The sequence below is a fragment of the Microvirga sp. 2TAF3 genome, assembly GCF_052114965.1.
Taxonomy (GTDB): domain Bacteria; phylum Pseudomonadota; class Alphaproteobacteria; order Rhizobiales; family Beijerinckiaceae; genus Microvirga.
This window is the reverse complement of sequence record NZ_JBFRFT010000002.1, coordinates 1-57671: the sequence shown is the minus strand read 5'-3', so window position 1 is coordinate 57671 and position 57671 is coordinate 1. Positions and strand designations below refer to the sequence as shown.

Annotated in this window: 50 protein-coding genes and 1 tRNA gene; 32 read left to right on the top strand and 19 right to left on the bottom strand. The window is 61.9% G+C overall.

Annotation, left to right across the window (positions count from 1 at the left end):
- Positions 1-63 precede the first annotated feature (63 nt).
- The gene (locus tag AB4Y97_RS02665; protein ID WP_441997459.1) at positions 64-819 is read left to right on the top strand and encodes an invasion associated locus B family protein; all 756 of its coding nucleotides are present in this window, start codon (positions 64-66) and stop codon (positions 817-819) included.
- Between the two features lie 111 nt (positions 820-930).
- On the opposite strand, the gene hspQ is transcribed toward AB4Y97_RS02665, so the two are convergent.
- Positions 931-1260, bottom strand: a complete 330-nt coding sequence (gene hspQ / locus AB4Y97_RS02660) for a heat shock protein HspQ (protein ID WP_441997458.1) — start codon at positions 1258-1260, stop codon at positions 931-933.
- Positions 1261-1456: 196 nt separating this feature from the next.
- Between hspQ and AB4Y97_RS02655 the strand changes: the two genes are divergently transcribed.
- On the top strand, positions 1457-2425 hold the full coding sequence (locus AB4Y97_RS02655; protein WP_441997457.1) for an AEC family transporter: 969 nt from the start codon (positions 1457-1459) through the stop codon (positions 2423-2425).
- Here the strand turns inward: AB4Y97_RS02655 and AB4Y97_RS02650 are convergent.
- The gene (locus tag AB4Y97_RS02650; protein ID WP_441997456.1) at positions 2422-3630 is read right to left on the bottom strand and encodes a UbiH/UbiF family hydroxylase; all 1209 of its coding nucleotides are present in this window, start codon (positions 3628-3630) and stop codon (positions 2422-2424) included. The two genes, AB4Y97_RS02655 and AB4Y97_RS02650, sit on opposite strands and share 4 nt — an antisense overlap.
- Before the next feature lie 208 nt (positions 3631-3838).
- Here AB4Y97_RS02650 and AB4Y97_RS02645 point away from each other — a divergent pair, with 208 nt between their 5' ends.
- The 5 genes from AB4Y97_RS02645 to AB4Y97_RS02625 all read left to right on the top strand — a co-directional run bounded on the left by AB4Y97_RS02645 (position 3839) and on the right by AB4Y97_RS02625 (position 9276).
- Positions 3839-5386, top strand: coding sequence for an ABC transporter ATP-binding protein (locus AB4Y97_RS02645; RefSeq protein ID WP_441997455.1), 1548 nt, complete (start codon positions 3839-3841; stop codon positions 5384-5386).
- Positions 5376-6452, top strand: a complete 1077-nt coding sequence (locus tag AB4Y97_RS02640) for an ABC transporter permease (protein WP_441997454.1) — start codon at positions 5376-5378, stop codon at positions 6450-6452. Before AB4Y97_RS02645 ends, AB4Y97_RS02640 begins: the two co-directional genes overlap by 11 nt.
- Positions 6449-7366 carry an ABC transporter permease gene (locus tag AB4Y97_RS02635; RefSeq protein ID WP_441997453.1) on the top strand — a complete coding sequence of 306 codons (918 nt, stop codon included), beginning with the start codon at positions 6449-6451 and terminating at the stop codon, positions 7364-7366. Before AB4Y97_RS02640 ends, AB4Y97_RS02635 begins: the two co-directional genes overlap by 4 nt.
- Positions 7367-7457: 91 nt before the next feature.
- Complete coding sequence (locus AB4Y97_RS02630; protein WP_441997452.1) at positions 7458-8534, top strand: BMP family ABC transporter substrate-binding protein; 1077 nt, start codon at positions 7458-7460, stop codon at positions 8532-8534.
- 91 nt (positions 8535-8625) lie between these two features.
- On the top strand, positions 8626-9276 hold the full coding sequence (locus AB4Y97_RS02625) for a nicotinamidase (RefSeq protein ID WP_441997451.1): 651 nt from the start codon (positions 8626-8628) through the stop codon (positions 9274-9276).
- A 180-nt stretch (positions 9277-9456) separates the two neighbouring features.
- Here AB4Y97_RS02625 and rimO read toward each other — a convergent pair whose 3' ends face one another.
- The 3 genes from rimO to AB4Y97_RS02610 form a co-directional block, all read right to left on the bottom strand.
- On the bottom strand, positions 9457-10773 hold the full coding sequence (rimO, locus tag AB4Y97_RS02620) for a 30S ribosomal protein S12 methylthiotransferase RimO (RefSeq protein ID WP_441997450.1): 1317 nt from the start codon (positions 10771-10773) through the stop codon (positions 9457-9459).
- 240 nt (positions 10774-11013) lie between these two features.
- Positions 11014-12861, bottom strand: coding sequence for a PHA/PHB synthase family protein (locus AB4Y97_RS02615; protein ID WP_441997748.1), 1848 nt, complete (start codon positions 12859-12861; stop codon positions 11014-11016).
- A gap of 123 nt (positions 12862-12984) precedes the next feature.
- A complete protein-coding gene (locus AB4Y97_RS02610; protein ID WP_441997449.1) occupies positions 12985-13434 on the bottom strand; it encodes a PAS domain-containing protein in 450 nt (149 codons plus the stop codon).
- Between the two features lie 246 nt (positions 13435-13680).
- Between AB4Y97_RS02610 and AB4Y97_RS02605 the strand changes: the two genes are divergently transcribed.
- The gene (locus tag AB4Y97_RS02605; protein WP_441997448.1) at positions 13681-14619 is read left to right on the top strand and encodes a 1-phosphofructokinase family hexose kinase; all 939 of its coding nucleotides are present in this window, start codon (positions 13681-13683) and stop codon (positions 14617-14619) included.
- On the opposite strand, the gene AB4Y97_RS02600 is transcribed toward AB4Y97_RS02605, so the two are convergent.
- Both AB4Y97_RS02600 and AB4Y97_RS02595 read right to left on the bottom strand, forming a co-directional pair.
- A complete protein-coding gene (locus AB4Y97_RS02600) occupies positions 14616-16091 on the bottom strand; it encodes a glycoside hydrolase family 15 protein (RefSeq protein ID WP_441997447.1) in 1476 nt (491 codons plus the stop codon). The genes AB4Y97_RS02605 and AB4Y97_RS02600 overlap by 4 nt on opposite strands.
- Entirely contained in the window at positions 16088-17290 is a 1203-nt protein-coding gene (locus AB4Y97_RS02595) for a glucoamylase family protein (protein ID WP_441997446.1), read from the bottom strand. The genes AB4Y97_RS02600 and AB4Y97_RS02595 overlap by 4 nt, the downstream gene beginning before the upstream one ends.
- Positions 17291-17482: 192 nt before the next feature.
- Here AB4Y97_RS02595 and AB4Y97_RS02590 point away from each other — a divergent pair, with 192 nt between their 5' ends.
- Complete coding sequence (locus tag AB4Y97_RS02590; protein ID WP_441997445.1) at positions 17483-19654, top strand: glycoside hydrolase family 3 N-terminal domain-containing protein; 2172 nt, start codon at positions 17483-17485, stop codon at positions 19652-19654.
- Here the strand turns inward: AB4Y97_RS02590 and AB4Y97_RS02585 are convergent.
- On the bottom strand, positions 19644-19916 hold the full coding sequence (locus AB4Y97_RS02585) for a hypothetical protein (protein ID WP_441997444.1): 273 nt from the start codon (positions 19914-19916) through the stop codon (positions 19644-19646). The two genes, AB4Y97_RS02590 and AB4Y97_RS02585, sit on opposite strands and share 11 nt — an antisense overlap.
- A 180-nt stretch (positions 19917-20096) precedes the next feature.
- On the opposite strand from AB4Y97_RS02585, the gene AB4Y97_RS02580 reads away from it, so the two are divergent.
- Complete coding sequence (locus AB4Y97_RS02580) at positions 20097-21128, top strand: hypothetical protein (RefSeq protein ID WP_441997443.1); 1032 nt, start codon at positions 20097-20099, stop codon at positions 21126-21128.
- Between the two features lie 21 nt (positions 21129-21149).
- Here the strand turns inward: AB4Y97_RS02580 and AB4Y97_RS02575 are convergent, their stop codons facing one another.
- The gene (locus AB4Y97_RS02575; RefSeq protein WP_441997442.1) at positions 21150-22538 is read right to left on the bottom strand and encodes a nicotinate phosphoribosyltransferase; all 1389 of its coding nucleotides are present in this window, start codon (positions 22536-22538) and stop codon (positions 21150-21152) included.
- A gap of 69 nt (positions 22539-22607) precedes the next feature.
- On the opposite strand from AB4Y97_RS02575, the gene cysQ reads away from it, so the two are divergent.
- Complete coding sequence (cysQ, locus tag AB4Y97_RS02570; RefSeq protein WP_441997441.1) at positions 22608-23432, top strand: 3'(2'),5'-bisphosphate nucleotidase CysQ; 825 nt, start codon at positions 22608-22610, stop codon at positions 23430-23432.
- Here cysQ and AB4Y97_RS02565 read toward each other — a convergent pair.
- The 4 genes from AB4Y97_RS02565 to AB4Y97_RS02550 form a co-directional block, all read right to left on the bottom strand.
- Positions 23416-24945 carry an AAA family ATPase gene (locus AB4Y97_RS02565; RefSeq protein ID WP_441997440.1) on the bottom strand — a complete coding sequence of 510 codons (1530 nt, stop codon included), beginning with the start codon at positions 24943-24945 and terminating at the stop codon, positions 23416-23418. The two genes, cysQ and AB4Y97_RS02565, sit on opposite strands and share 17 nt — an antisense overlap.
- A 36-nt stretch (positions 24946-24981) precedes the next feature.
- Positions 24982-26550, bottom strand: coding sequence for a ribose-phosphate diphosphokinase (gene prs, locus AB4Y97_RS02560; RefSeq protein ID WP_441997439.1), 1569 nt, complete (start codon positions 26548-26550; stop codon positions 24982-24984).
- Between the two features lie 138 nt (positions 26551-26688).
- Positions 26689-29280 (bottom strand): magnesium-translocating P-type ATPase, encoded by a 2592-nt coding sequence (gene mgtA, locus AB4Y97_RS02555; protein ID WP_441997438.1) that lies wholly within the window; start codon positions 29278-29280, stop codon positions 26689-26691.
- A 23-nt stretch (positions 29281-29303) separates the two neighbouring features.
- The gene (locus AB4Y97_RS02550; RefSeq protein ID WP_441997437.1) at positions 29304-30152 is read right to left on the bottom strand and encodes a universal stress protein; all 849 of its coding nucleotides are present in this window, start codon (positions 30150-30152) and stop codon (positions 29304-29306) included.
- A gap of 179 nt (positions 30153-30331) precedes the next feature.
- Here AB4Y97_RS02550 and aac(3) point away from each other — a divergent pair, with 179 nt between their 5' ends.
- Positions 30332-31183: an aminoglycoside 3-N-acetyltransferase gene (gene aac(3), locus AB4Y97_RS02545; protein WP_441997436.1), complete on the top strand. Its 852-nt coding sequence runs from the start codon at positions 30332-30334 to the stop codon at positions 31181-31183.
- A gap of 81 nt (positions 31184-31264) precedes the next feature.
- On the opposite strand, the gene AB4Y97_RS02540 is transcribed toward aac(3), so the two are convergent.
- Positions 31265-32527, bottom strand: coding sequence for an AGE family epimerase/isomerase (locus AB4Y97_RS02540; RefSeq protein WP_441997435.1), 1263 nt, complete (start codon positions 32525-32527; stop codon positions 31265-31267).
- Positions 32508-33515 carry a carbohydrate kinase family protein gene (locus AB4Y97_RS02535; protein ID WP_441997434.1) on the bottom strand — a complete coding sequence of 336 codons (1008 nt, stop codon included), beginning with the start codon at positions 33513-33515 and terminating at the stop codon, positions 32508-32510. Before AB4Y97_RS02535 ends, AB4Y97_RS02540 begins: the two co-directional genes overlap by 20 nt.
- A gap of 211 nt (positions 33516-33726) precedes the next feature.
- Between AB4Y97_RS02535 and AB4Y97_RS02530 the strand changes: the two genes are divergently transcribed.
- The 8 genes from AB4Y97_RS02530 to AB4Y97_RS02495 all read left to right on the top strand — a co-directional run bounded on the left by AB4Y97_RS02530 (position 33727) and on the right by AB4Y97_RS02495 (position 41274).
- Positions 33727-34554, top strand: coding sequence for a sugar phosphate isomerase/epimerase family protein (locus tag AB4Y97_RS02530; protein WP_441997433.1), 828 nt, complete (start codon positions 33727-33729; stop codon positions 34552-34554).
- Positions 34555-34577: 23 nt separating this feature from the next.
- Entirely contained in the window at positions 34578-35615 is a 1038-nt protein-coding gene (locus AB4Y97_RS02525; RefSeq protein WP_441997432.1) for a Gfo/Idh/MocA family protein, read from the top strand.
- Between the two features lie 156 nt (positions 35616-35771).
- On the top strand, positions 35772-36644 hold the full coding sequence (locus tag AB4Y97_RS02520; RefSeq protein ID WP_441997431.1) for a shikimate dehydrogenase: 873 nt from the start codon (positions 35772-35774) through the stop codon (positions 36642-36644).
- A gap of 61 nt (positions 36645-36705) precedes the next feature.
- Complete coding sequence (locus AB4Y97_RS02515; RefSeq protein ID WP_441997430.1) at positions 36706-37857, top strand: ABC transporter substrate-binding protein; 1152 nt, start codon at positions 36706-36708, stop codon at positions 37855-37857.
- Positions 37858-37921: 64 nt separating this feature from the next.
- Entirely contained in the window at positions 37922-38797 is an 876-nt protein-coding gene (locus tag AB4Y97_RS02510) for a branched-chain amino acid ABC transporter permease (protein WP_441997429.1), read from the top strand.
- Complete coding sequence (locus tag AB4Y97_RS02505) at positions 38794-39795, top strand: branched-chain amino acid ABC transporter permease (RefSeq protein ID WP_441997428.1); 1002 nt, start codon at positions 38794-38796, stop codon at positions 39793-39795. Before AB4Y97_RS02510 ends, AB4Y97_RS02505 begins: the two co-directional genes overlap by 4 nt.
- Positions 39792-40535, top strand: a complete 744-nt coding sequence (locus tag AB4Y97_RS02500; protein ID WP_441997427.1) for an ABC transporter ATP-binding protein — start codon at positions 39792-39794, stop codon at positions 40533-40535. Before AB4Y97_RS02505 ends, AB4Y97_RS02500 begins: the two co-directional genes overlap by 4 nt.
- A gap of 43 nt (positions 40536-40578) precedes the next feature.
- Positions 40579-41274, top strand: a complete 696-nt coding sequence (locus AB4Y97_RS02495; protein ID WP_441997747.1) for an ABC transporter ATP-binding protein — start codon at positions 40579-40581, stop codon at positions 41272-41274.
- Positions 41275-41308: 34 nt separating this feature from the next.
- Here AB4Y97_RS02495 and AB4Y97_RS02490 read toward each other — a convergent pair whose 3' ends face one another.
- On the bottom strand, positions 41309-42070 hold the full coding sequence (locus tag AB4Y97_RS02490) for an IclR family transcriptional regulator domain-containing protein (RefSeq protein ID WP_441997426.1): 762 nt from the start codon (positions 42068-42070) through the stop codon (positions 41309-41311).
- A 138-nt stretch (positions 42071-42208) separates the two neighbouring features.
- On the opposite strand from AB4Y97_RS02490, the gene AB4Y97_RS02485 reads away from it, so the two are divergent.
- The 4 genes from AB4Y97_RS02485 (at position 42209) to AB4Y97_RS02470 (ending at position 46705) form a co-directional block, all read left to right on the top strand.
- The gene (locus AB4Y97_RS02485) at positions 42209-44101 is read left to right on the top strand and encodes a bifunctional sugar phosphate isomerase/epimerase/4-hydroxyphenylpyruvate dioxygenase family protein (RefSeq protein ID WP_441997425.1); all 1893 of its coding nucleotides are present in this window, start codon (positions 42209-42211) and stop codon (positions 44099-44101) included.
- A gap of 31 nt (positions 44102-44132) precedes the next feature.
- Positions 44133-44561 carry a type II 3-dehydroquinate dehydratase gene (aroQ, locus tag AB4Y97_RS02480; RefSeq protein ID WP_441997424.1) on the top strand — a complete coding sequence of 143 codons (429 nt, stop codon included), beginning with the start codon at positions 44133-44135 and terminating at the stop codon, positions 44559-44561.
- Positions 44562-44637: 76 nt separating this feature from the next.
- Positions 44638-45489: a 3-keto-5-aminohexanoate cleavage protein gene (locus AB4Y97_RS02475; protein ID WP_441997423.1), complete on the top strand. Its 852-nt coding sequence runs from the start codon at positions 44638-44640 to the stop codon at positions 45487-45489.
- Between the two features lie 43 nt (positions 45490-45532).
- The gene (locus AB4Y97_RS02470; protein ID WP_441997422.1) at positions 45533-46705 is read left to right on the top strand and encodes an acyltransferase family protein; all 1173 of its coding nucleotides are present in this window, start codon (positions 45533-45535) and stop codon (positions 46703-46705) included.
- Between the two features lie 206 nt (positions 46706-46911).
- On the opposite strand, the gene AB4Y97_RS02465 is transcribed toward AB4Y97_RS02470, so the two are convergent.
- A tRNA-Ser gene (locus tag AB4Y97_RS02465) sits at positions 46912-47001 on the bottom strand.
- Positions 47002-47667: 666 nt separating this feature from the next.
- On the opposite strand from AB4Y97_RS02465, the gene AB4Y97_RS02460 reads away from it, so the two are divergent.
- From AB4Y97_RS02460 to AB4Y97_RS02425, 8 genes are all read left to right on the top strand, one after another.
- Positions 47668-48672: a septal ring lytic transglycosylase RlpA family protein gene (locus AB4Y97_RS02460; RefSeq protein WP_441997746.1), complete on the top strand. Its 1005-nt coding sequence runs from the start codon at positions 47668-47670 to the stop codon at positions 48670-48672.
- 196 nt (positions 48673-48868) lie between these two features.
- Positions 48869-50032, top strand: a complete 1164-nt coding sequence (locus AB4Y97_RS02455; RefSeq protein WP_441997745.1) for a D-alanyl-D-alanine carboxypeptidase family protein — start codon at positions 48869-48871, stop codon at positions 50030-50032.
- Complete coding sequence (gene tmk, locus AB4Y97_RS02450) at positions 50032-50706, top strand: dTMP kinase (RefSeq protein ID WP_441997421.1); 675 nt, start codon at positions 50032-50034, stop codon at positions 50704-50706. Before AB4Y97_RS02455 ends, tmk begins: the two co-directional genes overlap by 1 nt.
- Positions 50696-51760: a DNA polymerase III subunit delta' gene (locus AB4Y97_RS02445; RefSeq protein WP_441997744.1), complete on the top strand. Its 1065-nt coding sequence runs from the start codon at positions 50696-50698 to the stop codon at positions 51758-51760. The genes tmk and AB4Y97_RS02445 overlap by 11 nt, the downstream gene beginning before the upstream one ends.
- Before the next feature lie 38 nt (positions 51761-51798).
- A complete protein-coding gene (gene metG / locus AB4Y97_RS02440; protein WP_441997420.1) occupies positions 51799-53349 on the top strand; it encodes a methionine--tRNA ligase in 1551 nt (516 codons plus the stop codon).
- A 44-nt stretch (positions 53350-53393) separates the two neighbouring features.
- Entirely contained in the window at positions 53394-54704 is a 1311-nt protein-coding gene (locus tag AB4Y97_RS02435) for a family 1 glycosylhydrolase (protein ID WP_441997419.1), read from the top strand.
- 92 nt (positions 54705-54796) lie between these two features.
- A complete protein-coding gene (locus AB4Y97_RS02430) occupies positions 54797-55606 on the top strand; it encodes a TatD family hydrolase (protein ID WP_441997743.1) in 810 nt (269 codons plus the stop codon).
- A complete protein-coding gene (locus AB4Y97_RS02425; protein WP_441997418.1) occupies positions 55603-56400 on the top strand; it encodes an MBL fold metallo-hydrolase in 798 nt (265 codons plus the stop codon). Before AB4Y97_RS02430 ends, AB4Y97_RS02425 begins: the two co-directional genes overlap by 4 nt.
- Before the next feature lie 31 nt (positions 56401-56431).
- On the opposite strand, the gene hpnC is transcribed toward AB4Y97_RS02425, so the two are convergent.
- On the bottom strand, positions 56432-57292 hold the full coding sequence (hpnC, locus tag AB4Y97_RS02420; RefSeq protein ID WP_441997417.1) for a squalene synthase HpnC: 861 nt from the start codon (positions 57290-57292) through the stop codon (positions 56432-56434).
- Between the two features lie 63 nt (positions 57293-57355).
- Positions 57356-57671: transketolase C-terminal domain-containing protein (locus AB4Y97_RS02415; protein WP_441997416.1), on the bottom strand; the 316-nt coding region annotated here is incomplete at its 5' end.

The following is a 57671-nucleotide window of genomic DNA, read 5'->3' as shown; positions in this document are numbered from 1 at the left end:
CAACCGCGCCGAGTCATACGGCCAATCCAGAAGCCGATATTTCGACTGAAGAGGATCTACGACATGTCATTCGCGACCCGCCTCGCGAGCCTGGGGGGCACCCGTGGCCTGACCACGGCTATGGCACTTATCTTGAGCGCTGCGCCGGCTTTGGCGCAAACTAAGCCTGCCGCGCCAGCCCCGGCCAAGCCTGCCGCTCCGGCGGCTCAACCGGCTCCGCAACAGCCCCAGGGCAACGGTCCCATGGTCGTGCAGGTGAAGGCTGAGCCTTCGCAGCCGGAATGGACCAAGGTGTGCGGCAAGGATCAGGGCACCAATTCCGAGATCTGCTACACGACCCGCGATTTCGTGTCCGATCAGGGCCAGCCGGTTCTGGCCGTCGCCCTCTATGACGTGAAGGGCCCGCAATCCAAGAAGATCGTCCGCTTCCTGATGCCGCTCGGCCTGCTCCTGCAGCCCGGCATCCGCTTCGCGGTCGATCAGGGTCAGCCGACCGATGGCCGCTACGCGGTCTGCTTCCCGAACGGCTGTTTCGCCGAGGCTGAGGTGAAGGACGACTTCATCGCCGCTCTCAAGAAGGGGCAGAACCTGAATGTCAGCGTGCAGAACCAGGCTGCTCGCATGGTCACTTTCGCTGTTCCCGCCGCTGGCTTCGGCAAGGCTTTCGACGGCCCCCCGATCGACCCGAAGGTCCTCGAAGAGCAGCAGAAGAAGCTTCAGGAAGAGCTCGAAAAGAAGAGTGAGGAGCTTCGCAAGAAGCTCGGCACCGGCGACGCCTCTGCGGCTCCCGGCGCGCCTGCCGCGGCTCCGAAGCCGTAAGGCCAGCATCCCTCTACGGAAAACGCCGGGCTCATTGCCCGGCGTTTTCTTTTGTATTCGGGATTTGCCTGATCGGCTGACGCGCTTCGTCGTTTCTTTTGCGGGAGCGCCCTAATTCGCCAGAATCGGCTTTGCCCGATAGAGGCCGCTTTCGTCCCGGTCGAACATCTGCTCGATCATTGGATTCCTGAGGGGTTCACTTGAATGATCGGGCAGCAGGTTCTGCTCGGAAACGTAAGCGATATATTCGGATTCCGCGTTCTCGGCGAAGAGATGATAAAAGGGCTGGTCCTTATGAGGCCTTATTTCCTCGGGGATGGACAGCCACCACTCTTCCGTGTTGTCGAATTCGGGGTCCACATCGAAAACCAGCCCCCTGAACTCGAAAAGCCGGTGTTTCACCACCTGGCCGATTGCGAATTTGGCTGAACTCGCCTTCATGGATACTCACTCCTTACCCGGCATATAGCGACGCGGGACCGAATCTCCAAACCGGCCGTCGTCACGTTCCGGAGAGCGTGCATGCGCATGGCGAGGCTTGCGATCCGGACTGGGTGCCACGTCGTAAGCAGCATTGCCGCCTTATGTGAATCTCGTCAGAACGGGTTTTGAGCGATTCTGCCGCCGGGAGCCCGCAATGTCCGACCTGATCGGGCTTATCAATCTTCTCGCCCCCTTCTTTGGATTGATCGGTCTCGGCTTCTTCTGCGGCAAGGTCGTCAAGCAGCCCGAGGCTGGACTCGCCTGGATGCAGTTCTTCCTCATCTATGTGGCGCTGCCGTGCCTTTTTTACCGGCTGATTGCCGATAAATCCCTGGATCAGCTGACGAATTGGCCCTTCGTCCTGGCCACGACCACCGCGACCTTCTGTGCATTCCTGCTCTCCTTCGCGGAAGGATGGCGGCACACGAAAGACCTGCCGCAATCGGTGATGCAGGGTGTCGCGGGGTCCTATTCCAATATCGGCTATATGGGGCCTCCGCTAATCCTGGCGGCTCTCGGCCAGGCCGCCAGCGCTCCCGTCGTGCTGATTTTCGTGTTCGACAATCTGCTGCTGTTTTCTCTCGTGCCCCTGCTGATGTCCGTCGCAGGGCTCGAGAAGCTGACTTTGAGCGCAACCGTCCGAAAGATCGTCTGGCGGGTGCTGACCCATCCGTTCAACGTGGCGACCGCCCTCGGCGTGGCGGCAAGCTATTTCCATGTGGAACTGCCCTCGGCCGCCAACCAAATGGTGACATGGCTTTCGGGAGCCGCCGCGCCTTGCGCCCTGTTCATTCTCGGTGTGACGGTCGCACTCCGGCCCCTGTGGAAAATCCCGGGGGAGGTGCCTGCGCTCGTCATCGTCAAGCTGATCCTGCACCCGTTCCTGGTCTGGATCCTGCTGTCGCTGGTCGGTGATTTCGGGCCGACCTGGACCTTTGCCGCCATCACCATGGCGGCGCTGCCGCCGGCGCTGAACATTTTCGTCATCTCGACCCAATACAGTGTCGGGGTCGAACGGGCCTCAGCCTGCGTCCTGATGGGAACGCTCGCCTCCATGATCACGCTGACGGCCCTGCTGTTCGTCATCAGGATCGGCGCCTTGCCGTATGATTTGTTCCCTTAAGCTGCGGAAGCATCCTGCATGAGGCGCGGCGCGCCGATCCGGGGGAGAACGCCCTCCCGCATGACGGCGCGGCGGAGCGGGCCGACGCTGCTCAAGGTCAGGAGGCCGGCGCCCCGCAGGAAATCGGCGGGAAGGAAGCCGGTCAGAAGCGTCCGGTTCAAGCCGTCCACCGCCGCCGTACGCAGGCGGACATCGAGATCCCGGCCGCGCTGATAGCGATGAAGCGCCTCGGGCGATCCGGGCGCATAACCTTCATCCCCGGCATCCACCACCGCATCCCGCAGGGCCGCCACGTCGCGCATGCCGAGATTCAACCCCTGTGCGCCAATCGGCGGAAAGACGTGAGCTGCCTCTCCGACGAGGGCGAGGCGCTGAGACTGGTAGCGGGTCACGGACATGCCGCTCATCGGTACGAGACCGCGAGGCCCGTCGATGTGCATGGCGCCGAGAATCGACTGGGCCTGCCGCTCGATGGCCAGGGCCAGAGTCTCGTCGTCAAGGGCGGAGAGGTGTTTGGCCTCCTCGGAACTCGTCACCCAGACAAGGCTCGAACGCCGACCGGGGAGAGGGACCAGGGTGAAGGGGCCGTGCCGGGTATGGAATTCCGTCGAGGTTTCCCGATGGTCCCGGTCATGCGCGAGAATCGCCGTCACGGCCGATTGCGGATAGGACCAGGTTTTCGCCTCGATTCCGGCGATCTGGCGCAGGCGGGAATTGCGCCCGTCCGCCGCCACGACAAGACCGGTTTTGAGAGCTCGGCCGTCCTTGAGCGTCACGGTCGCATCTTCTTCGCCGGCGGCGAAGTCCGTCGCATGGTCGGCGATCATGGTCAGGTGCTCATGGCCTTGCGCGGCCTCGGCCAATCTTTCTACGAGCGTAGCGTTTTCGATGTTCCAGCCGAACGCATCGAGGCCGATCTCCGTCGAACGAAAAGCAGCTGGCGGAGGGCGAAAGAGGCTCCCTGTGTCGTCGATGATGCGCATCGTCTCCAGTGGAGCGGCCTCCGGCATCAGCGCCGGCCAGACGCCCAGGGCATCAAGCAAGCGAACCGAGCCGTTCAGAAGCGCGACCGTGCGTCCGTCCCGGCGCGTATCGAGGCTGCCGACCAGGGCCGTTTCATAGCCGTCGCGGGCGAAAGCGAGAGCGGCGCAGAGCCCAACGGCTCCGGCGCCGACGACAAGGATGTCATAGGTTTGTTCGGACACGGGATTTTCCTCGCCAACCAAGCTGTGGAATGGTCGCAGACTCACAATAAAGCACGCATTCGCCATTGCCGACCGGTACGGCTCATCCCTATGATCATTTCACCGGAGGATGTCGATGCCAACAACCTGCTTGTCCAAGTCGATGCAAGCTGACATGTAGGCTTACGTATCGGCCGATCCTTGAACCTTTAAGTCAGAGTCGTAGTGCGTGAAGGCAGACGTTTCATCATCGGCGCCGCCCCTCGTTGAACTTAAAGGTATCAGCAAGCGCTACGGCGACCTTCTGGCCAATGACGGCATCGATCTCGCCATCGAGCGTGGCGAGATTCACGCCCTGCTGGGCGAGAACGGCGCGGGCAAGTCGACCCTTGTGAAAATTCTCTATGGGGTCATCGAGCCGAGCGCCGGCGACATTCTCTGGGAGGGCCGCCCGGTTTCGATCTCATCTCCGGTCGAGGCGAGAGATCTCGGCCTCGGCATGGTGTTTCAGCATTTCTCCCTATTCGACGAGCTGACCGTTGCGGAGAACATCGCTGTCGCTCTCTCCAAGGATTGGACATTGGCCAGGGTGCGGGCCAGCCTTGGGGAGATCAGCCGGGCTTACGGATTGGCCCTGGAGCCTGACAGGGCTGTCTGGACGCTTTCGGCCGGTGAGCGGCAACGCATCGAGATCGTGCGATGCCTGTTGCAGAATCCCCGGCTGCTTATTCTCGACGAGCCGACCTCGGTGCTCACCCCTCAGGAGGCCGAGCATCTTTTCGTCACCCTCGACAGGCTTGCGGCCGATGACTGCGCGATCCTCTTCATTTCCCACAAGCTGGAAGAGGTCCGCCGCCTGTGCCGGCGCGCCACGATCCTTCGCGGCGGACGCGTCGTGGCGGCCATCGATCCGCGCGAGAGAAGCGCGCGGGAGATCGCCGCGCTGATGGTCGGGGCGGAGGTGGGTGAAGTCCGTACGGGCACGCCTCATCAACCGCGCGGCGAAATGCTGAGGGTCGAGAATCTGTCCATGAAGGCAGGAAGCCTGCACGGGCAATCCCTGAACGGCATCAACCTGACCGTCCAGGCCGGAGAGATCGTCGGCATCGCAGGTGTCGCAGGCAATGGGCAGAGCGAGCTTTTCGCGGCCCTGTCCGGCGAGCGGGTCGCCGACAATCCTCACGCCCTTCTGATTGCAGGCCATGTCTGCGGTGTGGCCGGAATCGATGCCCGCCGCCGCCTCGGAGCCGCTTTCGTGCCCGAGGAGCGGTTGGGCCATGCGGCTGCGCCGACGCACCGCCTGAGCGAGAATACCCTGATCTCGCATGCGGCAGCCGAAGTCAGCAGATCGGGCTTCATTCTGCTCAACGCCGCCAAGCGTCTGGCCCAGTCCATCGTAAAGAGTTTCGACGTCCGCACGCCGGAAGCCGATCCGCAGGCCCGCAAGCTCTCCGGCGGCAATCTGCAGAAATTCGTGATCGGGCGCGAGATCATCCGACGCCCCAAGCTTCTCGTCGTGGATCAGCCGACCTGGGGCGTCGATGCAGGCGCTGCGCAGCTTATTCGCCAGTCGCTTGTCGATCTCGCCAGCGAGGGCAGCGCCGTCATCGTCATCAGCCAGGACCTGGACGAATTGTTTGAAATCGCGGACCGGATGGCCGTCATTCACCAGGGGCACTTAAGCCCGTTGAAACCCATTACGGAATGGACCAGGGAGGCGGTCGGGCTGGAAATGCTTGGAGCAGCAGATTCGCAAGGGGCGGCCCATGCGACTTGAGTTGACGCCCCGGGCCTCCGTCGCACCCATGATGCGGGCCCTCGCGCCGGTTCTGGCTTTCATCACGGCCTTCCTGCTCGCGGGCATCGTGATCTGGCTCCTGGGCCGCTCACCGATTGCGGCCTTTCAGGTTTATGTCCTCCAGCCCCTGAGCGATCCCTGGGCGTTGCAGGAGCTGCTCGTGAAGGCGACGCCGCTCGCGCTCATCGCCATCGGCCTGTCCTATTGCTTTCGCGCCAATCTCTGGAACATCGGCGCGGAGGGCCAATATGTGATCGGCGCCGTTCTCGGCAGCTGGATCGCCCTCAAGACCCATGGAACGGCGGGGGGTATCTGGGTTCTGCCGGCGATGATCGCGCTCGGCATCATCGGCGGCGCATTGTACGGATTGATCCCCGCTTTTCTTAAGACTCGCTTCGGGGTCAACGAGATCCTGACCAGCCTCATGCTGGTGTATGTGGCGCAACTCGTCCTCGATTATCTGGTGCGCGGTCCCTGGCGCGATCCGAAAGGCTTCAATTTTCCGCAATCCGTCACATTCGATCCGGCGGCCACGCTGCCGACATTGGCGGAGAGCAGCCGCGTCCATTACGGCACGATCTTCGCCTTCATCGCGGTCCTCGTCACGGCTATCGTGGTCGGGCGAACCCTTTTCGGCTACCGCCTGCGCCTGACGGGCGATGCACCTCGCGCTGCGCGCTTCGCCGGGTTCAGCTCGAAGAAGACGACGCTTGCGGTCTTCGGCATCTCCGGCGGTCTCGCCGGGCTTGCCGGGATCTCCGAGGTCGCGGGACAGATCGGACAGCTCCAGCCGTCCATCTCGCCGGGATACGGCTTCACGGCCATCACCGTCGCCTTCCTGGGACGGCTCAACCCGATCGGCATCCTGATCGCGGCGCTCGTGGTGGCCCTGACCTTCATCGGCGGCGAGAGCGCGCAGATCCTGCTCAAGCTGCCGCTCGATCTCACGCAGGCCTTTCAGGGCATTCTTCTGCTATGCGTGCTCTCGGCCGATGCCCTGGTGAGCCACCGCGTTCGCGTCGTCAGTCGGGGAGGGGGCAAATGACCACTTTCGAGGCCATTCTGCTGACCATCGTCACCGCCTCGACTCCGCTCCTCATCGCCGCCATCGGCGAACTGATGACGGAGCGCTCGGGCGTTCTCAACCTCGGAGTCGAGGGCATGATGGCGATGGGCGCGGCCTGCAGTTTCGCGGCCGCCGTGACATTCGACTCGACCCTGCTCGGCATCGGCGCCGGCATCGTGGCCGGGGGGCTGATGGCGATGCTCTTCGCGCTCGTGGTCCTGGGATTTGCCGCGAACCAGGTCGGTTCGGGACTGGCGTTGACCATTCTCGGGCTCGGATTGTCGGGCCTGATCGGCGCGCCTTTCGTGGGTGCTCGCCGCAACCCGGTGGAAGCGATTTCCATTCCCGGGCTGAGCGACCTGCCGATGGTCGGCCGCCTGTTCTTTGGGCAGGACCTGTTCGTCTACAGCTCCATCGCCCTGACCATCGCCGCCGGGTTCTATCTGACCCGGACGCGCTCGGGCCTGATGCTTCGCTCCATCGGCGAGAACCATAGCTCCGCCCATGGCCTCGGCCTGCCTGTCCTGAGCACCCGCTTCTTCGCGATCCTGTTCGGCGGCGCCTGCGCGGGCCTCGCGGGAGCCTATCTTTCCCTCGTCTATACGCGCTTCTGGTCGCCGGGCATGACGGCCGGGCGAGGCTGGATCGCGCTTGCGCTCGTCGTCTTCGCGGCATGGCGCCCGAGCTGGGTTCTGGTCGGCGCCTATATCTTCGGCGCGGCGATGGTGCTGCAGCTTCATGCCCAGGCGGCCCAGTTCGGAGTGCCTTCTCAGCTGCTCTCGGCCGTGCCCTATCTCGCTACGATCATCGCCCTCCTGCTCCTCTCGCTTCGCCATGGCCGCGCCATCGGCGCGCCGGGCTCGCTCGGCACGCCTTTCGTGCCTGACCGATGAGCAAAGCGATGCTATTGTGGGCACAGACCCTATTGCGGGAAATATTCAGACCTGCGACGAAAGCCTGAACCTAAACTCCAGGGGACCAAACATGTTTTCACGGACCATCATAGGCGTATTGGCAGGGGCTGCGGCCCTGGCTCTGACGGCTGGCGGCGCGTCAGCACAGGAAAAACTCAAGATTGGCTTCATCTATGTCGGCCCGGTCGGCGATTACGGCTGGAGCCATCAGCACGACGTGGGTCGCAAGGCCGTCGAGAAGGCTTTTGGCGACAAGGTCGAGACAACCTATGTGGAGAGCGTGCCCGAGGCGGATGCCGAGCGCCCCATCGAGCAGCTGGTCCGCACCGGCCATAAGCTGATCTTCACCACCTCGTTCGGCTTCATGGAGCCGACGGTCAAGGTCGCCAAGAAATATCCGAACGTCAAGTTCGAGCATGCAACCGGCTTCAAGCGTCTTCCGAACCTCGCCACCTATGCGGCGAAGTTCCATGAAGGCCGCTACATCATCGGCCAGATCGCGGCCAAGATGTCGAAGTCCGGCACCATCGGCTATGTGGGCGCCTTCCCGATTCCTGAGGTCGTGTCCGGCATCAACTCCTACTTCCTGGGCGCGCAGTCGGTGAATCCGAACATCAAGATCAAGGTCGTCTGGGCAAATTCCTGGTACGACCCGGCGAAGGAAGCGGACGCGGCCAAAGCGCTGCTCGATCAGGGCGTCGACGTGATCGCTCAGCACACGGACAGCCCGGCTCCGCTGCAGGCGGCGGAAGCCCGCGGTAAATACGGCTTCGGCCAAGCCTCGGACATGGAGCAGTTCGCACCGAAGGCGCAACTGACCGCCATCGTCGACAACTGGTCCGACTACTACGTCGCCCGCGTCAAGGCCGTTCTCGACGGCACCTGGAAGTCCGAGGATACCTGGGGTGGTCTTGCCGCACACATGGTGGTCATGTCGCCCTATAAGAACATGCCTGACGACGTGAAGAAGATGGCCGAGGAGACCGAGGCCGCGATCAAGTCCGGCAAGCTCAACCCCTTCAAGTGCCCGGTCCTGAAGCAGGATGGCACCCAGGTCGAGTGCAAGGGCAACGGCGCTCTCTCCGACGAGCAGATCCTGAGCATGAACTTCTATGTCAAAGGCATCGATGACAAGCTGCCCCAATAAGGCAGCTGGCGTTTCGCGAAAGGCAGCCGAGGGATCGGCTGCCTTTTTCTTTTGAGCTTTCTTATGATCCGGCCGATACGGAGCGGACGACATGGCAGAGCAGACGACAATCACGCCGACTGATACCGACGTCTTCATCATCACGGATATTCAATACGACTTCCTGCCCGGAGGCGCGCTCGCCGTGCCGGAGGGCGATGCCGTCATCGCGCCCATCAACAGGCTTGCCCGGATCTTCCGCCATGTCCTGCTGACCCAGGATTGGCATCCGAAGGGCCATGCGTCCTTCGCTTCGACCCACCCCGGCAGGAAGCCCTTCGAGATGATCGACTTGGCCTATGGCCAGCAAGTTCTCTGGCCCGATCATTGTATCCAGGGCACGCCCGGGGCGGAAATCTCACGCGAGCTCGACATTCCGCACGCGCAACTGGTCATCCGGAAAGGCTACAATCCGGAGATCGACAGCTATTCCGGTTTCCTCGAGGCCGACCGGCGCACCTCGACCGGGCTTGCGGGCTATCTGAAGGAGCGTGGCTTCCGCCGCGTCTTCTGCGCGGGGCTCGCCACGGATTTCTGTGTCGCCTGGACGGCGCTCGACGCCAAGGCCGCAGGCTTCGATACCTACCTGATCGAGGATGCCTCCCGCGCCATCGATGCGAATGGATCATTGGCCCGCGCCCGGGCCGACCTGGAAGCCGCCGGCGTCCACATCATCGATAGTAGTCAGATCGTTAGGAAGTAAACCGCTCCGTCATTCCGGGGCGAGCGAAGCGAGAGCCCGACCCGAAGGGCCACGTGAAGCGGGGAAACCCATCAACATAGGCTTATCAGAATAGGGCGCGTCGCCGTCTCGCTCTTTCCTGAACTGTCCGTGTTTATGAGTTCCGGGCCCGCCTGCGGCGTCCCGGAATGACAGGAGGCCTTAAACCGCCACCCCATGCAGGTCGTACTCATCCGAGCGCTCGATCTTGACGCTGACGATATCGCCGACGCGGAGCGGGCGACGCGAGGCGACATAGACCGAACCGTCGATCTCGGGCGCATCGTATTTGGTGCGGCCCTTGGCGACCGTGGAACCCGGCTCATCGATGATGACGGGCAGGCGCTTGCCGACCTTGGCCTTGAGCAGCTTGGCGCTGACATCGCGCTGGGTTTTCATGAACCGGTGCCAGCGCTCATCCTTGGCCTCCGGCGGAACCGGGTCGGCGATCTCGTTGGCGGGGGCGCCCTGCACCGGCTCGTAACGGAAGCAGCCGACCCGGTCGAGCTTGGCTTCCTTCAGCCAGTCGAGAAGAAAATCCACGTCCTCTTCCGTCTCGCCGGGGAAGCCGACGATGAAGGTCGAGCGGATGGCGAGGTCCGGGCAGATCTCGCGCCACTTGCGGATCCGGTCGAGGGTCTTTTCCTGATGGGCCGGGCGGCGCATGGCCTTCAGGACGCCCGGAGAGGCGTGCTGGAAGGGGATGTCGAGATAGGGAAGGATCTTGCCCTCGGCCATGAGCGGGATGACCTCGTCCACATGGGGGTACGGATAGACATAGTGCATGCGGACCCACATCCCGAGTTCGCCGAGCTCCCGGGAGAGGTCGAAGAAACGGGTGCGGACCTCCCGGTCCTGCCACAGGCTCGGCTGGTACTTGATGTCGAGGCCGTAGGCGCTGGTATCCTGCGAAATGACGAGGAGCTCCTTGACGCCGGCCTTGGCGAGCTTCTCTGCCTCGCGCAGCACATCCCCGATGGGACGGCTGACCAGGTCTCCGCGCAGCTTCGGAATGATGCAGAAGGAGCAGCGATTATTGCAGCCTTCCGAAATCTTGAGATAGGCATAATGCCGTGGCGTCAGCTTCACGCCCTGAGGCGGCACGAGATCCACGAACGGGTCGTGCGCGGGCGGAGCGGCCTTGTGGACCGCCGTCACCACCGTCTCGTATTGCTGCGGGCCGGTGATGGCCAGAACATTGGGGAAGCGGTCGCGGATCTGCTCCGGCTCGGCGCCCATGCAGCCGGTGACGATGACCTTGCCGTTCTCGGCCATGGCCTCGCCGATGGCATCGAGCGACTCCGCCTTGGCGCTGTCGAGAAAGCCGCAGGTATTGACGATGACCACGTCGGCCCCGTCATGCTTCTTGGTCAACTCGTAACCTTGAGCGCGCAGCTGAGTGATGATGCGCTCGGAATCGACAAGGGCCTTCGGGCAACCCAGGGATACGAACGAGACTTTGGGCGCGGGAGCATTCATCCGCAAAATTCCATTATATTTGAGCGTGGAAAAGCCTTCGGGGGCGCCTGCCTAAGGCCGGATCGGCACGAAATCATGGCGAAGGAGGCGGGCTTCTCCGAGGCTTCGCCTTAAGGGCCGATCTTATAAGGATTTTTTGTGTCGCGGTTCAAGGGGGCGTCGCGTTCTTTCGGAACGCTTCCCAGTATCCGGAGACTAATATCGGGCCGCCGGGTTGGCCGGAGGCGTCTTGAGGCCTGCTCAGGTTTGAAGCACGTATGTGCCTGGGGCGTCGCACAGGACCGGGTATCCGCGCGCCGGTGCTCCCATGGCGGGTGGGCGGACAGGCTCGCCGGAATGCTCGGCCAGCCATTCCGTCCACTCGGTCCACCATGAACCGGCATGGATGGGCACGATCCTGGTCCAGGTATTGGGATCCACGTAGCGATCCGCCTCTGTCTTCGTCAGGACCTGGAAGTGACCTCCAATCCTGCCGGGATCCGCGACGATGCCGACATTGTGCCCTCCCGCCGCGAGCAGGAAAGTTACATCGGTATCTGTCAGAAGATGGATCTTGAAGGCCGACTGCCAAGGCGCGATGTGATCGCGCTCGGTCCCGACGGCGAAGATCGGCACCCGGATATCGCTGACGGCAATCGGCCTGTCTTCGACCATAAAGCGCCCCTCCGCCAGATCGTTATCGAGGAAGAGCTGCCTCAGATATTGAGAATGCATGCGATAGGGCATGCGGGTCGCATCCGCGTTCCAGGCCATCAGGTCGTTCATGGGCGTGCGCTCGCCCAGCAGGTAATGCCGCACGATCCGCGACCAGATCAGATCGTTCGAGCGGAGAAGCTGGAACGCACCCGCCATCTGCCTGGCGTCGAGATAGCCCTGGCTCCACATCAGATCTTCCAGAAAGCTGACCTGGCTTTCATTGATGAAGAGCGCGAGTTCTCCGGCTTCCCGGAAATCGACCTGTGCCGCGAGCAAGGTAAGGGCCGCCAGACGATCGTCGCCGTCCCGTGCCATCGCGGCGGCTGCGATGGAAAGGAGCGTGCCGCCGAGGCAGTAACCGACGGCATGCACCTTTCGCTCCGGCACGATGGTGCTAGTGGCGTTGAGGGCCGCCATCACGCCGAGCGTCCGGTAATCGTCCATTCCGAGATCCCGATCCTCCCCGGTCGGGTTCCTCCAGGAGACGATGAACACCGTGAAGCCCTGGTCGGTCAGGTAGCGGACGAACGAGTCCTTGGGCGACAGGTCCAGAATGTAGTATTTCATGATCCAGGCCGGCACGATCAGGATCGGCTCCGGCCGGACTTTCTCGGTTGTCGGCGCATACTGGATCAGCTCGATGAGCCGATTGCGGTAAACGACCTTGCCGGGCGTTACGGCGACATCGCGCCCGACCCGGAAGGCCTCCGTGCCGGCTGGGGGCTTGCCACTGACGACCCGTTCCCAATCGTCCAGGAAGTTACGGAATCCCTGTACAAGATTCTGGCCGCCCGTCTTTAGGGTTCGCTCCTGCACGACCGGATTCGTCATAAAGAAATTCGAGGGAGAGGTCGTGTCGAGAATCTGCCGTGAGAGGAACGCGACCACATTCTCGTGCTGCTTCGTAACCCCTTGCACCTCCGTCGTGGCGTTGTGCCACCATTGCTGGTGCAACAGAAAAGCCTGCTGCATGACGTTGTAGGGCCATTGCTGCCATGGGCTTGCGGCAAAGCGTCCATCCTGGGGCAGCGGAACGATGCATTGCTCGCCCAGACCTCCGCCCATGGCGCAACGGGAGGCGAACTGCGCCAAACGTGACCATTTGCGGGCTGCCTTCGTGGCGAGCGCGACCTGCTTGCCGGGTGAGATGGCAAGATGAACGGCCCAGTCCATATAGGCAGCCATGAGGGCGGCCGGGGACAGGCCGCCCGTGAGACGCGCCAAGCCCGCATGGGCGACGTGGTCCAGTGCGTCCCGAATGCGGAGGAGTTCGACATCGTCCGGCCCAGCCGTCGGAACAGGCGTGCTCGTCGCGGGCAGTAAGTCGCTGCTTTCCTTGTGTTTGGAGACGCGCACGACGTGAGGCCCTTGTAAAGGAGCCGGGAGGCTCATGCCCGTTGCCGATGTATCAGAACGCATTTCACTATCCCCGGTTTTCATATAGGCGCTTCGTGAAGGTCCGACAGTTCCGGTGGGGTCGGCATTGCTCAAGATCAAAACGCCGGCGCGAACGCCTCACAAAGGAGTGATGGCGCCTAGTAGCATCATCACATGCCCGTCTCCCCAGGTCGGCAGCAGGATGCGTGCGTATCCCGCCTCTGGGCCAATGAGTTGGGTGCGGTAATATGTCGGCGCGCGTTGCGCGACCGTCGCGCCGCATTGCTCCGTGAAGGATTTCAGGGGAGGGCGCTGCTCCAACTCATCGCTGAATTCCCCGCTCAAAGGTGCGCCATATTGGCTGACGATGCGCGCTCCCACGGCTTCGAAGCGGAAACGCTCCGGGTTCTCGAATGCGGTGATCAGCATCATGTCGTCTGCGATCTCCGAAAGCTTGGTCGGATCGACATCGTCGGAGAAGGGCATGTCGTTCCCGCCCCTTCTCAACGACAGCCAATACGTCTGAACGCTCCCGAGGGCGGGTTCCACCTTGGCCGGGACGGAAAAGGGATTCGCGGCTGGCTTCATGTCCTTCACCTTTTTGCAGAACGGACAGCCAAGAATCCTAGGGCGCTGAGGCCGGATTTCTAATTCGCCTCAGCTTGGAGACCATTCGAGCTCTGACGCTGCGGTGGCGTTTCGCGAGCTGTCGGGCCGATCATCTTGAATGCAACCGTTCCCTTGCCAATAACGTCTCTGCTTCGGAGGCTGCCCCGGAGCGGAAGGGGGCCGGAGCCTCGCCTGATCGTTCGCGCAGCCCTGGAGGGAGCCGGGTTGCCTGAGATCGTCACGCTCACCATGAACCCGGCGCTCGATATCGCGACAAGCGCGGAGGCCGTCATACCGACGGAAAAGATGCGTTGCGGGCTGCCGCGCTACGATCCCGGAGGGGGCGGCATCAACGTCGCCAGGGTCGTGCGGACCCTGGGCGGAGAGGCGCTCGCGGTCTTTCCGGCGGGAGGGCCGGCCGGCCTTGCGCTTGAGAATCTGCTCGAGCGCGACAGCGTTCCCCATCGTCGTATTCCCATCGAGGGAGTGACGCGAGAGAGCTTCACGGTCGATGAGCGCCGCAGCGGGCAGCAATACCGCTTCGTGCTGCCCGGGCCGACGCTTGCCGGGAATGAGCAGCAGGCCTGTCTCGACAGCCTGACCGAACTTGCGGCCAATGCGCGATTCATCGTCGCCAGCGGCAGCCTGCCGCCCGGGATGAAACCCGATTTCTTTCAGGGGGTGGCCGATCTGGCGAACAAGCTCGGGGCGCGCTTCATTCTCGACACGTCGGGCGAGGCCCTGAGGCAGACCCGGCGGGGCGTCTATCTTCTCAAGCCGAGCATACGGGAGCTTCGGGAAAGTGTCGGCCGCGAGCTTCGTCATGAGGCGGAGCAGGTCGAGGCCGCCCGGGAGCTTATCGCGGAAGGCCGGAGCGAGGTGATTGTCGCTTCCCTCGGCGCTCAGGGGGCACTCCTCGTAACGGCCAAGGGATATGAAAGGCTTGCCCCCATCGAGGTCTCGATCCGCAGCGCCGTCGGCGCGGGCGACAGCATGGTTGCGGCGATCACGCTCGGCTTGGTGAGGGGCCTGGATTTGGGACATGCAGTCCGCTTCGGAATGGCCGCCGGCGCCGCAACCCTCATGACGCCGGGAACGGAACTCTGTCGGCGTGCGGATGTGGAAAAACTCTATGCGATTCAGGTTGATCGGAAAGGAACTTAATCCGTTGCGGCAGGCTGGAGAAATGAAGCGGCGCGTTGCCGGGCGTCGTAGGCGGTGATGAAGGCGGCATAGCTCCAGGCGAGATTTTTTGCGGAGGTCTGCCGGCCGGTCGTGTGATCGAATTGTTCAGAGAGCTCACCCGAGGCCGGCGTGTAATCCCGCACCGTCGCCATGAACGCGTCGCCGCGCTCGAGAAAGGCGTTCGCGAGCATCGTGCGGTCTATGCTCGAGGACGGGAGCAGCCCATAAGGCAATGTCGTCCGCCTGCCGAGAACGCGGGTCAGGAATGGCGCATTCTCATCGTTGCATTCGATTCCATGGCCCCGCGCCACAAGGCCCGCGAGCCGATAGTGGAATTCCGCCGTGGCGAACGTCGTCATGTACCAGGCCCCGCCACTGACATAAACGTCGGCCGCATAACGGCCCATCGCCGGAGCGCGACCCTTCCGTGGCGGATTGTTGATGCGGTATTCCGCAGCAAAAAGATCTTCGAGTTTCGCAAGCGTGGCATGCACCCTGGGATCGAGCATGCTGTGCGTGCCGGTCTCGCGGCCGGAATGCAAGACGGCGAGGATGATGGACGCGTCCAGGTCGTTCTGCGGATTGTGACGACGGACACCCAGTCGGCTGAGATAAAAGCGCCGCTCCGGCGACCAATGACTTTCGAGGCTTTCGCCGAGGGCGCGTGCGACAGATCGAAAGTGGTCGGCGCCATCCCGATCATCACGCTCAATCATCCATTCCGCGCCATTCTCAATCGCCGCCATCTGGACGAGACGCGTGTAGTAGTGATGCCCGAGTTCTTCCTCCCAGAGGTCGTAGCATGGTTCGGCCCAGTGCCGTGCGACGAAGGCGAGGTCTCCCAATACCAGATCAGTGGCCTCAGCCGTACCGAATGCGCCGGCGAGCCGGATATAGCGCAGGATGCCGAGTGCCCGCAGGGCCGGGCCGTCGTTCTGAGGCCGCGACCATATGATGATGTCGAGGGTGCCGTCCGGGTTGAACCGCACGTCGCCAAGGGGCGCATCGCCGACCAAGCCCATCAGCTCGTCATCCGAGCGCACATATTTCAGCACATCCGGTGGGACTGCCTGTCGAATGTTTCCCTGCCGCAAGCGAGTAGGGCCATCGAGACGGCGCAGGCCGAGACTGAACGCGACGAAGTCGCCGAAGAACCGGGCGGCGTCACGAAGCCTGCCGTGCATGTGCAGGATTCTCAAGGCTTCCATGACGAGCGAAGAATCCCTGAGCCAATGAAAGAAATAATCCGGCTCGCCTCCGGAGAGATCGGTTGCGGGCGCGGCCACAATCGAGCCGGCCTTGGGCACGATCCTTTGACCAAAGACCTCCCGGTGCATCACGTAACCTGTTGCGGAGAGGCCTTGCAGAATGGCGACCGAGGCGAAGCACATCTCGCTCTCCATCCAGTCGAGGAGCGTTCGGTCGATAATTCCGGCTTGCTTCTCGTTCATGCCAGATGCGGGCTCTCGAAGCCCAGTTTGGCGAGCCCCGAACGGATCTCGGGGCAGCTCATGAAAAGCTTCCACAACAGGCCCGAACGGTAATTCTCGATCATTACCAGGGTCGGCCCCTGATCGACACCGATATAGTCGCGCGAATACCAGTCCTTGCTTTCGCTGAAGGAGGAGGTGAAGCCGCACTCCCCCCATAACCGCTCACGCAGAGGGCCATCGAAATGCTGAAGAGCGAGCATCGAGGCCGCAGGCGTATAGGGAAAACTCGCCAATGCCGCGTTAGGTGCGATGAAGCCGAGATCGTTCTTGGGATGAAGGCCGCGATAACCCTCGTCGGTGTCGTCGCTCGTCAGGCCCCAGCAATCCGGGCCGTAGCCTTTGAAGTGGTGCGGGTTATGGATGCAGTACTCGCGGTTGATCCGGACATGGTGAACATTCTGCCGCCAGTAATTGGCATACCGATCCTTCAACCCGCGCGGGTCGAGGCCGAGAAAGGAATAATGAGCAAAGTAGAGCGGTCCGCCATAATCGGGTCCGAGCGGCAACTCGATGTCATGGTAGGTCCGCTCGTTTCGGAAGTCCTGCCCCTGGACCCAGCCTCCGTGATAGACGCTGGCGTCGATCGCATAATGCGGCGCGGATGCGGCCAGGACATAGGCGATGAGGCACTCGTTCCAGCCCCGGATCTCGAAATCCATGCTCCATCCATGATTGGGACTCCAATGCCAATAGAGCATCTTGAGGCCCCCACGGGTATGCCAGTCCCATTCCGCCTCGCACCACAGACGGTCGATCAGGCGCCGCAACTCGCGCTCGTCGCTATCCTCCCGGTGGAAATATTGTCGGGCACAGAGCAACCCCTGGAAGAGAAAGGCCGTCTCGACGAGATCGCCGCCGTCATCCTTGCGCGCGAAAGGGATCGTCGCGCCGGTACGGCCGTTCATCCAATGAGGAAAGATGCCGTGATAGCACGGGACGTTTTCGAGGAACCGCGTCATCGTCAGAAGCCTCTTCACGGCATCCTGCCGGCGGATCCAACCTCTCTCGACGCCGGTAATGATGGCCATGGCGCCCATGCCGGATGCCCCGGTCGCGACACGATCGTCGGGATCCCGGCCGATGGTGATCCTTTCGCGGGCAAGGCCGCTGACGGGATGGCCGAACTCCCAGAAATAGCGGAGGGTTTGCCTTTGCACGGCACCAAGCCTTCGGGCGTTTTCCCGGTCATGCCGCGACATATCTGGGCAGGCAGAGGCGGTCATGCTGCGCCGTATTCATCGGAGGAGCCGAAACGTTACGATACTATCTGAAGAATTCAACGAAGCGCCGCAGTGTTCCCTCACGATCCTGAGACCCTAATTCTTCAATCCTTGGGCAAGGGAAACGTCATGGCCGAGGATGGGGAAAGGATCGAGGCGCTGCTCGAGGGCATGACCCTCGAGGAGAAGATCGGCCAGCTCACGATGCTCGATGCCGGGCGCCTGATCACCGGCCCGGGACGGCCCGTCGACATGATCGTGGCGGTCCGGGAGGGCAGGGCCGGCAGTCTGCTCAATCTTGTCAACCCTGCGGAAATCCGGGCCGTGCAACGCGTCGCGGTTGAGGAGAGCCGCCTGCGGCTCCCGCTTCTCATCGGCCTCGATATCCTTCACGGCCATCGCACGCTTTTTCCGCTCCCGCTTGCGGAGGTGGCGGCGTTCGACCCGGACCTTTGGCGACGGACAGCCCGGGCCGCCGCAGGGGAGGCGGCCGCCGACGGGATCAACCTGACCTTCGCGCCCATGCTCGACATTGCCCGCGACCCGCGCTGGGGCCGCATCGCGGAAGGCCCGGGCGAGGATGTCCTGGTCGCCCGGCGCTTTGCCGAGGCGAAGGTGAAGGGTTTCCAGGGAGACGATATTGCCGCGCCGGGTTCGCTCGCCGCCACGGCCAAGCATCTCGTCGCGTACGGAGCGGCGACGGCAGGGCGCGACTATGCTCCCGTCGATATCTCGGAACGTCTGTTGCACGAAGTCTACCTGCCCCCCTTCCATGCGGCGATCCAGGCGGGCGTGGCAGTCATCATGCCTGCCTTCACGGATCTCGCAGGCATTCCGATGTCGGCGAATGTCGCCGTGCTGCGCGATCTCGTGCGGAAACAATGGGGCTTCGACGGGGTGATCGTGAGCGATTACGACGCGATCCCGGAACTCATCAAACACGGCGTCGCGGAAGACCTTGCCGCCGCCGCCGCCCTGGCCCTGCGTGCGGGCATCGACATCGACATGATGGGCGGCGCTTATGAACACGGCTTGCCGATAGCGCTGAAGCGCGGCTCATCGCGCATCGAGGATGTGGATGCGGCCGTGCGGCGCGTTCTCACCCTCAAGGCGAGGCTCGGCCTCTTTCATGCCCCCGACAAAAGCGACGGGCTGCAAGCATCGGATCCGCGTCGGCACGAAACGAACAGATCCTTGGCGAGAGATGCAGCGAGACGTTCGATCGTGCTGCTGAAGAACGAGCGGCCGCTTCTCCCGCTCGATCCAGGCGTGAAGCGGATCGCTCTTATCGGTCCGCTGATCGATGCCCGCGCCGATATGCTGGGACCGTGGGGGGCACTTGGGAAACCTGAGCACGCGGTCACCATTCACGACGGATTGAAGAAAGCGCTTCGGGCTGCGGAGATCGTCGCGGTCGAGGCCATAGACGTCCAGGGCCGGGATCGTGAGGGCATCCGTGCCGCAGTGGAAACCGCCGCGACAGCGGACGTCATCGTGCTCTGCCTCGGTGAGGACAGATCCATGAGCGGCGAAGCGGCGTCGCGCGCCCATATCGATCTGCCGGGACGCCAGCAGGATCTCGCCGTAGCGATCCTTGCCCTGCGCAAGCCGGTGATCGCGGTGATCATGAGCGGGCGTCCGCTGGTCATCGAGCGATTGGTGGAGCGCGCGGATGCCGTTCTCGCCGCAGGTTTCCTCGGTCATGAGGCAGGGCACGCCTTAGCCGACGTAATCACGGGACGTTGGAATCCATGCGGCAAGCTCCCCGTATCCTGGCCACGAGCAGCCGGCCAGATCCCGATCTTCTACGCCCAGCGGCCGACCGGGCGCCCGCGCGATCCCGAGGACTATTTCACGAGCAAGTATCTCGACATCCCGAACGAGCCCTTGTTCCGGTTCGGGGACGGTCTGTCCTATACGACATTCGCGATCACCGGACTTCGCGCCCAGGCAACGAAGCTGGGCCCCACGGACGAGATCGTGGTCGATGTGGAGGTGAGCAACGAAGGGCCTCGGGACGGCGAGGAAACGATCTTCCTGTTCATCCACGATCCGGTTGCGTCGGTATCGCAACCGCTTCTGGAACTGAAGGATTTCTCCAGGATCGCACTCGCGGCGGGAGAACGCGGAACGATGCGGCTGCGCGTTGCGGTGAAGGATCTGAAGCATCTCGATGCCGATCTGCGCCCGGTTCTCGAAGCAGGTTTCATCGAAGTGCTCGTCGGCACGAGTGCAGACAGGGCGCGACTGCATCGGCTTACGGTCGAGATCAACCTTGAGGCTCCCGCGCCTAGGCCATAGGAACCGCGTCATCCCACCCGATGAGACCGCTGACCCAGACAGACACTTCCTGAAGTGTGGCGAAACCGTCGGCTGGAGGTACGGAGCAGGGGCCGAACCCGACCCGGACAAGCCACCGGCCCGAATAATCCCCCTGCAAGTCGCGATCCTCCGCTTGGACGAGGATCGCCATCAGACGGTCGCCCGCGAAGACGAGCCGGCCGCTCTTCCCACCGTCGCGGGTGGCCAAGAACACAGGCTTGAAACTCACGACGGAGTTCACGGACCATCTCCAGCATCGACCGAACCTATGCGAAGCTGACCAAGCGCGACGTGAGACGCTTTGATATTTCGCAACGACGCCGCCAAGGAAGGTTCGCTGATTAGGCGGAAAGCATCACGCCATTCCGATGATCGCGCCTTCGTGCCGCCGTTGGAGTGCCGATCCATTGGATGTGGACCGATGGCTTTTGCCTCTTGCCCGTTTCCGGACAGCATCGCGATAGACGAGAAGGTGCAGTTCCTGCGCAGGCCGGCCGCCTACCCGCATCGTCCGCGCGAAGTTCTGGTCAAGGAGACCCACATGTCATGGGTTTTCCTCGTGGGCGAGCAGGTCTTCAAGCTGAAGAAGCCCGTCCGCTCTCCACAGCTGGATTTCTCAACGCTTGCAGCCCGCGAAGCGAACAGCCAGGAGGAGGTGCGTCTCAATGCCCGGCTTGCCCCGAATACCTATCATGGCGTGGTGGCCCTGAAGCGCACGCCCGAGGGCCACCTCACGCTCGATGGCGAAGGCGAGATCGTGGACTGGCTCGTTTCGATGCGCCGGCTGCCCGATAGCCGCATGCTCGACCGCATGCTCACGCGGGGGCTCGTGACCGATAGGGATCTCGACCGGCTGGCGGATGTCCTGGCGTCCTTCTACGCACATGCCGAGCGGGCCGCGATCACCCCTGACACTTATGCCGACCGCTTCGTCAGGGAGCAGGCCACGAACCGGGCGGTGCTGACCTGCCGCGCCTTCGCGGTCGACCATGGATGTGTTCCGGTGATCCTGGACCGGCTCGAGCACGCTCTCGCCGAGGACCGTGCTCTCCTGGAAGAGCGGGTGCGGTTCGGTCAGGTCGTCGATGGACATGGCGATCTCAAGCCCGAACATATCTGCCTGACCGATCCGATCGCGATCTTCGATTGCCTGGAATTCAATCGGGAACTGAGACAGGCCGATCCCTTCGACGAACTCGCCTTCCTCGGCATGGAATGCGCGCTTCTGGGGCATTCCTGGATCGGTCCGGCTCTGATGGACCTGGTTGGCGGTCGGCTCGGGGTTCGCCCTCCGGACCGCCTCGTCAGGCTCTACGTGGCGTTTCGTGCGGTGTTGCGGGCGCGACTCACGCTCGCCCATCTGCTCGACCCGATCCCGCGGGAGCCCGCGAAATGGGAACCGCTCGCAGCCCGCTACCTGCGGCTTGCCGAAGACGCCCTGGCAGAGGAATAGACGTGCTTTGGGGATTTCCGCTTATCCCTCCAGGTCTCCGGCCATACCGGCCGCGATGTCGGCGCGTGTTTCACGCTCATAGGCATCGAGAGCCGGACTGACAGTGACCTCGTAAGGAGCAGCCGGAGCGAGATTCCGCAACCTCTCGGGCAATCGTCTTGCGGCATCTATGGCATAGGTCCGGATGACGGGAAGTGACGCGGTGCGCTCCTCGATCCGCTGGCCTCTGGCCATCACCGGCGTGAGGAGCGGCATTCCCGGCAACGCTTCGTACCATCGGGCAATCGTGTCGCGGATCGCCGTCCCATCCCGATATTCCCGGAACACCTGCTTCCGGCCGGGCAGGGTGCGCTTGCCGGTCGAGAATTTCATCCGGCCCGTTCCGGCATATTCCGTGAGCTTGTAGGCGATATCGAGGGCAGGCGCGTCCGCGGCCACGCTCATCTGCGTGCCGACGCCGAAGGCATCGATAGGCGCAGCGGCCGCGACGAGCCGTTGAATTTCGTTCTCGTCGAGCCCACCGCTCGCAAAAATCTTCACGTGGGACAAACCGGCGTCGTCGAGAATGCTGCGCGCTCCTTTGGCGAGGCCCAGAAGGTCGCCCGAGTCGAGCCGGATAGCTTGCACGCGAAACGAAGATCCAAGCGAGCGTGCGAACGCGGCGACCTTCCTTACACCATCGAGCGTGTCATAGGTATCGACCAGCAGGGTCGTCTCCGGGAAAACCTCCGCAAAGATACGGAAGGCCTCCATTTCGCGCGGAAAAGCTTCGATAAAGCTATGGGCCATCGTTCCGGCGACCGGAATTCCATAAATCCTTCCGGCAAGGACATTGGAGGTTGCCGAAATCCCGGCCACGTAGAAGGCTCGCGCTCCCTTGATGGCCGCATCGATCCCTTGCGCCCGCCGTCCGCCGAAATCCACGATAGGCCGGCCCTGAGCGGCATGGACCATACGGGCGGCCTTGGAGGCCAGAATGGTCTGAAGTCCGATCTGGTTGAGAACCAGGGTTTCGATCAGTTGCGCTTCCGCGATGGGAGCGATCACTTCGAGGATCGGCTCATTGGCGAAGATGGGTGTCCCCTCCGGGACGGCGTGAATATCGCCGGTGAAACGGAATGCCTTCAGCCACTGGAGGAAGGGTTCAGGAAACATGTCCAGCGAGGACAGGTAGGCGATGTCATCATTCGTAAAGCGCTGGGCTTCCATGGCGTCGAGGAGGTCTCCCAGGCCACATGCCACGAGGTAGTTGCGGTTCGGGGGCAATTTTCGCACGAACAGACTGAAGACGGCCTGCTCGGCCATGCCGCGTTCGAAATACGCCCGCAGCATGGTGAGTTCGTACAGGTCGGTGAACAGGGCATTGCCGCGCGTGTTCAGACGCTCCATCACGGAATGATGGCTCATCATACCGGATCCTGTCAGACGGCCTTGATTTTCCGCAACGTGTCCGCTTGCCCGCATGCTAATCGATTGCGCGTGTCCTTCGATGTCACTGCCTTGCTTCTCGCGCAGATCGCCGTTGCGGCCGGAGAGCCGATCATGGAGATCTATCGGCGCGGGTTCTCCACGGCGTGGAAGGCGGATGCTTCACCTGTTACGGAAGCGGACCTCGCATCCGAACGCTTGATCATGCAGCGGCTTGCTGCGCTGTTTCCCGGAATCCCCGTCATTGCCGAGGAGTGCATGGCGACCGGTCCTGCGCCGGTCATCGGCCCCCAATTCATCCTTGTCGATCCCCTCGACGGCACACTGGAATTCATGACCCATGGCAGCGAGTTCACGGTCAACCTGGCCCTTGTCCTGAACGGGCGTACCGTCGCGGGCGCGATTTATGCTCCTCTGCAGGAGCGGTTGTGGTTTTCCGACAAGGAGAGCCACACCGTCAAGGTTGCTCCGGGAGCATCCCTTGCAGCCATAGCCAAGGCTCGCCGGATCACTGCGCGAATACCGCCTCCCTCCGGCCTCGTCGCGCTCATCAGCCGCTCTCATCTCGACCCGGCCACGGAAAACTATCTCAGCCGCCTGCCGATCACCGAATGCCGCGCGATGGGTTCATCCTTGAAATTCTGCCTCATTGCGCAGGGCGAGGCGGATATCTACCCGCGCCTGAACCCGACCTGCGAATGGGATACGGCTGCCGGGCACGCCATTCTGGCGGCCGCAGGCGGACACGTTATCGCCCCTGACGGCCAGCCGTTGCGCTATGGGAACAGGGCAGGCGGTTTTCGCCAGCAAGGCTTTATCGCCTGCGGCCGTATCCGGATCGAGAGCCTTGGGTTACACGTCAGGACGGGATGCTGAGTGAGGCAAGGATCGTCCGCCGGGTTTCTGCCGGATCGCCCGATGCATCGATGCGCTGCCAGACGATCTCACCGATGTCACGCCGAAGCTGGGCGGCCAGCACTTCGGCGGTTGCGTCCGACGGATTGCTTCGTCGCGCCTCCATGCGCAAGAGGAGCGTCTCCGTCGGCGCTTCAAGCCAGATTCCGTGAAACGGGATGCCGGCCGCCGCCACCACGTTCTGGATGGCTCGGCGTTCGTCAGGACGATCGAAGACTGCATCGATCACGACGCCGCTTCCCATCGTGAGAACCTCCGCGGCCTCGCGCCGCAAGGTCTCGTAGACCATTTCCGAAATTTCCGGCCGATAGGCCGATTCCGGCAGGCGCTCCTCCGCGCGAACGCCATGCACACGCTTGCGGATGCGATCGCTGTTGAGGGTCCGCGCCCCGGGTGCCGGGCCGATATGCGGTGCGACGAGGGACGCGACCGTCGACTTGCCCGATCCGCTGAAGCCACCGACGGCAAGGAGAAGCGGATCCACATGACTGAGCAGGGAGGTTGCGAGGCCGAAATACGCCCGCGCTTCGGTCAGGAGAACTCCTGCTGCGTCCCCCGCTGCATCGAGGGCCTGCGTCGCCGTAACATGTGCCCGGACAGCGGCACGGATCGCCATGAAAAAAGGCAGGAGCGGCAATCCGTCCATCTCCTCGCATTCGTCGAGGTAGCGGTTGAAGACGATATTGGCGAGTTCGCGTTGATCCCGGTGCCACAGGTCCATCAGCAGAAAGGCCAAATCGTAGAGAACATCGATGGTCGCTAGGTCCTCATTGAACTCAAGGCAATCGAACAGGGTGGGCAAGCTGTCGATCAGACAGATATTACGGAGGATCAGGTCTCCATGGCACCGCCGGACCTTGCCCGCCCTGCGCCGCGCTTCGAGCCGATCCGAATGTCGGATGAGGGCTTGCCGGAACGAAGCCGCGAATGACCGTGCCTCTTCGGCGGTGACCAGCGATATGCCTCGAAGCGCCCGATCGTTGATATCGAGCACAGCGGAAATTCCTGCGACGCCTCCATGCGTGAAACTGATGGCGGCACTTTTGTGAAATTTCGCAATCTGCCGGGCAAGGTCCGTCATGAGTTGCGGTGTCAAGGCTCCCTTCTGAGCCATGGTATCGAACAGGTTTTCCTGGCTGAACCGGCGCATTTCGACGACGGCGTCGACAAGGGTTCCCGCGCCATCGAAGGCGAGACGCCCATCGGCTTCGCGCGTGATGGTGCGAACGGCGAGGTAGAGCTGAGGCGCCGTTCGCCGGTTGAGTTCGAGCTCGGCCCGACAGCAGGCGAGGCGTCTTTCCGGAGACGAGAAGTTGAGATACGGGTAGCGTACCGCGCGCTTGAGCTTGAGCGCTCGATCCCTCGCTAGAAAAATGAGCGAGGCATGGGTCGAGACGAGTTCGACCTCCGATCCGTCAGCTGGCGAAACTTTCTTGAGGAAGCGGATCGTCTCGCTCTGATCGCCGACGAGCATGGAACAAGCCTTCCAAGACAAAGGGAAGCAGATCGCTCAGTGCGGGCCTCGATGGGACTCTGCCGTGTCAATCGTAAGCAGTTCGGTAATCGAACCACCATCATGGCAGCGCTCGATAGCCTCGGCGAATATCTCGGCGGCATCGATCACGACCAACCGATTCCGCACAATTGCCGGGTCGATCTGCATCGGCGGGATCGTGTCCGTCACGACGACCTCGTCGATCGCAGGCTCGCGCCAGAGCGCTTCCGCGCCGCCTGTGAACAGGCCATGGGTAGCGGCGACATAAATACGTTTCGCACCATGGGCCCTGCAGGCGGTTGCGACCCGCGCCATTGTCGTACCGGTGCTGATCAAATCGTCGATGACGATCACGATACGCCCGTCCACTTCGCCGGCGAATATCTCACCGGTGACCTGTCCCATGCTGCGATGCTTGTCGATGAATCCCTTTGAGACAGGACGTCCAAGCATCTTCTCCAGTCTTTCCCGGAAGGCTTCCGCCCGTTTCGCCCCCCCTAAATCCGGGGATATGACGGCAACGAGCTCACCCCCGATCTTGGGGAGGAAATACGAGGCGAAAAGCCCGTTCGCGTCGAGATGCTCGGTGTCGCACCTGAATGCGTTCTGGTAGGCGGCCACGTTGTGCGCCTCCATGGTGATCACCCGATCAGTGCCGACAGCCTCGAAAAGCTCGGCGACGTAACGGGTCGTGACGGGGTCCCGAGCCTTTGTCTGGCGATCCTTGCGGCCATAGCAGAGATACGGCACGACAGCCGTGACATGAGCTGCCGCTGCATCCTTCAACGCTCCGATGAAGAAAAGGAGGCGGCAGAGCTTGTCGTTCGGGCTCTGCATCCTGTCGCCATGGAGGCTGTGGATCACGTAGACATCGCAGCCCCGGACAGAGACCAGTGGCCTTGTCTTGTGCTCGCCATCCTCGAAATCGCGTTCCTCCAAACTTGCGAGAGGAAGATCCAAGTAGCGTCCCACGCGCTCGCCGAAAGCGCGGCTCGCCCCGAGGGCGAACACGACCGGACCGAAGGCTTCTCGTCGACTCGGATGGGGGTGTTCCAGATGGAGGCGTTGCAGATAGCGGGATTCGCCCACCGGCCGGATTGCAACGCCGCCGAGAATGGCATCGACATTGCTCCCCTGATCAGACAGGGGAGCCGCAACGATCTCGACGCGCGCGACATCCAGACCATGCTCGGTGAGCGTGAACTCGGCCACCACCGGCTCGCCAGTCCGGCGCACGGTCTCGAACAACCGCCGCAGGCGTACGGCATTTCGCGGGTGAGGGGCATCCATCAGGCCAGAACCGGGCTCACAGGAGCCGAGCAAAGGCTCAAGAGCCTTCCCGCCCGACATCAGAGAGTAGTCGCGCCCCTTGTCGCCAACCCTGTAAGTAAACGCCACGGGGCCTTCCTGCTCCTCGATCGGGGCAAAGTCGATATCCTCCGGACGGGGAGCGATAGCACTCCCGCGCCTGTTCGCCCAATGTGAGAGGAGAAGGGTCAATGCCTGTCGCTTCGGCTGCAACGCGAAATCGAGCCGCTCGAAGAGCCGTTTCAGGGGAGGGGGGACTTCCGCCAGCATGGTCATCGCGACTCTCCACGACTTCATCTCCAATGAGGAGATCTTCGTCTCCCTTGAAGGCACAACCATGATTTCTATCAAAAGGATGATCGCGCTTCGGGAGCGGTTGCCGCTCTGCCGGCGAGGCCTGGAACGCCGCACCGCCTACGGCAAGGCGGAACGCTTGCGGATAGCGTAAGGTTTCACGATATCGGCGGTGCCCAGATAGGCGATCACCAGCCCAAAGATTCCCACTCCGATACCGAGCGTCAACGGCACGAAGGCGAGCACCGAGCCGAGCGGCGTCAGCCCAAGGATCAGGGCTGCCCCCAAGGCCGTGAGCGAGGTGGCCAGAAGCACCGGATCGACACGGCTCGCCCATGCCGGCTTGATCGTACGGATGATGAAGATCACCAGGATCTGCGTGGCGATGGACTCGATGAACCAGGCTGTCCGGAAAGCCTCGACGCCGGCATCGAACCAGAGACGCAGCATGGCGAAGGTCGCGAGGTCGAACACCGAGGAGAGCGGGCCCATGACAAGCGTGAACCGCAAGACCTCGCGCATGTTCCACGAATGAGGCGCCGCAACTTCTTCAGCATCGACGTTGTCGAAGGGAATACCCGTCTCGGAGAGATCGTAGAGCAGGTTATTGGCCAAAACCTGCACCGGCGTCAGCGGCAGGAACGGCAGAAAGAGGGAAGCCGCGGCCATGGACAGCATGTTGCCGAAATTGGAGCTTGTCCCCATACGCACGTATTTGATGATGTTGGCATAAGTGCGCCGTCCTTCCGCGACACCGTCGTGCAGGACCCTGAGATCGTGCTCCAGGAGGATCATGTCTGCCGCCTCGCGGGCGACATCCGTCGCTCCGTCCACCGAGAGGCCGACATCGGCGGCGCGGATCGCCGGCGCGTCGTTGATGCCGTCCCCCAGGAAGCCGACGATGTGCCCGCGCGCCTGCACCGCCCGTACGATCCGGGTCTTCTGGTCCGGCGAGATGCGCGCGAAAAGATCGACATTGTCCACCCGCGCCACGAGCGCCGTATCCGGGAGCGCACCGATCTGCGCCCCTGTGAGAAGGCCCTTGGCCGGCAGCCGAAGAACCTCGACAAGGTGGCGTACCACCGCCTCGGCGTCCCCAGAAATGATCTTGATCCGAACTCCGGCAGCGCCGAGTTTGGCGATGGCGTCCGTTGCCGAGGCTTTGGGCGGATCGAGAAACACGCAATATCCGACGAAGACGAGATCGCTTTCATCGTCAGGCTGAAGAATGGCACGATCGGACGGAATCCGCTTCCAGGCAACCCCGAGAAGCCGGAAACCTTCGGCCGCGCGCGATGCGTGCAAGGCATCGAGGTTCTGGCGGAGCGCGGCATCCATCGACCGCACGGTGCCGTCATTCATTTCGACTTCGACGCATTGAGCCAGGATTTCCTCGGGTGCGCCTTTCACGATCGCCATCCGCTTGCCGTCGCGCTCCGCCAGAACACAAACCCGGCGGCGCTCGAAGTCGAACGGCACCTCGGCGAGCTTCGTCCAGCCGGTCAGCGGATGCTCCGCCGTATGGGCGAGGATGGCGTCGTCGAGTGGGCTTCGCACGCCGGTCTCGAAACGGCTGTTCACGGCGGCAAGCTCGATCACACGCTCGCAATCCGTCCCGTCCGGTCCAGGATGTGCGACGACGGTAATGCGGGCCTCGGTCAGCGTTCCCGTCTTGTCGGTGCACAGGATGTCCATGGCTCCCAGGTCATGGATGGCCGAAAGCCGCTTCACCACGACCTTGCGCTGAGCCATGCGCACCGCGCCGCGTGAGAGCGTCACCGTCATGATCATGGGCAGGAGTTCCGGCGTGAGACCGACCGCCAGCGCCACGGCGAACAGGAAGGATTCCATGGCCGGCCGGCCATAGGCAAGCTGCGTCAGGAGGACGAAGAGGACGAGAAAGCTCGTCAGCCGCACGATGAGGATGCCGAACCGGTGGATTCCCCGCTCGAAAGCGCTCGGCGGTTCGTTGGACTGGAGCGCCGCCGCGATACCGCCGAAACGGGTTGTCGCTCCGGTCGCCACCACCAGCATGGTCGCCTCGCCACTGACGACCGAAGTGCCTCCGAACAGACCGTTGAAGGCATCGGCCGGAGTCTCGCCGGCGCAGGGTCCGGGCCGTTTCTCGACCGGGTAGGGCTCGCCGGTCAGCAGGGCCTCGTTCACATGGGCGCCCTGGCTTGCGAGAACGACTCCATCCGCAGGCACGAGATCGCCCGCCTTGAGTTCCACGAGATCGCCCGGAACGAGCGCTTCAACCGGCTCCGACACCACCTTGCCGTCCCGGTAGACATCCGCCCTGATCGCCACGGAGCGTTTCAAGGCGTCCGCGGCGGCCTCTGCCCGATGTTCCTGGAAGACATCGAGGAACAGGGAGAGTGCGACGATGACAAGAATAATGAAGAAGCTCGGCCAGTCGCCGGTCAGGCCCGATACAGCCGCAGCGGCGAGCAGGATGGCGACGAGCGGTTCGACGAGGCGCCGGCCGATCTTGGCGAGCACGTTCCGGCGCTGCGGCCCGACCGTGAGATTCGGACCGTAGCCCTGGAGACGGCGTCCTGCTTCATCGGAACTCAAGCCTGCTTTGGGTGTATCGAGGCGCGCAAGCAGATCTTTGTTCGCAAGCTTCCAAAAGTCGCTTCCACCGATTGCCTCTGCAAGGGGCGGATGAGCGGCGTGTCTGCTGAACCAGTCGCCGGCAGGAGACCACATGCGCTTCCTCGATTTCTTGCGCCTCAATGGGCCATGAGGATCGGGAACTCGGAGCCCTCCAGCATGTCGCGTGTTGCGCCTCCGAGGATCCATTCCCGTGCGCGGGAATGGCCATAGGCGCCCATGACGATCACGTCCGCGGACATCCGGCGCGCCTGGTCGAGAATGATCTCGCTGACCGCACGCCCGCCGCTTTCGAGCAGACTGACCTCCACATTGGTTCCATACCGGTCGAGATGCCGCGCGAGGTCGATATCGGGCGCGGGCTGGCCGCCAGCGATCTCCGTCTTCGGGTCGACGACGAGGACGTCCGTGCGGGTGGCCTTTTCGATGAAGGGAGCCGCTTCGGCAACCGCGCGCGCCGTTTCGCGGGTGTCGCGCCAGGCCACGAGGATGCGCCGGACAACATCGGAAGGTTTTCTCCCGGGGGGAACGACGTAGATGCCGCGCCCGCTCTCGAAAAGCACCGCCTCGAAAAGGTCGTCCCATTGCATCGCGCCGTCGCCGTCATAAGGGCGCATCGCCACGAAGAGGTCGGCCCGGCGTGCTTCGGATGCGGCATAGTCAGCGAGCTGATCGAGGGTACCGTCGAGCCGGCGGATCTCGTTGGGCACGGAGAGGCGGGAGAAACGCTCCGAGAGGCGCTGTTGAACACGATCGCCGTTATCTCGGGCTTCCTCCTCAAGGTCGGCAAGCACCTGTGCGGCTGCGGCGCCGCCATCGACCGGCGTCAAGGTCGCAAGATCGGGGAGGGGATTTGTGAAGAGGCCTGTTATATGGGCCTGGGTCGTGGCCGCGATGGCCTCGGCATGCTCCAGACGAAGCTCGTCTTCCGGGCTTCCATCCAAATGAACCACAATATCCCTGATCATCGTATGCTCCGCGCCGGCGCTGGAATGGGCAGTGGCAATGCCGGCCGTCCCCTGCTCTGCGGTCATCCAAAGCCCGGAATTGAGGCTTGTCCTTGATTATACGCAAAGCTCTACGGTTGCGGTGACGCGATTAGGACTTATCTCTCAATGGCCCGAAAGGTGAAGATGAGGGCGATGACGTGACGGATGCAGCACTCTTTAGGACCCGCGCGTCGCTGCGGGAGGATATCAGGCGCCTGGGCGTCAATCCCGGGGATATCGTGATGGCCCATGCGGCCGTGAGCCGGGTCGGACGTTTGCTGAACGGTCCCGACGCCCTGATCGGCGCGCTTCTCGATACGACAGGTCCCGATGGCACGATCCTCGCCTATACCGACTGGGATGCCTGCTATGACGAACTCCTGGATCAGGAGGGGCACGTTCCGGCTGAGTGGCGCGAGCATATTCCGCCATATGATGCAGGAGTCTCCCGCGCCGCGCGGGACAATGGTGTGTTGGCGGAGTTCCTTCGCACTTGGCCTAGTGCCCGGCGCAGTGGCAATCCGGCGGCATCGGTCGCGGCGGTCGGCGCGAAGGCGGATTGGATCACGTCCGATCACCCTCTGGATTATGGATATGGCGAAGGTTCGCCCCTCGCGAAGCTTGTCGCAGCGCGTGGCAAGGTCCTGATGATCGGAGCGCCTTTCGATACCATGACTCTGCTCCACCATGCCGAGCACTTGGCACGCATCCCGGGCAAGCGTATCCGGCGCTACGAGGTGCCCTTCGCCACGAAATCCGGCACGCAGTGGCGCATGGCGGAGGAGTTCGAGACTTCGCTTCCCGTCGTTTCCGGTCTCGGCGACGATTACTTCACCACGCTCGTGGCGGAATTTCTCGCGATGGGCCGGGGCGTGCAGGGCCATATCGGCGATGCACCGGCCACGACGGTCGAAGCTGCCGCCATCACCGCCTTTGCAGTCGATTGGCTGGAAAGCCGCTTCGGCCGTTCCCCGAACGATGCGCAAGGGGCAGGGAAGGTTGGTCCATAGCTCGCGACTTTCGCCAGCAGCCCAAGTCGCCCCGCCTCCACGTGGTCGTGAGACAATCAGGCTCTTTGTCGATCCCGAAGCCTAACCCGCGACAGGATGGTTCCCTTGCGTGATAACCCGGGTGAGGCTTCCGGTTTCCGGGAAGAGGGGGATCAGACATGCTTGCAAGGCATGATAGATATCGGGCTTGCCCTTGAACAGGGTTCCAGCGGGCCGAAGATCTTCCGACAATTCCGGATGCCAGCCGCCGTATTCATGATCGATCAGATGATGAGCGGCGAAGCCCCAAAGGTGTCGATACCAGGATTCGTGGACGGGGCTCGGATCGTGCTCGCAGAGAAAGGATGCCGCGCCGATGGCCTCGGCACAGGGCCACCAGAGTTTCTGTCGCTGAACTGGCCTGTTGTCCCAGTCGAGCGTGTAGAAAAATCCACCTCTTTCCCTGTCCCATCCCCGATTGATCGATTGCTTGAACAGCATTCGCGACGCCTCGGGCATCCAGTCATGGCGCTTGTCGCCGAGAACCCACAGTTGAAGCAACAGCCTTGCCCATTCGAGCCAGTGGCCGGGCGTCGTGCCATAGGGGCGGAACATGTCATGTCCGCGATAATCCCGGTCCAAGGTCCAGTCGGAATGAAAATGCTCGGCAACGCGATATTCAAGCCCGGCTGCATGACGGCCGATAATGAGACTTGCGATGCGCTCAGCCTTATCGAGATAGGATCTGTCCTCGGTTGCCTCGAACGCCGCCATCAGCGCTTCCGTCAGATGCATATTGGAATTCTGCCCGCGATACTGGCTCAGTGGTGTCCAGTCGCGGGCGAATTCTTCGGCCACGGCTCCGTATCGATCCTCCCAGAAATGCCGCTTGAGGATGTCGGTCACGTCCTCCAGAACGCGGTCTGCGAGCGGATGTCCGACGACCTTCGCGCTTGAAGCCGCAAGCAGGACAAAGGCGTGTCCATACGCCTGCTTCGTGTCGTCGCGCGGTCCGTCATCATCCAGCGACCAGACATAGCCGCCATGTCTCGTGTCCCGGTGGCTGTTCCAGATGAACTCCATGCCGTGATCGACAATCACATCACAGCCGGGCCGTCCCAGCAAAGCGCCGATGGCAAAGCAATGCACCATGCGGGTGGTGCTGTGAATCTGGCGAACGGGATTAGCGGCATCCAGCGGCTGCCCGCTGCGATCAAGATTCAAGAATCCGCCGGCCGGATTGATACTCCGGTACTGAAAGAAATCGAACAGGCCATTTGCCTGATCGGCAAGCCATTGCCGATGTACGGGCCGGCTGCGCCAGGGCGAACCGAGAGGGGGAAGGCTAGGCTGAGCGTTTTGCATCGTGAGTTCCAGAGTCGAGTGCCTGCAATCCAGCCTGCGAGGCTCTCATTGCCACGAAGTCCATGACCTCGTCCCATGTGGGCGGGTTCGCACCGCGTCTGGTGCAAACGATAGCCGCTGCCGCTGCCGCGAAGTCGAGGGCCGCCGTGACCTGATCGTCATTCAACTGGGCAACGCATTGCGGAGTGAGAAACCCGCCCGCGTCCAGCCATCCAAGGATAGCGGCGTGGAAGGTGTCTCCCGCGCCCACCGTATCCACCACATCGACCTGCGGTGCGGGGCGCTCCACGATGGAGTTGCCGAACACAGCCAAGGGGCCATCCGCACCGCGGGTGACGATGACGAGTTTCGGGCCTTGGGCGAGCCAGACTCGTGCGACGGAAACGAGATCTCGCGTGGAATAGAGCAGCTCGATATCCTCGTCGCTCGCCTTGATAATCGTGGCATGGGCCAGGAGGCGCTCGAAGCGCTGGCGGAAAGCCCCTACATCGCCGAGCACCCGGGGCCTTACATTAGGATCGAGAGAGATCACGCGCGGTCCGGCTTCCCGGCGGAGCAAGGTCTCGATGGCGCTTGCGATCGGCTCGACACCGAGCGCATAGGAGCCGGCAGCAATAGCGGAAACCTCCGCTGGCAGCTCCGAGGGAAGGGCATCCGGCTTGAGAGCGCGATCCGCACTTTCCTCGGCATAAAAGGAATAATGCGGTTCGCCCGTCGCGCTCGTGGCGACCACGCTCAAGGTCGTACGGTTCACGCAGCGCCGCAGGTAAGTGGAGCTCACTCCGGCTTCCATGAGCCGGTTCGTAAGAAAGGTGCCGAAAGCGTCCTCCGACAGAGTCGACAGGAATGCAGCGGAGCGACCAAGGCGACCGAGCCCTATCGCGACATTGAAAGGCGAGCCGCCAGCCACAGCTTCGGCCGGAAGTCCAGCCGGGGAATCCGCTCCGATAAACAAGTCGATCAGGGCTTCACCGCAGACCAGGATCATGGAACTCCTCCAGGCGACAAGGCAATCGGTTCACTCGGATTCATGAGAGCCCCGTGGAAGGACACTCGGTAAGTTGCTTGGGATCGCAGATCACGTCAACGAATGCTATCGTCCGAACAGAACCTTCGCTGCGCCTGCCGCATAGGCATGCTCCATCCCCATCGCACCGTTGCCGGATTGCTATCATGGAATCGCAGGTGACTAAAACGTTATGAACCGGGATTTCTCTCTGGCTCACCTGACCGTGCTCTCGCTGCCGCCTCCGGGGATGGTCAGGGTTGCGGCTCGAACCGGCTATCGTTTCGTGGGCCTGCGCCTCATCGCCGTGAATGCGGAAAGCCCAGGCTATCCGCTCATGGCCGACAAGACGATGATGCGCGAGACGAAGGCCGCGATGGCCGACACGGGAGTCGGAGTGCTCGATATCGAGTTCATCAAGATCACCCCTGATATCGATGTGGCGGCCCTCGAGCCGTTCATGGCGGCCGGCGCGGAACTCGGCGCCCGTCATGTCATCACGGCTCCCTACGATCCCGATCTCGGTCGGCTGGCAGAACGCTTCGGTGCCATTGCCGATCTTGCGGGACGATACGGCCTCAGCGCGATCCTGGAGTTCTTCCCTTGGACCGTAGTGCCGAACCTGAACAAGGCGACATGGATCGTCGACGCCGCAGGCCGTGAAAATACCGGCATTCTTGTCGATGCACTGCATTTCGACCGTTCCGATAGCACCTTCGAAGAACTGGCCCGCATACCTGCCGCGCGATTGCCCTTCGTGCATCTGTGCGACGCACCGGCAGAACAGCCCACCACGACCGAGGGGCTCATCTACACCGCGCGATCGGAGAGGTTATTGCCGGGGGAGGGCGGGATCGATCTCGGCGGCATCCTGCGTCATCTCCCGTCCGAGATACCGGTCGCCTTGGAGGTACCAATGGAAGAACTCACACGAGACGTCGGCCCCGAGGAGGTGGCTCGTCGGGCCCGCGACGCGGCCCTGCGGGTGCTTGCTGGCATGAAAGGCCGACCCATCGATTAGTGGTCTACCGTCAGGGGGAATTCATGACGCAACCTGTTCGTCTTGCCATTGTCGGCGCTGGCCTGATCGGCCTGGCTCATATCAAGCGCGTCATGGAGGAGCCGGAGGCCATCCTTTCCGCTCTCGTCGATCCATCGGCGGCCGGAAACGACCTTGCCGCTTCGCTGGGCGTGCCCTGGTTTCCCGATGTCGAGGCCATGCTGTCCGCCGACAAGCCAGATGGGGCCGTCATCGCCACTCCCAATCAGCTTCATGTGTCGGGCGGCTTGGCATGCGTCCGCGCGGGCGTGCCGATCCTGGTCGAGAAGCCGATTGCGGACGATGTGAAAAGCGCGCAGGAGCTTGTAGTCACGGCCGAGCAGGCGAACATCCCCATCCTCGTCGGTCATCACCGGCGTCACAGCCCTCTGATTCAGCGAGCGAAAGCAATCATCGATTCCGGCCGGCTGGGTCAGGTCACAGTCGTGAACGGCCTGTGCTGGTTCCTGAAACCCAAGGATTATTTCGACGTCGCGTGGCGCCGCGAGCCCGGCGGTGGCGTTGTCCTGATTAACCTCATCCATGTCATCGACGATCTGCGCAACCTGTGTGGCGAGATCGCTCGCGTTCAAGCCGTGACATCGAATGCCGCCCGCGGCTTCCCGGTCGAGGACACGGCAGCCATTCTCCTGCATTTCTGCAATGGCGCACTTGGAACGCTTTCAATTTCCGATGCCGCGGCAGCCCCCTGGAGCTGGGAGCTGACGGCAGGCGAGAACAAGGCTTATCCGCACACGGATCAGTTCTGCTACCTTATCGCCGGGACCAAAGGCTCCGTGACCGTGCCGCGTCTCGACGCATGGTGGCATGAGGGAGAGCGGGGGTGGTGGTCGCCAATCGCGTGTGAGCGGCAGATCGTCCCTGAAGAGGATCCGCTTACCCTCCAGATGCACCACTTCTGCCAGGTGGTAAAAGGTCAGTCCGCGCCCTTGCTCGACGGGAGAGGGGCCATGCGCACGCTCGAGACGACACTTGCCATCCACGAGGCCGCACGGACCGGCGGAATTGTCGAGCTTTCCTAACCCCAACGAATAGATCGTCGCTGGCCCGTTACTCAAATGAGGCGATCACTAATTTGTTCGTATAACGAACAAGGTTCGCATAGCGTTCACTCTTTTGTTCGAGTATGAATTCCTCAACAATAAAGATAACTTTAGGGAAGTAGCGCCGAGGGTCCAATGCCGCCTCTGGAAAAACGCCGCGTTTTGCTTGGTTTGATCGGCTCACCGATCAAGAGTTCGGCTTCGCCGGCCATGCATGAGGCTGCTGCCGCGGCTGCCGGGTTCAAAGCGTTCTACCACCTCATCGATGTGGCCGGTGCGGATCACAAGGCCCTTCGGCTCATGCTCGAGGGCGTGCGACGGCTTGGTTTCGCCGGCGTAAACATCACGTTCCCCTACAAGGAAGCGGTCCTTCCGCTTCTCGACGAGATCGTTCCGGAAGCAGCCGCGATCGGCGCCGTGAACACCGTTGTGGTCCGGGATGGACGGCTCGTCGGTTACAATACGGATACGACCGGATTCGAGCGGGCGCTCGCCGAAGTCATTGCGGCGGCGCAGACCCGACCGGTGGCGCTGGTCGGCGCCGGCGGAGTCGGCAAGGCTATCGCCTTTGCATTGGCGAGGCAGAACGTTCCCGAAATTCGCATCGTCGAACGCGACTCTGCGAAGGCGGAAGCTTTGCTCGCAAGTCTTCCGGCAAGTGCAGGCGCGCGCATCTGCGCAACCGTGGAAGAGGCTGTCGCGGGGGCTGGAGGCCTCATCAATGGCACGCCGGTCGGTATGCTTCCCAATCGCGATACGCCCGTGCCTTTGTCGCTGATCACCGCCGATATGTGGGTCGCCGACGCAGTCTACACTCCGCTGTGGACGCCGCTCCTGGGGGGCGCGCGACAGCGCGGTGCCCAAGTCATGACAGGCCGAGAACTCGCGATCTTCCAGGGGCTTGATGCGTTCAGACTCTTCACGGGCGTGGAAGCGTCTCGTGAGGCCGTGAGCGCTGCTTTCGATGCTGTGATGGAGGAACGCGCATCCCGGGCAACGGCGGCCTGAGGGCCGAACGTCCCCTTTGAAGAACCACTAAAACAACTTTCTTGTTAGGGAGAAAACGTCGATGAACGTCCTGAAAGTCGCCCTTCTGATCGCCACGGGGCTTAGCAGCGCGGCCTATGCGCAATCCGGACCGCCGATCAAGCTGGCGGATGTGGCCGAATTGTCCGGTGCGGGAGCCACCGTCGGCACCAACTGGAAAAACGGAATCGATCTCGCCGTGGCGGAGATCAATGCGAAGGGTGGCGTGCTCGGACGCAAGCTCGAGGTCACTCATGCCGATTCCCAGTCGAATCCCGGCGTGGCCCGCGCGCAGGTTCAAAAGGCTCTCGACGACAATCCTTATGTCCTTCTCGGCCCCGGTTATTCCGGCTCCATCAAGGTGACGGCGCCCTTGGCCAAGAAAGCGGGGATCGCGGAGATCATGGGTGGCGAAGCGGCCGATCTGACGCAGGCCGGCAATGAATATGTCTTCCGTACCTCCTTCGGCGGACAGTCGAGCATGCCGAAAGTGGCCAAATACATTGCCGACGACCTGAAGGCGAAGACCGTTGCGATCGTTTACGTGAACAACGATTTCGGTAAAGGCGGTCGCGATGTGATCAGCAAGGATTTCGCCGAGCGCGGCGTGAAGGTCGTCGCGGACCTTTCCACGGAGTCGGGGCAGGCGGATTTCGCGGCGGATGTCGGCAAGATCAAGGCGGCAAATCCCGATGCGGTGTTTATCTACCTCAATGAGGACGAGAGCGCGCGTATCCTGAAGGAGCTTCGCCGTCAGAATGTGCAGGCGCCGCTGATCGGCGAAACGACGCTGACGGGCCAGAAGGTCATCGAGCTCGCGGGCGATGCCGCCAATGGCGCTCGGGGGCATGTCGGTCTGACCACCGATGCACCAGTGCCGGCGATCCAGGCGTTCAGGGATCGCTTCAAGGAGCGCTACAACTACGTACCCGATCATAACGGCATCAAGGGCTACCTCTCGGTCTATATCGTCAAGGCCGTGACCGAGAAGATGGGCAAGGTAGATCAGGCGAACTTCGCCAAGACCTTGCACGGCATGACGATCACGCCCGAGCAGGAGCCCGGAATTCTGATGGAAGTCACCTATGACGACAAGGGTGACATCGATCGTCAGAGCTTTCTCGTCGAGGTCGAGAACGGCAAACAGGTCGTGAAGAAAGTTCTTCCGAAGCTAGGAAAGTCCGCGAGCAACTGAGCCGCGGTCATAAGAAGACGCGCGGGGTCGGCCCTCAGGCCGACCCCAACCGGGAGCGCGATTCATGTCGAACTTTATCAATCTGATCATTGCCGGACTTGCGACAGGCGCGATTTATGCGCTGATTGCAATCGGCTTCACTTTGCTCTGGCAAACCTCCCAGACGATCAATTTCGCCCAGGGCGAGTTCGTCATGGCTCCGGCATTCTTCATGTTGGCAGCCGTCAATGTCGGGCTGCCGTTCTGGGTCGGCATTCTGTTCGGCGTTGCCGTATCGTTGCTCGTGCTCGGCTATGGCTTCAAGCGGCTACTCGTCGATCCCATGTTGCGCCACGGTGTTCTACCGCTCGCCATAGCCACCATGGCCCTGTCCATCTTCATCAAGGAAGGGGTGAAAGATCTCTTCTCGGCGGAAGCGCAACCTTTCCCGTCGATCATCCCGGCAACGGATATCAACCTGTTCGGCACCGTCGTTTCGCTGCAAAGCATCGGTGTCCTCATCGTCGCGATCCTCGCGGTGGCTGCCCTTCAGCTCCTGCTGACCGGAACCTCGACGGGCCGTCAGATGCAGGCCGCGGCGCAGAACCCGGCTGTTGCCCGCATTCTCGGCATCCCCGTCGAACGCATGATCCTGTACACCTTCCTCATCAATGCGGGCCTCGTTGCGCTCGCATCGCTCCTGGTGACACCGATCTACCTTGCCAAGTTCTCGTCAGGCGAAGTGTTGGGCCAGGCCGCCTTCATCGCGGCAATCGTGGGAGGGTTTAATCAGGTGCGGGGGGCCATTGCAGGCGGGCTTCTGCTCGGCGTGGTCTCGAACCTGGCGGCGGCCTACATCTCAACGCAGTATCGCGACGCGATTCCGCTCTTCCTCCTCATCGCAGTCATTCTCTTCCGGCCGCAAGGACTTTTCGGCCGAGCCGAGGAGCGCACAGTATGACGACCTCACGCAATGTCCTCGTTGCCGTCGGTCTCGCGATTGGTTTGGTTCTCCTCATCGCTGCACCGATGGCGTTGAACCGCTACGGGATCTACATCCTGAGCATGTGGGCCGTGATGACGATTGCGGCGATTGGGCTCAATCTGACTCTCGGCTATGCGGGCCAGGTCTCTCTCGCGCAGGGTGCATTCGTTGGGGTCGGCGCCTATTCCGCGGCTCTCTTGACCACGCAGGGATGGCCCCTCATTGCGGCACTCGCTCTGGCGGTCGTGTTATGCTTCGTGCTTGGCTGGCTTCTCGGATATCCGGCTCTGCGCGTCCAGCACCATTACCTCGCCTTCGTCACGCTGGCATTCTCGACTCTGGCCTATCTGGTCTTTCGCAACGAGGATTGGCTGACCGGGGGCATTTCCGGCATCACCGATGTTCCGCGCCCGACGATCTTCGGCATTTCGACGGATAAGCCGGCGGCATTTTTCTATCTCTGTCTTGCCTCTCTCTGCGTCGTTACGGCCCTGACCTGGTGGCTGATACGATCTCCCTGGGGGCGGGCATTCCTTGCCTTGCGCGAAAACCCGATCCGGGCGCTTTCGCTCGGCGTGGACACGCGGCGCTATATCCTCATGGCCTTTGCGATAGGTTCCGCGCTCGGCGGCGTTTCGGGCGTGCTCTATGCGCCGCTTGTGGAATATGTCGATCCGACCCCGTTCACACTCGCATTGTCGCTCAACCTTCTGATGATGGTGATCGTCGGCGGCTCAGGCTTCTTCTTCGGCCCCTTCCTCGGTGCGCTCATCGCCGTACTTCTGCCCGAATGGCTTCGCTTCACGCAGGGACTTTATTTGATCATCTATGCGTTGTTCGTGATGGCGCTTCTCGTCTACTCGCCGTCTGGAATCCTCGGCATCCTCGATCGTTACCTGAGCGACCGCCGCACGCGCGCGGCCTCGGCGGCTCGGGCCGCCGCTGAACCCACCCTTACGGAGCCAGCCCAATGAAGCCCGTTCTCGAAGTCCAGGGCATCCGGAAGCGCTTCGGTGGCATCACGGCGGTCGATGGCGTATCCTTCGAGGTGCATGAGGGCGAGATCCTCGGCATCATCGGCCCGAATGGCTGCGGTAAATCCACCCTGTTCAACTGTATCCTGGGCCAGCTGCAACCGACCGAAGGCGAGGTGAAGGTCGACGGGCGCGTGACGACCGGTATGCGGGCCTGCGACCTGAACCGCCTCGGCGTCAGCCGGACCTTTCAGCTGTTGCAGGTATTTCCTCAGCTCAGCGTCCGCGAGAACCTGATCCTGGCGGGACAGGAGCATAAGGGCACGATGCTCTCCCGCCTTTTCGGCGCGCCTGATGCAGGGCTAGGCGCGGCTGCCGATCAGATGATCGGCTTTTTCAAGCTCGGTCATCTGGCAAACGAGCGGGCGGGCGGCCTTTCTTATGGGCAGCAGAAGCTCCTCGACGCCGCGATGGCTTTCATGGGCGGACCTCGTCTCGTCCTCCTGGACGAACCCGCTGGCGGTGTGAACCTGACCATGCTGGCGAATCTCAAGGAGCGTCTCCGGGCCATCAATGTCGAGCAGGGCGCGACCTTCGTCGTCATCGAGCACAACATGGACTTCGTCATGTCGCTGTGCACCCGCGTTCTGGTGTTGGCGGAAGGCAAGGTCCTGGCCGAGGGGGCTCCCGCAATCGTCCGCAGCAACCCTAAAGTGATTGAGGCGTACCTTGGACACTAACCCGATTCTGGAAGTCCGGGACGTTGTCGCAGGCTATGGCCGGATGACGATCCTCAACGGCACGACTTTCGATGTCCCCCGCGGGTCGATCACAACGGTCATTGGTCCCAATGGCGCGGGGAAGTCGACCGTATTCAAGACGATTTTCGGGATGCTTCCGGCGCGGACCGGTTCGGTCCGTTTCAACGGCCAGGACGTGACGAACTGGACGCCGCGCCGGCTGCTCGAAGCCGGTATCTGCTACGTGCCGCAAGGGCGCAATATCTTCCCGGAAATGTCGGTGCGGCACAATATCGAGTTCGGCGCTGTCGCGGCGGGCTCGTCTATTACCGATATGCCCGCCCGCATCGAGGCAGCCCTCGACCGCTTTCCAGCTCTCCGCAAGAAGGCGAACCACCAGGCGGGCACGCTCTCGGGAGGCGAGCAGAAGCAGCTGGAGATCGTGCGCGGGCTTCTCCTGGATCCGAAACTCATTCTCATCGATGAGCCCTCCATCGGCCTCTCGCCCATGATGGTGCAGGAAACGTTCCAGATCCTTCTCGAACAGCGCGCAAAGGGCGTGTCGACTCTCATGATCGAGCAGAACGCCCGCTCCGCGCTGGAAATGTCCGATTATGGCATCGTGCTTGAGCTCGGGCAGACCCGCATCGTCGACAAGGCAGCCGCGATCCTCAAGGACCCGCGGATTGCGCAGCTCTTCCTCGGAGGGTCCATTGAGGAGCCCATCGCGACGGCGTGAGCCGAGCCGGCCAAGTGCGCAAACGCGCCGCCGGTCATTGCTGAATGCTAAGCTGGATCTGACGAGCCGCCCGGCGCAGGGGAGGGAGGTAGGCCTCGATCATCTGCGCTTCCGAAACGCGAGCCGCCTGCGCGGAAATGTTCAATGCAAGGCGCGTCGGAGACCGGCCTTCGACGAGCACCGAAATCGCCCGAAGACCAAGTTCGAGCTCTTCGGACACCACGACATAGCCCTGGGCACGCACCTGCCGCAGGCGTTCCTTCAAGACTTCCTTGTCGGTGATCGTACGGTCCGTGAGGGCCTCGAGTTTGGTGCGACTGAAGAAGCGCTCAAGCTCGTTATGAGAAAGCTGCGCGAGGAGGATTTGCCCCATCGAGGTTGCGTGCGCGGGAAGGCGTGTTCCCACGGCAAGGCCAATCGTCATGATGCGGTGGCGGGCCGGCGACCGCGCGACGTAGATGATATCGCTGCCATCGAGCATCGCGGCGGATGCCGATTCATCCAGTTCGCGCGTGAGATCATGAAGGATGTCACGGATGCTCTCGAGCTCGGAGACGCTGGACAGATACGCGTGACTGATCTCCAGGACAGCCGGCGTGAGTTCGAAATACTTGCCGTCGGTGCGGGCGAAGCCCTGTTCGCACAAGGTATACAGAAAGCGGCGCGCAGCCGCCCTGGTCATGCCCGTTCGCTCGGCCACGTCGGTGATCGTCTGTCGACGGCGCTCCCCGCCGAAGCTGCGCAGGACATCGAGTCCTCTCGCGAAAGATTGCACCGTCTCGGTCTTGCTGCTCATGGCATCGTTCGCCTTACGAACAAATTTTTATAAAACGAACAGCGTCTTGAAGACAAGCCCAGACTGCATGAAGATTTTGCAGAAAAATTCGCCCCGGGGCGTGACAGGCAATCGGGGTTCGGTTCAGGAGGAAAGATCGTGCAAACTGCTATCGCCACCGTTTGTTTGAGCGGCACCCTGACCGAGAAGGTCGAAGCCATCGCGGCCGCTCAGTTCAAGGGTGTTGAGATCTTCGAAAACGATCTCCTGTCGTTCAACGGCACTCCGGCTGAGGCGCGGCGGATGATCGAGGATCTCGGTCTCAAGACGATCACCTTCCAACCCTTCCGCGACTTTGAAGGAATGCCGGAGCCTCAGCGCTCGAAGGTCTTTGCCAGGGCCGAGCGAAAATTCGACGTCATGCAGGAGCTTGGCTGCGACCTCCTGATGGTCTGCAGCAACGTCTCCGAGGCTTCGCTCGGAGGCATCGACCGGGCCGCGGCTGACTTCCATGAACTTGGCGAGCGGGCGGCCAAGCGCGGGATGCGCGTCGGCTTCGAGGCTCTCGCCTGGGGCCGGCACATCAACGACTATCGCGATGCATGGGAAGTCGTCCGGCGGGCCAATCATCCGGCGGTAGGGCTCGTGCTCGACAGTTTCCACGTGCTTGCGCGCGGGACGGATCTATCTGCGATCCGCTCCATTCCGAAGGACCGCATCTTCCTCGTGCAGATGGCCGACGCGCCAAAGCTCGATATGGATTATCTCTCGTGGAGCCGTCATTACCGCTGCTTTCCGGGGCAGGGCGATCTTCCCGTCGACGATTTCATGCTTGTTCTTCAGGCGACCGGTTTCGATGGGCTTCTTTCCCTTGAGATCTTCAACGATCGCTTCCGTGCGGGTTCCGCCCGCAGCGTCGCGGTTGATGGACAGCGCTCGCTCATCGTCATGCTCGACGAGCTCCGCCGAAAGACGGGAGCGAGCCTCCCGAACCTGCCTAACCTGCCGCCGAAGGCGGTGTGCTCGGGGGTGGAGTTTATCGAGTTCGCCGCAGATGAGCGCACGGCGGTTGCGTTCGAGCAGATCCTGGGCGGTCTCGGCTTTGCCAAGACCGGCATTCATAAGTCGAAAGCCGTAAACCGGTGGAGCCAGGGCGACATCAATATCGTCGTGAACTCTGACAAGGAGGGTTTCGCCCATTCCTTCAATATTACTCACGGAACCTCCGTCTGCGCGATTGCGCTACGTGTCGACGACGCGTCTGCGACCATCGACAGAGCCCTGAAACTCCTCGATCAACCGTTCCGGCAAGCCGTCGGCCCCGGTGAGGTCGATATCCCGGCAGTTCGTGGATTGGGCGGAAGCCTGCTCTATTTCGTAGACCGTAAGAGCGGCCTCGACCGCTTGTGGGACGTCGATTTCGAGCCTGCGGCAGCGGCCAGCGGATCGTCCGGCGGGGCGGGCCTCACGGTGGTCGATCACATCTCGCAGTCGATGCATTACGAGGAAATGCTGACTTGGCTTCTCTTCTACACGTCATTGCTCGACGTGCGGAAGACGCCCGTCAATACGGTGATCGATCCGGGCGGTGTGGTTCAGAGCCAGGCCGTCGAGACACAAGACGGCGCGCTCAGGCTGGTGCTTAATGCGTCGCAGAGCCGTCAGACGCTATCATCCCGTTTTCTTACGGAGCTTTTCGGATCGGGAGTTCAGCATCTCGCGCTGGCGACGGACGACATCTTCGCGACCGTCGAGCAACTCAACGCCAACGGGATCGATCTTCTCCCAATTCCGGAGAATTATTACGACGACTTAGAAGTAAGGACAGATCTCTCGGAAGAGAATGTTGAGCGACTGCGGGCGCGCAACATCCTTTACGACCGCGAGGGCAACTCCGAGTACTTCCAGGTCTATACGAAGGCTCTTGAGGGCGGCTTCTTCTTCGAAATCGTCGAGCGCCGAAACTATACGGGCTTCGGCGCTGTCAATGCGCCGATCCGCCTAGCGTCCCAGACGCGGCTGGCCCCCAATCCCACCATGCCGCGTCGTTGAACAGTGCCAATACAGAAAAGGAAAAAACGCCGTGCCGGAGATCCTCGTACTGAATGGTCCCAATCTGAATCTGCTCGGAACTCGCGAACCGGGCATTTACGGATCGACCACGCTTGCCGATATCGAGCAGCGTCTGAAGGAACGGGCCGGAGATCGTGCGGCGGTTGTCCTGCGGCAGTCCAATAACGAAGGCGACCTTGTGTCATGGCTGCATGAGGCGGGTGCGGCAGGCGCCAAGGTCATCCTCAATGCAGCCGCCTATACGCATACTTCCATCGCTCTCCGCGATGCCATCTCCGGTGCCAAGGCGCATGTCATCGAGGTTCATCTCTCGAATGTTCATGCAAGAGAGGAGTTCCGGCATCATTCGATGATCGCGCCTGTCGTAAAGGGCGTGATCTGCGGATTCGGTCCGCTCTCCTACGAGCTTGCCCTTGAGGCGTTGTTGTCCGCCGACTGAGGAAGGCTTTAGCCCCGCGGATTTTCATGAGCGACGTCATGGATCGCATTCGAGACGCACTTTTGAGGAGAGGCCTATGAATCCGATCGTTGTCGCCGTTGCGATTACCGGCTCCGTGCCCCGAAAGAAGGATAACCCGGCGGTGCCGATCACGCCTGCCGAGCAAATTCAATCGACGCGCGAGGCCTACGAGGCGGGGGCGAGCCTCGTCCACATTCATGTGCGCAATGACGATGAGACACCTTCGTCCGATCCTGAGCGCTTCGCCATGGTGCAGGAGGGAATCCGGAAACATTGCCCGGGCATGATCATACAGTTCTCGACAGGAGGGCGCGGTCGGGATCAGCAGGCGCGGGGCTCGGCGCTCCATCTCAGGCCCGACATGGCCTCGCTCTCCACCGGGTCGGTCAATTTCCCGACCATCGTCTACGAGAACCATACCTCTCTGGTGATGGACCTCGCGACAAAAATGAAGGCTTTCGGTATCCGGCCGGAGATCGAGATCTTCGACCTTTCGCACCTGCATGGGGCTAAACGCCTTGTGGAGCAGGGCCTCATGGACAAACGTCCGCATGTGCAGTTCGTCATGGGCGTTCAGAACGCCATGCCGGCGGAGGAACATCTTCTCGACATTCTCCTGGGCGAACTCAAGAGGGTACTGCCGATGGCCACATGGACGGCTGCGGGAATCGGCCGGTATCAGGCGCAAGTGATGGAATGGGCGCTGGCGCGTGGCGCCGATGCAGTGCGCACCGGGCTTGAGGACAATATCCGCATCACCAAGGATCGGCTCGCCGCCAACAATGCCGAACTGGTCGAACGCGCCGTGCTGACGATCGAGAGCCACGGATACCGTGCCGCTACACCCGGTGAGGCGCGCGCATTGCTCGGTCTTCAAACTGCTCCAATGCAGCAACGAACGAACTGACGGCAAGATAGCAATAGCGTTAATGCCGTGCTAATCGCGGCGAATGGCTCTCTGTGCACAGACCCTGCTGACGGCTGCGCCGCTATCATCCCGTCGCTCTGGCGGAATTGATGCCGCACGCGGGGTACTTGCCCTATGGGTTCTTATTTTCGCTCACCTGATCCCGGGAACGATCTATGCCCAAGGGGCCGATGCTGTTCCCGCGCTGCTCCGTTTCCTGTCAACTCAGCTGTTCCGAATCTTCCAGCGTAATGCGGAGCTTCATCCGGCTGTGCTCGGCTTTATCGTTCTGAGCGGCTACTGCATCCATCGAAATGGCTTCAGAGCTGAGCGCGCCACTTTGCGCCGGTTTGTCATAAAGCGGGCATTTCGCATTCTGCCGGTTTATTTCCTTGCGATCCTTGCTGGTGCGATCGGCTTCAAGATCAGCAGTTCTTTCTCCCTGGAGATGGCGTCACTGCTCACCGCAACCAAGGAAATCTCCCCCTTTTGCCTCCTGGCAAAGACCGTTGCCGCACCGGCCTTCTTCCCCGGCCTAACCTCATGCGCCTATCAAGGGAATGGCCCCATTGCCACGGTCATGGTGGAGATTGTTCTCTATGCCGTCTATGCAGCCGCCTTCTCAGCCTTGATCTGGCGAGGCCTCTCTGCATGGTGGGCGGCGCTCTGCGCAGCTGCCTGGGTAATTGGCCTCGTCGTCGCCTGGGGCTATCCGGGGATTTATGTCTGGTGGCAGAACTTCAGCCTTTGGGGCTTCCTACCGTATTGGTGGATCGGTGCAGCCTTCGTCAGCCCCACCTTCGCCATGAGGGTCCGCAAATCACGGACCCTGCTGCTTCTGGCCTGGTCTCTGCTGACCGTCGCCATATTGCTCCATAGCCCCTTCGGCCCCGTGTTGAGTGAGGTCCGGAAACTCGTCTTCGCTCTCTTGGTCGGATTGGTTGTCGTGCGGCTCGATTGTTCGAACATTCGCGAGACCAGCCCGATTTCAGCTTTGGGCCGGGCGGGATACAGCCTTTACGCTTTTCATGCGCCCATCACCTACGCCCTTTGCGTGGCAGGTGTATCGTGGTGGCAAAATGTTATTGCAAACCTTGGCTTTGCTTTCGTTGCCTATCGAATCGTCGAGGCTCCGCTTACGCGATTGGGAGCTCAAAAAGCTGCGCCCCAGCGGCCTGCCGAAACAAGCGCCACGTCTATGGCTGGATCAGCTTAACGATCGTCGACAGGCCAGTTGCTGAGATTCCGTCGCGACTTTCCTTGAGCGAACCTCAAGGTTTCAAATTGTTGCCCAAGCCCTCCTTATGCAGGGTTTTGGCTTCCTAGACGACGTAAACTGGCGAAAAAATGCGAACACATCACGGTGGAGACGCCGACGAGGCCTGCATTTCTCTATTGGAAGCGGAAATTTATCCAAAAACATGGCGGAGGGGGTGGGATTCGAACCCACGGTGGGCTTGCACCCACGGCGGTTTTCAAGACCGCTGCCTTAAACCACTCGGCCACCCCTCCAGAGATGTGATAGAGCCAGCCTGCGCCAGCTTCGCTCTCGTGGTTGCAGGCTCTCTAAAGCCGCAAACCCGTCGCCGTCAACTCAAGCCGGCCTCGTCTCTGGCTTCGTAAGATATAATGAAGACATCCCACGATCCAGCGGCAACGCCCCACCATTTTCCCAAAAGTGACAGGGGTCGTGTCCCATATCGACACGAAGGAACAACGATAGAATAGCCGAGGGATGGTTAATAAACCGAAGGCTAGCGTAGTTCTTGGAAATCGATATCGCCGCTCAAGGCTCGTTCCTTGATCGAAATAGTCTCAGCAATTCCCTCGGATATCGAATGAATTTCTTTCCCGGCCGGGAAGAAAGGCGGGCCCTCCGCACCCCTCTGAAGGGGCCAGAGATGTTTCGCATGGGCGGCCAAAATACCCATGAAATGTGGCAGACGCCGAATGTTTAAGGTTGCAATGTCGATGCAAATAACTGTTATTTCTCCATAAATTTAATTTCATAACAAAGTTTCAACTGTGGCGGCTTGGCCATTGACAAGCGCGGCGTTTAACCTTTCTTTAAGGGCTGAAAATGCACTTACTGAATGTTCGGGGAATACCGAACTGCCGCAAGTCATTGCGGTTGAGGGGATGCAAAGCAAAATGCATTGTGATCGCGCTAAGTCGAAGATGGGTTTGAACGGGCGTATTTCGTCCTTCAATCATCTGGCTGTCCTCCGCATTGCAGGCGTTACGGCCATCGCGTTGACAGTGGCCAACTGCTCGAATGGCAGAAGCGGGATCGATCCGAAATATGGCGTGGCTGCCAGCCCGCGGGTCGTTGCCGATGGCGAGCCTGTGCCGAAGGGCGGCGGACGCGATCTCGTCGGCAAGCCATATGTGGTTGCTGGTCGCACCTATGTCCCCCGGGAAAACCCCAGCTATTCCGGCGTGGGCCTGGCTTCATGGTATGGCTCGAACTTCCATGGCCGCATGACGGCGAACGGCGAGGTCTTCGACCGTGTCTCGGTCGCCGCCGCGCATACGACGATGCCGCTGCCGAGCTATGCTCGTGTGACGAACCTCCAGAACGGCCATTCCATGGTCGTCCGGGTGAACGATCGCGGTCCGTTCCATGGCAACCGAATCATCGACGTCTCCGAGCGGGCCGCTTCCGCGCTCGGCTTCAAGCAGGCCGGAACGGCGCGGGTTCGCGTCGATTATATCGGCCGTGCCTCGACGAATGGCAGCGACGACCGCATTCTGCTCGCCAGCCTTCGGACAGATGGCACGCCTGCAAGCCTGAATCCTTCGGCGCCGACCATGATCGCCCAGGCGACCCCGCGCCCGAACGTGCCACGTGATACGCTCGCTCTCCGTAGCCCGGCTCCCGTTGACGGCGTTGCAACCGCTCTTGCCTCCGCCAGCGCGCCGCAGACGATCGCCTCCGCCGAGCCGATGGCGATGTCAGCTTCCAGCCATATCCCACTGCCGCCCGAGCGGCCGTTCGACCTGGGCACGATCCCGAGTGCGGCTACGCCCGTGGCAGTCATCAGCTCCCTTTCCCCGAGCATGCTTCCGCCTTCACGTCCGGTCGTGGCTGGGCTCTATTACGCGCCGGAGACGGCCTCGTCCGGCTTCCAGAAGGGTGCTAACTTCAAGGCGCTTGATCAGTCGCGTTTTGCCATCCGCTAACGCTGCTCGACAGGTGCATTTCCTCCCGCGAATCCGGGTTTTTGATTTCGCGGGAAATTTTCTGATTTGATGCTTCGTCAAGCATAGCGTTGATTTGTCCTGGCCATGCTACAGATTCTAGCTCTCCCAAGGGAAGGCTCGGGTCATGGTTTTTGGACGTCATAAGATCATCGCGAAGCTGACGGTATTACAGGCGATGTTCGCCTTGCCACTGCTTTTGGGCGCATCGCAAGGGGCCTGGGCGCAGGCGTTTCAGACGACGGCCCCTACGGCGATCCTAGTTGACGCGGCGACCCAGGCCGTTCTTTTCGAGAAAAACGCCGATGAGCTGGTCGCGCCGGCCAGCATGGCGAAGACCATGACGGCCGAAGTCGTTTTCAACGAGTTGAAGAGCGGCCGCCTGACCATGGATACGGAATTCCCCATTTCCGAGAACGCATGGCGCAAGGGCGGAGCCGGCTCGGGTGGGTCGTCCATGTTCGCGAAGGTGCATACCAGCGTCCGGTTGGAGGATCTGCTGCGGGGGCTGGTCGTCCAGTCGGGCAACGACGCGGCCATCGCCATCGCCGAGGGCATTTCCGGCACGGAGGATAATTTTGCGCGCCGCATGACCGAACGGGCCCATGAGCTCGGCCTCGCGAAGTCGACCTTCCGCAATGCGACAGGCTACGGCGATCCGGAGCAGAAGGTCACGGTCCGTGACCTGTCGAAACTCGCCCTCTACATCGTCGAGACCTATCCCGAACTCTACAAGATGTTCGGAGAGCGTGAATTCACCTGGAACAAGATCCGCCAACAGAACCGCAACCCCTTGTTTGCCATGAATATCGGCGCGGACGGATTGAAGACCGGCTTCATCGAGGAATCGGGCTACGGACTTGTCGGCTCAGCGGTTCAGAACGGACAACGGCTCATCGTGGTCGTGAACGGGCTCAAGACCGCCAAGGACAGGGCCAACGAATCGCGCAAGCTTCTGGATTGGGGCTTCCGAGCCTTCGAACCGCATCAGCTCTATCAGGAAGGCCAAGTGGTCGGAGAGGCTCAGGTTTTCGGTGGTGATCGCCGGTCGCTGCCGCTTGTGTCCAGGCGGCCAATTCGTGTACTCGTGCCTCGTGGCGAGAAAGAGCGGGTCTCGGCGCGCATCGTCTATACGGGCCCGCTCAAGGCGCCGATTCAGAAGGGGGCCGAAGTGGCCAAGCTTCAGGTCAACCGGGGCGATACGAAGGCTCTCGAAATGCCTCTCTATGCCGCTGAGGACGTCCAGGTGGGAACTTTGAGCCAGCGCGCGCTGGATGGATTGATGGAATTCAGCACAGGCTGGGCGCGCCAGGCCTTCAAGAGCGTTATTGATCGTATTTGATGGCAGGCCGTTTCATCACATTCGAGGGAGGCGAGGGCGCCGGCAAATCGACCCAGATCGCACGTCTCAGGCGCCGGTTCGAGGCCTCATCGCAGCCTGTCATCGCGACCCGCGAACCGGGAGGCTCCCCTGAGGCCGAGAAGATCCGCTCGTTCATCCTGAGCGGAAAGGCGAAACATCTCGGCCCCTTCGCCGAAGCCCTGCTGTTCACCGCCGCGCGGATTGATCACATCGACAAGACCATCGCCCCCGCCATTGAAAGCGGAACGCACGTGCTGTGCGACCGTTTTTCCGACTCGATGAAGGCTTATCAGGGCGCTCTCGGGAGCATCGATAGAGATGTCCTGGACAGTCTGGAGCGGATCGCCCTGAGAGGCCTGCGGCCGGATATGACCTTCATTCTGGATCTTCCAGCGGAAGTCGGCCTGTCCCGGGCCGGCGAGCGGCAAGCCAGCAAAGGAGAGGGTGGGGACCGGTTCGAGCAGGAGGATATCTCCTTCCACCGTACCCTTCGCGACGCCTTTCTTGCCATTGCCCAGGCCGCACCGGAACGGTGCGTCGTCATCGATGCAACCCAGCCCCCGGACGAGGTCGAAGCCGCGATCTGGGCAGCCTTGCGCGAAAGGATTCCGGACCTCTTGGGAGGCGAAGCGAGGCATGTCGATGTCGCGTGATGCCGACGATATCGCCGAACCGGATCAGCTCGAAGGTACCCTGCACCCCCGGGAGCAATTCGCATTCTTCGGCCATAAGGAAGGCGAGGAGGCTTTTCTCGAAGGCCTGCGCAGCGGCCGCCTGCATCATGCCTGGCTGATCGGCGGCCCGCAGGGCATCGGCAAGGCAACCCTGGCGTACCGAGTCGCCCGGACGGTGCTCGATCCGCGCAAGAGCAACGATTCCGGCCTTCAAAGCCTGGATGTCGCTCGGGAGGCGAATGTGGCGCGGCAGGTCGCGGCCCTGTCGCACCCCAACCTCGCCATCCTCAGGCGTGCCCCGGCGACGGACAAGAAAGCGGCCTCGTCCACGATCCCGGTCGATGCGGTCCGGCGTGCCTTGGGCATGTTCGGCTCCACGTCGGCCGATGGCGGCTATCGGGTCTGCATCGTCGACAGCGCCGAGGACCTGACGACCGCCAGCGCCAACGCTCTGCTCAAGGTCATCGAGGAGCCGCCGCCACGCTCGATCTTTCTGATCGTCAGCCATGCGCCGCAGCGGGTTCTGCCCACCATTCGCTCTCGTTGCCGAAGGCTGCTCCTGCGTCCGCTCGACGCTGCTGCCATCAAATCGGCCATCGCATCCCTCGGTGCCCCCTGGTCGGATATGCCGGCAGAGGTCGTCGATCAGGCCATGAGCTTCGGCGAGGGCTCCGTCCGGCGCACTTTGGAACTGCTCGACGCCGATAAGGTGGCCTTCATCAGCCAGATCACCGATATTCTCGATAGATTGCCGCGGGCGGAGGCGAAACAGATCCTCGCCCTGGCCGAATCCCTCGCCCGGAAGGACGCGGACGATGATTACGACCTGACGCTCGAGACCGTGCAGCGCTGGGTTTCCGGACGCCTCCACGAGCGCGCAGACCTTGGGCCATCACGCCTTGCGCCTTTGGTGGAGGTGTGTGACAAGATCGCCCGCTCGGCGCGAGAGATCGACATCTTCAACCTCGATCGTCGACCTTTCATCCTGACGCTGTTCGACGATCTTGCCGATGCGGTTCGGCGAACGGCATAGGTTCGTTGCCGAAAAGGTTTGTTTAGTAAGGGTTTGCCATGGCCGAGAAGGAAAAATTCTACATCACGACGGCCATCTCGTATCCGAATGGGGCCCCTCATATCGGTCATGCCTACGAGATCGTCGCTTCCGATGCGATCGCGCGGTTCAAGCGCATCGACGGCTACGACGTGTTCTTCATGACCGGCACGGACGAGCACGGGCTCAAGATCCAGCAGACCGCCGATCGGAGCGGGACGACCCCAAAGGCATTTGTTGACGAGATGGCGGCCAAATTCAAGGCCATGGCCGACCGGCTGGATTGTTCCTACGACCGGTTCATCCGCACGACGGATGCAGACCATCTGCCGTCGACCCACGAGCTCTGGCGCCGCATGCAGGAGAGAGGAGATATCTATCTCTCCAAGTATTCCGGCTGGTACTCGGTGCGGGACGAGGCCTATTACGACGAGGGCGAGCTGACGAAGCAGCCGGACGGCAGTTGGCGCGCACCGACGGGCACGCCCGTGGAGTGGATCGAGGAAGAGAGCTATTTCTTCCGCCTCTCGGCCTATCAGGATCGCCTGCTGCAACACTACAAGGACAATCCGAACTTCATCAGCCCGGACACGCGCCGCAACGAGATCGTCAGCTTCGTTCGCTCCGGCCTTCAGGATCTGTCGATCAGCCGCACGACCTTCAACTGGGGCCTACCGGTGTCCAGCGATCCAAAGCACGTGATGTATGTGTGGATCGACGCCCTCAACAATTACCTCACGGGCTGCGGTTTCCCGGACGAGAGCAATCCGCGCTGGCACTACTGGCCGGCAGACGTGCATATCATCGGCAAGGACATCGTCCGCTTCCACACTGTTTACTGGCCAGCCTTCCTGATGTCGGCGGATCTGCCCCTGCCGAAGCGGGTCTTCGGCCATGGCTTCCTGTTCAACCGCGGCGAGAAGATGTCGAAGTCGGTCGGCAACGTCATAGACCCGTTCGACCTTGCCGACGCCTATGGCGTCGACCAGCTTCGCTACTTCTTCATGCGGGAAGTGCCGTTCGGGCAGGACGGCAATTATTCTCATGAGGCCATCGTCAATCGCATCAATGCGGATCTGGCGAATGATCTCGGCAATCTGGCCCAGCGCTCCCTGTCGATGATCGCGAAGAACTGCGCCGCCACGGTCCCGACGCCGGGGGAATTCACCCAGGCCGATCAGGACATGCTCTGGCTGGCGGATGCCTTGCCGGGCAAGGCGAGGGCGGCTTTGAACGATTATGCCCTTCATACCGCGCTCAGCGAGATCTGGGCCGTGGTAGCCGAGGCCAACCGGTACTTCGCATCACAGGAACCGTGGGTGCTGCGCAAGCAGGATCCAGCGCGCATGGAAACCGTCCTCTATGTGACGGCGGAAGTCTTGCGGGCGGTCGGCGTTCTGGCACAGCCCTTCGTGCCGAATGCGGCCGCCAAGCTGCTCGATCTGCTGGCGATTGCGCCGGAGGAACGGGTCCTGGCCGCTATCGGGGCGGCCCACCGCCTGAAGGCAGGAGCGCCCCTTCCGCAACCTGAGCCGATCTTCCCGCGTTATATCGAAGCGGAAGCACCCTGACGCTTCCGCTTCGACCGGCCGTAAGGCCTTCAGCGGAAGTCCAGATGTATACCTCCTTCATGTTCGCCACCGGGATCGAGAACAGCATCCCGACGATCAATAATGGCCGCACCCGCATCGACGAGATGGAAAAGTGCGGCCATTACAAATATTGGAGGACCGATTTCGAGCTTCTTCGGGAACTCGACATCCACGTCCTTCGCTACGGCCCGCCCCTGCACAGAACCTATATCGGACCCGGCAGATACGATTGGTCGTTTGCAGATATGACGTTCTACGATCTCGAACGGCGCGACATCATCCCGATCGTGGACCTATGCCATTTCGGTGTGCCCGACTGGATCGAGAACTTCCAGAATCCGGACTTTCCTGAGCTTTTCGCGGCTTATGCCCAGGATTTCGCTCGGCGCTTCCCATGGGTGCAGCTCTATACGCCCATCAACGAAATGTTCGTCTGCGCTCTGTTTTCGGCGGCTTATGGCTGGTGGAACGAACAGTTGCAGAGTGATCAAGCCTTCGTCACGGCCCTGAAGCATATCGTCATGGCGAACGTCATGGCGATGGAGCGGATCCTGAAGATCCGGCCTGACGCCATCTTCATCCAAAGCGAGTCGTCGGAGTATTTCCACGCCGAGAATCCAGCGGCCATCAAGCCGGCCGAGGTCATGAATTCGAGGCGTTTCCTCTCGCTCGATCTCAATTACGGACGCCGGGTCGATTCCGAGATGTACGAGTATTTGCTGGATAACGGAATGACACGGGAGGAGTATCACTTCTTCCTCAACCGTTCATCGCTGCGCCATCACTGCATCATGGGCAACGACTACTACATCACCAACGAGCACAGGGTGCAGTCCAACGGCGTGACCCGCTCGGCGGGCGATGTTTTTGGCTACGACGAGATCACCCGGCAATATTACGCCCGCTACCTGCTGCCGGTTATGCATACCGAGACGAACCTCATGGAGGGCCCCTGCGGGGACGAGGCTGTCAACTGGCTCTGGAAGCAGTGGGCCAACGTCCTGCGCATCCGCAATACCGGCGTCCCCACGGTCGGCTTCACTTGGTATTCCTTGACCGATCAGGTCGACTGGGATGTGGCGCTTCGGCAGGAGAACAATCGCGTCACCCCGGTCGGGCTCTACGATCTCGATCGCAACATCCGCCCGGTCGGCCGGGCCTATCGGGAACTCATCAGGGATTGGTGCGATGTCCTTCCGGCTCAAAGCGTCTGTCTGACCGTGCCGGTGTCTCTCCCGAGCGAGCATGACGAACCCGCCGTGCGCCGCCGCCGTGAAGTGGTTCGGGAAATGCGCAGCCATGAAGAGGAGGAATTTCAGCAGGCTTCCCGTTGATCCCGGCCTCTTCGTCCCTGGACGAACGCGCTCCTATCCGCTTTATGAAGCAAGAGCGATTTCAGATGCCGGAAACGGAGGCATAGTTCGTGATGCTGGTCGATAGCCATTGCCACCTCGATTTTCCGGACCTTCAGGGCCGCCTGCCGGAAATCCTGGCCGCCGCCGCCGCGGCGGGGATCGGACGCATGGTCACGATATCGACCCATGTCGCCCGCTTCGACACCTATCGCGCCATCGCGGATGCGCATGAAACCATCTTCTTCACCATTGGCACTCACCCGCACAACGCAGCCACCGAATCGGATGTGCCGGCGAAGCGGCTCGTGGAATTATCGGATCATCCCCGATGCATCGCGATCGGCGAGGCTGGGCTCGACTACCATTACGACAAGAGCCCGCGGGATGTGCAGCAGCACGTCTTCCGGACTCATATCGAAGCCGCCCGCGAGACCGGACTGCCCCTTATCATCCATGCCCGCAACGCCGACGAGGACATGATCCGCATCCTGACCGAGGAGATGAGGCGAGGGGAGTTCAAGGCGGTGCTTCATTGCTTCTCATCCGGCCAGAGACTGGCCGATGTCGGGGTCGAGTTAGGGCTTTCCGTCTCCTTTTCCGGCATCCTGACCTTCAAGAACTCCGAGGACATTCGCCGGATCGCGGCTTCCGTTCCACATGACCGGCTACTGGTCGAGACCGACGCGCCTTATCTGGCGCCCGTGCCCTACCGGGGAAAAACCAACGAACCGGCCTATGTGAGCCATACGGCAAAGACGCTCGCCGATGTGATTGGTGTGTCCGGGAGCGAAATTGCCGAGATGACGACCGGTAATTTCTACCGCCTGTTTTCCAAGGCGACGGCCGCCGATGCGGGCAAGGGACGGACGGTCGACGCATGAGCTTGAGACTGACGATCCTTGGCTGCGGTTCTTCGGGCGGCGTGCCTCGCGTGGGGGTCGGCTGGGGCGCATGCAATCCAGCCAATCCCAAGAACCGGCGCCGGCGCTGCTCCGTTCTGGTCGAAAAGACGATGCCCGGAGGCACGACGCGCGTACTCGTCGATACGTCGCCGGATTTGCGAGAGCAGCTGCTGGGCGCCAATGTGAAGCGGCTGGATGCCGTGCTGATCACCCATGAGCACGCCGACCATACCCATGGGATCGACGACTTGCGCCCCTTGGTGATCGCCATGCGACATCGGATGCCGATTTACGCCGACCGCGTGACGAGCGAGCTGCTCATGAGCCGGTTCGGCTACTGTTTCAAGACGCCGCCCGGAAGCGGCTATCCGCCCATTCTCACCGCTCATCGCCTGGAGCATGAGGTTCCTACCGTGATCTCGGGGCTGGGCGGCGATATCGAGGCCGTTCCGTTCCGGATGATCCATGGCGATATCGATGCTTTCGGTTTCCGTTTCGGCGACATCGCCTATGCCCCTGATGTCAGCCAGATGCCGAAGGACAGCATGAGATGCCTGGAAGGGCTCGAGATCCTGATCCTGGACGCATTGCGCTATACGGCGCATCCAACGCATTTCTCAGTGTCCGAGGCGCTCGATCTGATCGAACAGGTCAAGCCGAAGCGCGCGATCCTGACGAACCTCCACACGGACCTGGATTACGACGAGCTGCGCCGGAAACTGCCACCACATGTCGAACCCGCCTATGACGGCCTTCTGGTCGAGGTGCGCTGAGCGGGAACGCGAGACCTCGGCAGCGGCGCGACTATGCAGCCTTTCGAGCCAAGCGCGCCCTGAGCCCATTCATTATGCCAAGGGCCGCCGCGAGCGCGAATCCGGCCTTACCGAGATGGACAGGCTCGCTTAATGGATCATGCCGCTGCAACCGATCCAAATGTACTAAGGCGAGATGCTGGATCGCAGCCACTTCCAGGCCGAGACGCGAATTCGCGATCAGATTTGGCAGGGGAGAGCTGTCTCGCACAAGCTGCGAGGTGCGGTCATTGATCTCGGCCAGGCAGGCGCGGAGGGCAGGGCTCGCGCACTGCGCGCCGAGCACCTCGACACCGATCCCGCAGGCTGCCAATACATCGGTCGGGACGTAAACGCGATTGAGAGTGAGATAATCCTTTCTGCAATCCTGGAGATGGTTGATCACCTGCAGCGCCGCACAAAGCGCGTCAGATGCTGGCCAGGTGGTGCGCTCCTCGCTATGGACGTCAAGCACAAAGCGCCCCACCGGCATCGCGGAGAGGGCGCAATAATCCATCAGCTCCGACCAGTCCGCGTACCGGTTCTTGCAAGTGTCGAGGCGAAACGCCTCGAGCAGATCGAGAGCATGACAAACTGGAAGACCGCGCGCCGCGAGCGACAGGCGCAATGGCTCCGCTTCCGGAAGGGCCGGACCGGCTCCCAGGAGCGCCCTCTCGAGTTGATCCAGGAGGGCAAGCTTCTCCTGTGCCGGAAGCGCCGGATGGTCGGCGATATCGTCGGCCGTACGGGCGAAGCGATAGAAAGCAAGGATGGGGGCGCGGTACTTCGGATGGATCAGGCGCGAGGCGACAGGGAAATTCTCATCGCGATGCGACTTGCTCGGGTGAATATGAGCTTCTGAGGCAGTGGTCATCGATTGCCAAATCTCACGATGCGGTCTCCGCAACGGTATAGACATTCAACCGTGAGGTTTGGTTCATCCCATACGTTTCAGCCTCCTGCGCAATCCAGCCTCCTGTCCCAGCGCTTCGAAGACCTTGGCGACGATGCCGGCGGCATCGAGGCCGGCCCTGGCATACAGGCGCTCGGGCTTGTCGTGGTCGAGATACAGATCCGGCAGCACCAGCGACCGCACCTTGAGGTTGCCGCGGTCGAGCCCGCCATGCTCGGCCAACAGCTGCAGCACATACGACCCAAACCCGCCGATCGCGCCTTCCTCCACCGTGACCAGCACCTCGTGCTCGCGCGCCAGCCGCAGGATCAGGTCTTCGTCGAGCGGCTTGGCAAAGCGC

Bases quoted from the DNA above. Each gene is read 5' to 3' on its own strand.
- AB4Y97_RS02665 (WP_441997459.1), top strand. From the start codon at position 64: ATGTCATTCGCGACCCGCCTCGCGAGCCTGGGGGGCACCCGTGGCCTG.
- hspQ (WP_441997458.1), bottom strand. From the start codon at position 1,260: ATGAAGGCGAGTTCAGCCAAATTCGCAATCGGCCAGGTGGTGAAACAC.
- AB4Y97_RS02655 (WP_441997457.1), top strand. From the start codon at position 1,457: ATGTCCGACCTGATCGGGCTTATCAATCTTCTCGCCCCCTTCTTTGGA.
- AB4Y97_RS02640 (WP_441997454.1), top strand. From the start codon at position 5,376: ATGCGACTTGAGTTGACGCCCCGGGCCTCCGTCGCACCCATGATGCGG.
- AB4Y97_RS02635 (WP_441997453.1), top strand. From the start codon at position 6,449: ATGACCACTTTCGAGGCCATTCTGCTGACCATCGTCACCGCCTCGACT.
- AB4Y97_RS02630 (WP_441997452.1), top strand. From the start codon at position 7,458: ATGTTTTCACGGACCATCATAGGCGTATTGGCAGGGGCTGCGGCCCTG.
- AB4Y97_RS02625 (WP_441997451.1), top strand. From the start codon at position 8,626: ATGGCAGAGCAGACGACAATCACGCCGACTGATACCGACGTCTTCATC.
- rimO (WP_441997450.1), bottom strand. From the start codon at position 10,773: ATGAATGCTCCCGCGCCCAAAGTCTCGTTCGTATCCCTGGGTTGCCCG.
- AB4Y97_RS02615 (WP_441997748.1), bottom strand. From the start codon at position 12,861: ATGAGCCTCCCGGCTCCTTTACAAGGGCCTCACGTCGTGCGCGTCTCC.
- AB4Y97_RS02610 (WP_441997449.1), bottom strand. From the start codon at position 13,434: ATGAAGCCAGCCGCGAATCCCTTTTCCGTCCCGGCCAAGGTGGAACCC.
- AB4Y97_RS02600 (WP_441997447.1), bottom strand. From the start codon at position 16,091: ATGAACGAGAAGCAAGCCGGAATTATCGACCGAACGCTCCTCGACTGG.
- AB4Y97_RS02590 (WP_441997445.1), top strand. From the start codon at position 17,483: ATGGCCGAGGATGGGGAAAGGATCGAGGCGCTGCTCGAGGGCATGACC.
- AB4Y97_RS02580 (WP_441997443.1), top strand. From the start codon at position 20,097: ATGGCTTTTGCCTCTTGCCCGTTTCCGGACAGCATCGCGATAGACGAG.
- AB4Y97_RS02575 (WP_441997442.1), bottom strand. From the start codon at position 22,538: ATGATGAGCCATCATTCCGTGATGGAGCGTCTGAACACGCGCGGCAAT.
- AB4Y97_RS02565 (WP_441997440.1), bottom strand. From the start codon at position 24,945: ATGCTCGTCGGCGATCAGAGCGAGACGATCCGCTTCCTCAAGAAAGTT.
- prs (WP_441997439.1), bottom strand. From the start codon at position 26,550: ATGACCATGCTGGCGGAAGTCCCCCCTCCCCTGAAACGGCTCTTCGAG.
- mgtA (WP_441997438.1), bottom strand. From the start codon at position 29,280: ATGTGGTCTCCTGCCGGCGACTGGTTCAGCAGACACGCCGCTCATCCG.
- AB4Y97_RS02550 (WP_441997437.1), bottom strand. From the start codon at position 30,152: ATGATCAGGGATATTGTGGTTCATTTGGATGGAAGCCCGGAAGACGAG.
- AB4Y97_RS02540 (WP_441997435.1), bottom strand. From the start codon at position 32,527: ATGCAAAACGCTCAGCCTAGCCTTCCCCCTCTCGGTTCGCCCTGGCGC.
- AB4Y97_RS02535 (WP_441997434.1), bottom strand. From the start codon at position 33,515: ATGATCCTGGTCTGCGGTGAAGCCCTGATCGACTTGTTTATCGGAGCG.
- AB4Y97_RS02530 (WP_441997433.1), top strand. From the start codon at position 33,727: ATGAACCGGGATTTCTCTCTGGCTCACCTGACCGTGCTCTCGCTGCCG.
- AB4Y97_RS02525 (WP_441997432.1), top strand. From the start codon at position 34,578: ATGACGCAACCTGTTCGTCTTGCCATTGTCGGCGCTGGCCTGATCGGC.
- AB4Y97_RS02520 (WP_441997431.1), top strand. From the start codon at position 35,772: ATGCCGCCTCTGGAAAAACGCCGCGTTTTGCTTGGTTTGATCGGCTCA.
- AB4Y97_RS02515 (WP_441997430.1), top strand. From the start codon at position 36,706: ATGAACGTCCTGAAAGTCGCCCTTCTGATCGCCACGGGGCTTAGCAGC.
- AB4Y97_RS02510 (WP_441997429.1), top strand. From the start codon at position 37,922: ATGTCGAACTTTATCAATCTGATCATTGCCGGACTTGCGACAGGCGCG.
- AB4Y97_RS02505 (WP_441997428.1), top strand. From the start codon at position 38,794: ATGACGACCTCACGCAATGTCCTCGTTGCCGTCGGTCTCGCGATTGGT.
- AB4Y97_RS02500 (WP_441997427.1), top strand. From the start codon at position 39,792: ATGAAGCCCGTTCTCGAAGTCCAGGGCATCCGGAAGCGCTTCGGTGGC.
- AB4Y97_RS02495 (WP_441997747.1), top strand. From the start codon at position 40,579: ATGACGATCCTCAACGGCACGACTTTCGATGTCCCCCGCGGGTCGATC.
- AB4Y97_RS02490 (WP_441997426.1), bottom strand. From the start codon at position 42,070: ATGAGCAGCAAGACCGAGACGGTGCAATCTTTCGCGAGAGGACTCGAT.
- AB4Y97_RS02475 (WP_441997423.1), top strand. From the start codon at position 44,638: ATGAATCCGATCGTTGTCGCCGTTGCGATTACCGGCTCCGTGCCCCGA.
- AB4Y97_RS02470 (WP_441997422.1), top strand. From the start codon at position 45,533: ATGGCTCTCTGTGCACAGACCCTGCTGACGGCTGCGCCGCTATCATCC.
- AB4Y97_RS02460 (WP_441997746.1), top strand. From the start codon at position 47,668: ATGGGTTTGAACGGGCGTATTTCGTCCTTCAATCATCTGGCTGTCCTC.
- AB4Y97_RS02455 (WP_441997745.1), top strand. From the start codon at position 48,869: ATGTTCGCCTTGCCACTGCTTTTGGGCGCATCGCAAGGGGCCTGGGCG.
- tmk (WP_441997421.1), top strand. From the start codon at position 50,032: ATGGCAGGCCGTTTCATCACATTCGAGGGAGGCGAGGGCGCCGGCAAA.
- AB4Y97_RS02445 (WP_441997744.1), top strand. From the start codon at position 50,696: ATGTCGCGTGATGCCGACGATATCGCCGAACCGGATCAGCTCGAAGGT.
- metG (WP_441997420.1), top strand. From the start codon at position 51,799: ATGGCCGAGAAGGAAAAATTCTACATCACGACGGCCATCTCGTATCCG.
- AB4Y97_RS02435 (WP_441997419.1), top strand. From the start codon at position 53,394: ATGTATACCTCCTTCATGTTCGCCACCGGGATCGAGAACAGCATCCCG.
- AB4Y97_RS02430 (WP_441997743.1), top strand. From the start codon at position 54,797: ATGCTGGTCGATAGCCATTGCCACCTCGATTTTCCGGACCTTCAGGGC.
- AB4Y97_RS02425 (WP_441997418.1), top strand. From the start codon at position 55,603: ATGAGCTTGAGACTGACGATCCTTGGCTGCGGTTCTTCGGGCGGCGTG.
- hpnC (WP_441997417.1), bottom strand. From the start codon at position 57,292: ATGACCACTGCCTCAGAAGCTCATATTCACCCGAGCAAGTCGCATCGC.